The sequence below is a fragment of the Moritella sp. PE36 genome (assembly GCF_000170855.1).
Lineage (GTDB): Bacteria > Pseudomonadota > Gammaproteobacteria > Enterobacterales > Moritellaceae > Moritella.
In genome coordinates, this window is record NZ_ABCQ01000007.1 from 1 (window position 1) to 57671 (window position 57671).

47 protein-coding genes and 1 riboswitch (1 of these 48 running past the window's edge) are annotated in these 57671 nt (G+C 42.0%); of the genes, 21 read left to right on the plus strand and 26 right to left on the minus strand.

What is annotated here, in order from left to right; all coding sequences use genetic code 11:
* Nucleotides 1-178: 178 nt before the first annotated feature.
* Nucleotides 179-1033, minus strand: a complete 855-nt coding sequence (locus PE36_RS23700) for an OmpA family protein (protein WP_006031127.1) — start codon at nt 1031-1033, stop codon at nt 179-181.
* A gap of 231 nt (nt 1034-1264) precedes the next feature.
* Nucleotides 1265-1346, minus strand: a riboswitch (cyclic di-GMP riboswitch).
* A 422-nt stretch (nt 1347-1768) separates the two neighbouring features.
* Between PE36_RS23700 and PE36_RS06265 the strand changes: the two genes are divergently transcribed.
* From PE36_RS06265 to flhA, 7 genes are read left to right on the plus strand one after another with little or no spacing between them, the layout of a single operon-like run.
* Nucleotides 1769-2662 (plus strand): FliM/FliN family flagellar motor C-terminal domain-containing protein, encoded by an 894-nt coding sequence (locus PE36_RS06265; protein WP_043994090.1) that lies wholly within the window; start codon nt 1769-1771, stop codon nt 2660-2662.
* Nucleotides 2663-2679: 17 nt separating this feature from the next.
* The gene (gene fliN, locus PE36_RS06270) at nt 2680-3048 is read left to right on the plus strand and encodes a flagellar motor switch protein FliN (protein ID WP_006031129.1); all 369 of its coding nucleotides are present in this window, start codon (nt 2680-2682) and stop codon (nt 3046-3048) included.
* Entirely contained in the window at nt 3045-3785 is a 741-nt protein-coding gene (fliP, locus tag PE36_RS06275; protein ID WP_006031130.1) for a flagellar type III secretion system pore protein FliP, read from the plus strand. Before fliN ends, fliP begins: the two co-directional genes overlap by 4 nt.
* A 2-nt stretch (nt 3786-3787) precedes the next feature.
* Entirely contained in the window at nt 3788-4057 is a 270-nt protein-coding gene (locus PE36_RS06280) for a flagellar biosynthetic protein FliQ (protein WP_006031131.1), read from the plus strand.
* 2 nt (nt 4058-4059) lie between these two features.
* Nucleotides 4060-4842: a flagellar biosynthetic protein FliR gene (gene fliR / locus PE36_RS06285; protein WP_006031132.1), complete on the plus strand. Its 783-nt coding sequence runs from the start codon at nt 4060-4062 to the stop codon at nt 4840-4842.
* The gene (gene flhB, locus PE36_RS06290; protein WP_006031133.1) at nt 4835-5962 is read left to right on the plus strand and encodes a flagellar biosynthesis protein FlhB; all 1128 of its coding nucleotides are present in this window, start codon (nt 4835-4837) and stop codon (nt 5960-5962) included. The genes fliR and flhB overlap by 8 nt, the downstream gene beginning before the upstream one ends.
* A 15-nt stretch (nt 5963-5977) precedes the next feature.
* A complete protein-coding gene (gene flhA, locus PE36_RS06295; RefSeq protein WP_043994093.1) occupies nt 5978-8053 on the plus strand; it encodes a flagellar biosynthesis protein FlhA in 2076 nt (691 codons plus the stop codon).
* Nucleotides 8054-8089: 36 nt separating this feature from the next.
* Here flhA and tssJ read toward each other — a convergent pair whose 3' ends face one another.
* From tssJ to guaB, 4 genes are all read right to left on the minus strand, one after another.
* Nucleotides 8090-8575: a type VI secretion system lipoprotein TssJ gene (tssJ, locus tag PE36_RS06300; RefSeq protein ID WP_232286536.1), complete on the minus strand. Its 486-nt coding sequence runs from the start codon at nt 8573-8575 to the stop codon at nt 8090-8092.
* Between the two features lie 289 nt (nt 8576-8864).
* Nucleotides 8865-12461 carry a pullulanase-type alpha-1,6-glucosidase gene (gene pulA, locus PE36_RS06305; RefSeq protein ID WP_198138587.1) on the minus strand — a complete coding sequence of 1199 codons (3597 nt, stop codon included), beginning with the start codon at nt 12459-12461 and terminating at the stop codon, nt 8865-8867.
* Between the two features lie 510 nt (nt 12462-12971).
* Nucleotides 12972-14552, minus strand: a complete 1581-nt coding sequence (gene guaA / locus PE36_RS06310) for a glutamine-hydrolyzing GMP synthase (protein WP_006031137.1) — start codon at nt 14550-14552, stop codon at nt 12972-12974.
* 113 nt (nt 14553-14665) lie between these two features.
* On the minus strand, nt 14666-16129 hold the full coding sequence (gene guaB / locus PE36_RS06315) for an IMP dehydrogenase (RefSeq protein WP_006031138.1): 1464 nt from the start codon (nt 16127-16129) through the stop codon (nt 14666-14668).
* 284 nt (nt 16130-16413) lie between these two features.
* Between guaB and xseA the strand changes: the two genes are divergently transcribed.
* Entirely contained in the window at nt 16414-17667 is a 1254-nt protein-coding gene (gene xseA, locus PE36_RS06320; RefSeq protein WP_006031139.1) for an exodeoxyribonuclease VII large subunit, read from the plus strand.
* 139 nt (nt 17668-17806) lie between these two features.
* Nucleotides 17807-19789, plus strand: coding sequence for a methyl-accepting chemotaxis protein (locus PE36_RS06325; protein WP_006031140.1), 1983 nt, complete (start codon nt 17807-17809; stop codon nt 19787-19789).
* Nucleotides 19790-19865: 76 nt separating this feature from the next.
* Here PE36_RS06325 and PE36_RS06330 read toward each other — a convergent pair whose 3' ends face one another.
* Both PE36_RS06330 and PE36_RS06335 read right to left on the minus strand, forming a co-directional pair.
* Entirely contained in the window at nt 19866-20111 is a 246-nt protein-coding gene (locus tag PE36_RS06330) for a Rho-binding antiterminator (protein WP_043994098.1), read from the minus strand.
* A gap of 33 nt (nt 20112-20144) precedes the next feature.
* Nucleotides 20145-20921 carry a helix-turn-helix transcriptional regulator gene (locus PE36_RS06335; RefSeq protein ID WP_006031142.1) on the minus strand — a complete coding sequence of 259 codons (777 nt, stop codon included), beginning with the start codon at nt 20919-20921 and terminating at the stop codon, nt 20145-20147.
* Nucleotides 20922-21018: 97 nt separating this feature from the next.
* On the opposite strand from PE36_RS06335, the gene PE36_RS06340 reads away from it, so the two are divergent.
* Nucleotides 21019-22152 (plus strand): multidrug effflux MFS transporter, encoded by a 1134-nt coding sequence (locus PE36_RS06340; protein ID WP_006031143.1) that lies wholly within the window; start codon nt 21019-21021, stop codon nt 22150-22152.
* Nucleotides 22153-22204: 52 nt separating this feature from the next.
* On the opposite strand, the gene PE36_RS06345 is transcribed toward PE36_RS06340, so the two are convergent.
* The 4 genes from PE36_RS06345 to PE36_RS06360 form a co-directional block, all read right to left on the minus strand.
* Nucleotides 22205-22546, minus strand: coding sequence for a hypothetical protein (locus PE36_RS06345; protein ID WP_006031144.1), 342 nt, complete (start codon nt 22544-22546; stop codon nt 22205-22207).
* Between the two features lie 145 nt (nt 22547-22691).
* Nucleotides 22692-24722, minus strand: coding sequence for a PhoX family phosphatase (locus PE36_RS06350; protein ID WP_006031145.1), 2031 nt, complete (start codon nt 24720-24722; stop codon nt 22692-22694).
* Nucleotides 24723-24875: 153 nt separating this feature from the next.
* Nucleotides 24876-26921: a HAMP domain-containing sensor histidine kinase gene (locus PE36_RS06355; protein ID WP_006031146.1), complete on the minus strand. Its 2046-nt coding sequence runs from the start codon at nt 26919-26921 to the stop codon at nt 24876-24878.
* Entirely contained in the window at nt 26918-28384 is a 1467-nt protein-coding gene (locus PE36_RS06360; RefSeq protein WP_006031147.1) for a sigma-54 dependent transcriptional regulator, read from the minus strand. The genes PE36_RS06355 and PE36_RS06360 overlap by 4 nt, the downstream gene beginning before the upstream one ends.
* A gap of 233 nt (nt 28385-28617) precedes the next feature.
* Between PE36_RS06360 and PE36_RS06365 the strand changes: the two genes are divergently transcribed.
* From PE36_RS06365 to PE36_RS06405, 9 genes are all read left to right on the plus strand, one after another.
* On the plus strand, nt 28618-29442 hold the full coding sequence (locus PE36_RS06365) for a substrate-binding domain-containing protein (protein WP_043994101.1): 825 nt from the start codon (nt 28618-28620) through the stop codon (nt 29440-29442).
* Nucleotides 29443-29469: 27 nt separating this feature from the next.
* Nucleotides 29470-30171: an ABC transporter permease gene (locus PE36_RS06370; protein ID WP_006031149.1), complete on the plus strand. Its 702-nt coding sequence runs from the start codon at nt 29470-29472 to the stop codon at nt 30169-30171.
* 15 nt (nt 30172-30186) lie between these two features.
* Nucleotides 30187-30891, plus strand: coding sequence for an ATP-binding cassette domain-containing protein (locus PE36_RS06375; protein ID WP_006031150.1), 705 nt, complete (start codon nt 30187-30189; stop codon nt 30889-30891).
* Complete coding sequence (mobA, locus tag PE36_RS06380) at nt 30878-31465, plus strand: molybdenum cofactor guanylyltransferase MobA (protein WP_006031151.1); 588 nt, start codon at nt 30878-30880, stop codon at nt 31463-31465. The genes PE36_RS06375 and mobA overlap by 14 nt, the downstream gene beginning before the upstream one ends.
* Nucleotides 31462-33270, plus strand: coding sequence for a bifunctional molybdopterin-guanine dinucleotide biosynthesis adaptor protein MobB/molybdopterin molybdotransferase MoeA (locus tag PE36_RS06385; RefSeq protein WP_006031152.1), 1809 nt, complete (start codon nt 31462-31464; stop codon nt 33268-33270). The genes mobA and PE36_RS06385 overlap by 4 nt, the downstream gene beginning before the upstream one ends.
* Before the next feature lie 612 nt (nt 33271-33882).
* Nucleotides 33883-35367 (plus strand): ABC transporter substrate-binding protein, encoded by a 1485-nt coding sequence (locus PE36_RS06390; RefSeq protein ID WP_043994104.1) that lies wholly within the window; start codon nt 33883-33885, stop codon nt 35365-35367.
* Nucleotides 35368-35589: 222 nt separating this feature from the next.
* Entirely contained in the window at nt 35590-36543 is a 954-nt protein-coding gene (locus tag PE36_RS06395; RefSeq protein WP_006031154.1) for an ABC transporter permease, read from the plus strand.
* 1 nt (nt 36544) lies between these two features.
* Nucleotides 36545-37405 carry an ABC transporter permease gene (locus tag PE36_RS06400; protein WP_006031155.1) on the plus strand — a complete coding sequence of 287 codons (861 nt, stop codon included), beginning with the start codon at nt 36545-36547 and terminating at the stop codon, nt 37403-37405.
* A 10-nt stretch (nt 37406-37415) separates the two neighbouring features.
* Nucleotides 37416-39053, plus strand: a complete 1638-nt coding sequence (locus tag PE36_RS06405; RefSeq protein WP_006031156.1) for an ABC transporter ATP-binding protein — start codon at nt 37416-37418, stop codon at nt 39051-39053.
* An 82-nt stretch (nt 39054-39135) separates the two neighbouring features.
* Here PE36_RS06405 and PE36_RS06410 read toward each other — a convergent pair whose 3' ends face one another.
* The 8 genes from PE36_RS06410 to PE36_RS06445 form a co-directional block, all read right to left on the minus strand.
* Nucleotides 39136-40209: a formate dehydrogenase subunit gamma gene (locus tag PE36_RS06410; protein WP_006031157.1), complete on the minus strand. Its 1074-nt coding sequence runs from the start codon at nt 40207-40209 to the stop codon at nt 39136-39138.
* A gap of 171 nt (nt 40210-40380) precedes the next feature.
* Entirely contained in the window at nt 40381-40998 is a 618-nt protein-coding gene (gene fdh3B / locus PE36_RS06415) for a formate dehydrogenase FDH3 subunit beta (RefSeq protein ID WP_006031158.1), read from the minus strand.
* Between the two features lie 12 nt (nt 40999-41010).
* Nucleotides 41011-43866 (minus strand): formate dehydrogenase subunit alpha, encoded by a 2856-nt coding sequence (locus PE36_RS06420; protein WP_006031159.1) that lies wholly within the window; start codon nt 43864-43866, stop codon nt 41011-41013.
* 12 nt (nt 43867-43878) lie between these two features.
* A complete protein-coding gene (locus tag PE36_RS06425) occupies nt 43879-44082 on the minus strand; it encodes a hypothetical protein (protein ID WP_006031160.1) in 204 nt (67 codons plus the stop codon).
* A 22-nt stretch (nt 44083-44104) separates the two neighbouring features.
* Entirely contained in the window at nt 44105-44704 is a 600-nt protein-coding gene (locus PE36_RS06430) for a molecular chaperone (protein ID WP_232286538.1), read from the minus strand.
* A gap of 24 nt (nt 44705-44728) precedes the next feature.
* On the minus strand, nt 44729-46429 hold the full coding sequence (locus tag PE36_RS06435; RefSeq protein WP_006031162.1) for a 4Fe-4S dicluster domain-containing protein: 1701 nt from the start codon (nt 46427-46429) through the stop codon (nt 44729-44731).
* 273 nt (nt 46430-46702) lie between these two features.
* Nucleotides 46703-47377, minus strand: coding sequence for a DUF3306 domain-containing protein (locus PE36_RS06440; RefSeq protein WP_006031163.1), 675 nt, complete (start codon nt 47375-47377; stop codon nt 46703-46705).
* Nucleotides 47367-47852 (minus strand): DUF3305 domain-containing protein, encoded by a 486-nt coding sequence (locus PE36_RS06445; protein ID WP_006031164.1) that lies wholly within the window; start codon nt 47850-47852, stop codon nt 47367-47369. Before PE36_RS06445 ends, PE36_RS06440 begins: the two co-directional genes overlap by 11 nt.
* A gap of 205 nt (nt 47853-48057) precedes the next feature.
* Here PE36_RS06445 and PE36_RS06450 point away from each other — a divergent pair, with 205 nt between their 5' ends.
* Nucleotides 48058-48948 carry a formate dehydrogenase accessory sulfurtransferase FdhD gene (locus tag PE36_RS06450; protein ID WP_006031165.1) on the plus strand — a complete coding sequence of 297 codons (891 nt, stop codon included), beginning with the start codon at nt 48058-48060 and terminating at the stop codon, nt 48946-48948.
* Nucleotides 48945-49859, plus strand: a complete 915-nt coding sequence (locus PE36_RS06455; RefSeq protein ID WP_006031166.1) for a helix-turn-helix transcriptional regulator — start codon at nt 48945-48947, stop codon at nt 49857-49859. The genes PE36_RS06450 and PE36_RS06455 overlap by 4 nt, the downstream gene beginning before the upstream one ends.
* Before the next feature lie 77 nt (nt 49860-49936).
* Here PE36_RS06455 and PE36_RS06460 read toward each other — a convergent pair whose 3' ends face one another.
* The 7 genes from PE36_RS06460 to PE36_RS06490 all read right to left on the minus strand — a co-directional run.
* Nucleotides 49937-50320, minus strand: a complete 384-nt coding sequence (locus PE36_RS06460) for a RidA family protein (RefSeq protein ID WP_006031167.1) — start codon at nt 50318-50320, stop codon at nt 49937-49939.
* A 38-nt stretch (nt 50321-50358) separates the two neighbouring features.
* Nucleotides 50359-51789 carry a Na+/H+ antiporter NhaC family protein gene (locus PE36_RS06465; protein ID WP_006031168.1) on the minus strand — a complete coding sequence of 477 codons (1431 nt, stop codon included), beginning with the start codon at nt 51787-51789 and terminating at the stop codon, nt 50359-50361.
* 73 nt (nt 51790-51862) lie between these two features.
* The gene (locus tag PE36_RS06470; protein WP_006031169.1) at nt 51863-52882 is read right to left on the minus strand and encodes a D-cysteine desulfhydrase family protein; all 1020 of its coding nucleotides are present in this window, start codon (nt 52880-52882) and stop codon (nt 51863-51865) included.
* A gap of 60 nt (nt 52883-52942) precedes the next feature.
* Nucleotides 52943-53680, minus strand: a complete 738-nt coding sequence (locus PE36_RS06475) for a sulfite exporter TauE/SafE family protein (RefSeq protein WP_006031170.1) — start codon at nt 53678-53680, stop codon at nt 52943-52945.
* Nucleotides 53681-54368: 688 nt separating this feature from the next.
* A complete protein-coding gene (locus tag PE36_RS06480; protein ID WP_006031171.1) occupies nt 54369-55250 on the minus strand; it encodes a LysR family transcriptional regulator in 882 nt (293 codons plus the stop codon).
* 325 nt (nt 55251-55575) lie between these two features.
* Nucleotides 55576-56724: an L-threonine dehydrogenase gene (yiaY, locus tag PE36_RS06485; protein ID WP_006031172.1), complete on the minus strand. Its 1149-nt coding sequence runs from the start codon at nt 56722-56724 to the stop codon at nt 55576-55578.
* A gap of 227 nt (nt 56725-56951) precedes the next feature.
* Nucleotides 56952-57671 carry the 3' portion of an enoyl-CoA hydratase/isomerase family protein gene (locus PE36_RS06490; RefSeq protein ID WP_006031173.1) on the minus strand. 402 nt of this gene lie beyond the right edge of the window, so only the last 720 of its 1122 coding nucleotides appear in the window; its start codon lies beyond the right edge, outside the window; it ends in the stop codon at nt 56952-56954.

A 57671-nucleotide genomic window follows, 5' to 3' on the forward strand; every position in this document is an offset into this window, starting at 1 on the left:
GGCATCGACGAGAACAACGGCTGGTGATAACGTCGAGGCATTTAACAAAGCGTCGTCAGCATTCAGGCAACGATGTACGACATAGCCTTGTTGCTCTAACTCTTTCCTATCCAGTCTCGTTACTGAAGGAGATTCGAGGATCAATAATATATTATCTTGCTCATGATTAGCCGACATATTATTTACCCAGCCGACGAATAATACGTAAATTCACGCGTCTATTTTTTTCACGACCAGATGCTGTCCGATCTGATTTTAATGGGTAACGATCGCCGTGAGAGCGCACTTCCATTAGTTTTGTAGAGATACCAGCCTCCATCAGATACATATAAACATCATCAGCACGTTGTTGTGATAACAATAAATTATTCACTGTATTGCCAATACTATTCGAATGCCCATCAATGAGTACTTTCGTCACTAAACCATCAAGAGATATGTATTTAACGATCGCTGCCATTTCTTGTTTTTGTTGGGTATTCAATAAATACGAGCCACCTGAATAATATAAATTCCGGTCTCTTACTTGCTCATATGAAAAAGGAGATATATCGCGGAGACATTGATAGTAACCATCAAATACGTCACCTAGATTTACGGAGGGTAGTACTGCATGTATGTCGTCGCTGTCAACATAGGTCAAGGCTATATGTCCCCAATCCCCCTGCTGCAGTTGTCGAGTAAAACTCGCAACACCGACTGAAATTTCATTTTCAAGCGGCAAGGCAGGCCCTAGCCAACGAGCGTCAGGCAGTATTTCAACTCCCCAAGGAGCCTTTGAACTACCAAGCCTATAACGCTTAATTTTTTGTGTATAAATTGTGGATGTGACGTCGATAAATTCAGGATAGCCCGCTTTCTTAACAATACTAACAGTCCCTAATGTTTCAACATTTGTTGTCATTTTGCACTCAAACGAACTTGAGCTCAATTGCCATTGCACCTGGTCTAGCTCAGAAATAAAAGGTTGTGCATTCAATATTGAACAAAAAAACAAGCTGCCGAAAGCAGGTAGTAAAACCTTTAGAGACATGATTCCTCCTTAAATCGTTTACAGTACAAAATCAACCAAAACGAATACGAATACGAATACGAATACATTGATGATGATAATGATAAGTAGCTCAGTAGCGACGTTTAAGTAACACCCTATTGACTAGCCTATAACGTTCAGAAAAAAGCAACAGATGAGGTTTTTAGCAGAAAAAAGATAGACCTTCCCCCCGGAACTAATATTTTCAAAAAATATTAAATCATTTACCTTTTTGGCGGTTCCACTATCTGTAATAAAATACAGACTGGTAACTTTGCGTCCAAACCTCACGATTTGTTTGCCTTTTTACAACGGCGCATTTAACAACATCGCAAACCATAAATCAATTCCAAATATACATATTTATGTATATTTATGTATATTTATGTATATTTATGTATATTTACGTCTATTTATGTATGCTTATGATTACAAATTGATTTTCGATAAATGAAAATGAACAAACAGCATAAGCTATCGGTTCAATTATTAACCAAAGCACAATATGTACACCCATAAAGTAATACCAATGGCATTATATTAGAATAATATCGATATTTAATTTGCTATAGCCCGTTAAATTAATTAGCATTTAATGACTCCCCCCCCCAAATACGCGTGAAATACTTATTTTATACGTATGTCGAACCTGACTTTCCGGTTGATTAACATGATCAACAGGTGTCATCAAATATCATCTTAAATCTTATGGCATTATCCATTGGAGAATTTACTATGTTGGTTGTAAAACCTACAGCGGTTAGTCCCAAAGTTACAAAATCCAGTTCTAAAATTATACTCTCTGCCGAATCAGCTGGGATTGAAAAATACGATTTACTCGGTGAACGTCGTCAGTGGACTGATTGCCTTGAAGTCATTAATTCAGATCTTTCCTTGGCTCATCGGGAAATTGAGCGTCGTCTATCTCAATTATTTAATGAATATGAATACAGAATAACGCTACAAAAATTCACTCATGAGAGGGTTAACCCTGTCGATTTAGGTACCAATATAATTTGGCTTCAAGCCCAAAATAACGTGGGTCTGAAAGTATTATTATCGATCAATAATGCGATGCTATATACCCTGACAGAAATCTTTCTTGGGGCAACTAAACCGAGCAACAAAGATAACTTAGCGCAACCGAGTGATTCTGAGTATCGACTACTTAAGCGCATTTTAACAATCCAGCTGGACGCATTAGATAATCAGCTGAGCCATCATCACGAATGGACTATAAGCCATACTAATCAACCAACTATAGGCGATGAATTTATTTCATCAACCATTGATTGTACGATAAAAGAGTATCTTTCCAGTTGGAGAATTTGGTACCCAAAAGAATTTATTAACCAAACACTATCAAGTAACCGTACGAAGCCTGATTATGAATTGTTAGCAGCAAAACTGGCTAACGCCGCAACGAATATACCAACTAATATCAACGTTATTCTTGCGAAGACTCAGCTGAATCTAGTACAACTCACACAGCTAAAATCAGGTGATTTCATTATGATGGACTTACCCGAAATTGTCAGTGCCTGCACTGGTAATCATGTTATAGCGCATGGCCGAGTAGTCGTTCAATCTGGACGATTAGTAATGCAAGTAACCGATACAAACGATTAATTTTGGAGAGCTAAATAATGAGTAATTTTAATGTAGAAGATATCAACCTAGATTTGGATAGTATCGATAGTCTGGACGATATCTTACAAGATGATAGTTCGCTTATGACGGCAGAAAATAAGCCACTAAAGAAAGATCTTAGCTTTTTTCATAATATCCCCATTGATGTAACGCTCGAAGTGGCCAGCACCAAGCTTGTCATTGGTGACTTAATGATGCTAAGCAGCGGTGCTGTTATAGAATTAGATAAGCTCGCCGATGAGCCTCTTGATCTGAAAGTTAACGGTCAACTGTTAGCCACCGCCGAAGTGGTTGTTGTCAATGGTAAGTACGGCGTTAAGTTAATTGATGTTGTAGATGATGTTGTGAGTGGATTAAAAGCATGAAAAAGTTCAGTATCTACTTAGCCGTATTCTTAGCATTTATCAGTCTTGCGGCACCAGCGCATGCTGATTTAGCCTTGTTTTCTGTCAATAATGGCGGGCAACCTCAAGAATACAGTATAAAACTACAACTGTTATTACTGATGACAGCATTGAGTTTATTACCCGCTATGTTATTGATGCTGACAAGCTTCACCCGCATTGTGGTTGTGCTTGCAATATTACGACAAGCTATTGGTTTACAACAAAGCCCACCCAATCGAGTACTCGTTGGTATTGCGCTAACCCTAACAATACTGATCATGAGACCCGTCTGGACTCAGATACACGAGGATGCTTTCTTACCTTACGATAGCGGAAGCATGACGCTTATTGAGGCTTTAGGTAAAGCCGAGATCCCTTTGCGCACCTTTATGCTTAAGCAAACTCGCGAAACCGACCTTGAACAGATGTTGAAAATTGGTAATGAACCCCCAGTAACCTCGGTTGATGATATACCCTTTGTTGTCTTAATGCCTGCCTTTGTCCTCAGCGAATTAAAAACGGCATTCCAGATCGGATTCATGCTGTTTCTTCCATTTCTAGTCATCGATCTTGTCGTCGCAAGTGTGCTAATGGCGATGGGAATGATGATGCTATCGCCACTTATTATTTCTTTACCTTTCAAACTTATGATATTTGTTTTGGTTGATGGTTGGGCCATGACGGTCGGTACATTAACCGCCAGCTTTGGAGGCTAGTGATGACTCCTGAACAGGTCGTATCGTTGATGGGCTTAGCTGTTAACACTATTATTGCCATGGTGTCTGTATTAGTGATCCCAGGATTAGTTGTCGGCTTAATTGTCAGTGTTTTTCAAGCCGCAACACAAATTCAAGAGCAAACGTTAAGCTTTTTGCCAAAATTAATCGTCACTTTATTAATGGTTACATTTGCAGGTCATTGGCTGTTAGCGCAAGTTAAAGCGCTTTTTGATTATATGTTTTTAAATATTCCAGGGTTAATCGGTTAGCTATGCTTAACTTTTCTAGCATCGAATTAATGCTCATTATTGGTAAAATATGGTGGCCGTTCTTTCGCATTATTTCAGCATTATGGCTATTACCTATATTTGGTGATACCCGCATTACACCTAGTGTGCGTATTTTGTTTGCTTTAACTTTAGCTATTTTAATATCTCCAGTGGTACCCGTCGTTGACAACATCAATCCTTTTTCTTTAGGTAGTATAATTTTAGCTTTAGAACAGATCTTGTTTGGACTGTTTTTTGGTCTCAGCTTAACGATGCTGTTTACAATGATGAAATTGATTGGTGAAATACTTTCAATGCAAATGGGCTTATCGATGGCCGTAATGAATGATCCAAGCAGTGGTGGTAGTTCTCACGTTAACTCTCATTTACTGACTATTTTTGCTACGCTGTTATTTTTGAGTTTCAATGGCCATTTAATTGTCTTAGATATTCTAGTTGAAAGCTTTGTGACTTGGCCAATCGGCTCTTCTATTTATTTATTAAATATTGATATAATTTTAAAACTTGTCAGTTGGATGTTTATGGCCGCACTAATGTTAGCCATGCCTGCTATTGTCGCCATGCTGTTAGTTAATATCACCTTCGGTGTCATGAACCGAAGTGCACCGTCTTTAAACGTTTATTCATTGGGTTTCCCGATGGGCATGTTGTTGGGCATCATCTGTTTAGGCCTGGTATTTCGTGTCATTCCCAACCGTTTCTTTGATTTTACCGTATTTATTCTCGAACAAATGCGATTCATTTCTGGGGGATTAAATGTCTGACAGTTCAACGCAAGAAAAAACCGAAGAACCCACCCAGAAAAAACGTGATGATGCGAAAAAAGAAGGTCAGATAGCACGTTCAAAAGAGCTTGCTACTGCGGGTTTAATCTTAATAAGTGGCTCTAGTTTGACTTGGTTCGCCCCCTCTTTCAGTGCGTTTTTTAGTGAATTATTTACTATTCAGATGCAGCTTACCCGAGAGGTCACTCGCGACCCTCAATATATGGTAGTTATGTTGGGCGAAGCCATAATCAACATGCTCAAAGTATTAATTCCGTTTATTTTGGTATTAAACTTAACCACATTTTTGCTCGGTATAATGCCGGGTGGATTGATCTTTGTATTAAAAAACATTCAGCCAAAAATAAGTAAAATGAACCCTATTTCAGGGCTGAAACGCATGGTATCTAAAGACACCATCATTGAACTTATCAAGTCCATATTAAAAATTTCGCTTATTAGTTTCACCTTGTATAAAGTGCTCAGTTTACATTGGCATGAATTGGCTGCAATGGCGCAAATGCCTCTCTTGAACGTCCTTAACAATGCCATGTATATCATGTCGATCACCCTCTCTTTTATGGGTGCGGCTTTATTAATCGTCGCTGCAATCGACTTACCTTACCAAAAATGGTCGATGAATAAAAAGCTGAAGATGAGTAAACAAGAAATAAAAGATGAACATAAAGGTGCAGAGGGAAGCCCCGAAATAAAACAAAAAATCAAGCAAATTCAACGCCAAATGAGCCAAAAAAGAATTGATTCAGCCGTCCCGACAGCAGACTTTGTCATTGTGAATCCAACTCACTATGCAGTTGCAGTTAAATACGACGCTGCGCGTAGTCAAGCACCATTTATTGTGGCTAAAGGTGTTGACACCATGGCCCTCCGGATCAAAAAAATTGCCGAAAGTCATGATTTAGACATAATTGAAGCACCTGAATTAACGCGTGCTATTTATCACTCAACACAAGTTGACCAAGAAATACCCGCGCAATTATATACCGCTGTCGCGTACATTCTAACGCATATCATGCAACTGAGTGCATACCGAAAAGGGCGTGGAAAACAGCCAAATACATTACCCAACTTTGAAATACCAGCAACGTTAAAACGTTAATTAAAGAGGTTATTCGTGAACTGGAACACCATAAAAAACATTAAAGTAAGTGTACCGATATTCTTACTCGCAGTCCTAGCAATGGTGATGCTGCCATTGCCACCATGGATACTCGACAGCTTATTTACCTTCAACATTGTACTCTCAATACTTGTACTCTTAGTCGCGGTATCAGCAAAACGGCCACTGGATTTTTCTGTCTTTCCTACCGTGTTATTACTTGCAACATTATTACGATTAACGCTTAACGTCGCGTCAACCCGAATGGTATTACTACACGGCCATGAGGGTGGCGATGCTGTGGGTAAAGTAATCCAAGCGTTTGGTGAAGTTGTTATCGGCGGTAATTACGTTGTTGGTATGGTGGTCTTTATTATCTTAATGATCATCAATTTCGTTGTTATCACTAAAGGTGGAGAGCGCATTGCAGAAGTGTCAGCTCGTTTTACACTTGATGCGCTACCTGGTAAACAGATGGCTATCGATGCAGATCTCAATGCCGGCATTATCGATCAAGAGCAAGCGAAAGTCCGTCGTGCCGATGTTTCTCATGAAGCTGATTTTTATGGTTCGATGGACGGTGCCAGTAAATTTGTAAAAGGTGATGCAATTGCGGGTATGATGATCCTTTTCATTAACCTGCTCGGTGGTTTGGCCATTGGTGTATTCCAAAATGATTTAAGTGTTACAGATGCTTTTCAACGTTTTGCATTGCTCACTATTGGTGATGGATTAGTTGCACAAATCCCGTCACTATTATTAGCAACAGCCGCAGCTATTATCGTGACGCGTGTTAATAATGATGATGGTGAGCTATCGGGCCAAATTGGCCGCCAACTTTTAGCTAACCCAAGTGTCATTTATACCTCAGCAATCGTCATGCTAATACTTGGTCTCGTTCCGGGTATGCCAACATTTGTATTCTTAGTCTTCGCTGCTGTACTTGCTCTCGTGGGTTGGAAACAAAAAGACCACTTAACAGATCATGCGCCAATTCAGCAAGCAGAAAAAATAGTTGAGTCATTAACAAAAAAAGATGAACCGCTGAAATGGAGTGACTTACCGATTATCGATTGCTTGTCTATTGAACTTGGCTATCAGCTCGTTTCATTGGTCGATAAAGAACAAGATGGTGAATTACTAGATCGTATTCGAGGTATTCGGAAAACCAACTCTGAAAAAATGGGTTTCTTAATACCAGAAGTGCGTATAAAAGATAACCTAAGATTAAAACCGAGTGAATATCGCATTAAACTCAATGGAGCCAAAGTCGCGGAAGCTTCTGTTAAACATGACCAGTTACTTGCGATAAAATCAGGTGAAATATTTGGTACCTTAGACGGTGAAATAACACGTGATCCAGCTTACAACATGGAAGCAGTTTGGATCTCTCCAAACATGAAATCAAAAGCGCTCAATCTCGGTTATTCTGTGGTTGATTGTCCAACGGTCATTGCCACACACGTTAGTAAAATAATTCGTGACAACTTGGCTGAGATATTTGGTTATAATGAAAATGAAGCTCTAATGGAAAGACTCAAAAGTTTATCGCCAAAGCTCAGCGATAATTTGGAGAAAGCACTAACAAATAATGATCAACTTAAAGTTTTCCGCCAGTTACTCCGAGAGCAAGTGCCATTAGTTGATATTACGAATATTGCGACCACTATTATTGATTCAGCTGAAACTACCAAAGACCCTATTTTATTAAGTTCTGATATTCGTTGCACCTTAAAACGTAGTCTGATCACACTCGCTATTGGCGATAGAACCAAACTTAATACCTTTACCCTTGCTGATGAATTAGAACAAACGCTGCTTACAGCATTAAACCAATCTCAGCAAGAAGCTAAAACCGCAATAGATAGCTTCCCAATAGATCCAAGTTTATTAAGTCAATTACAACAGAAAATGCCGACAGTAAAAGAACAATTACAACAAAATGGTCATCCCGCAACCCTATTAGTGACACCGCAACTCCGTCCATTACTTGCACGTTATGCACGATCGTTTGCTAAAGGATTATCTGTTTTATCTTACAATGAAATACCTGAACATATTCAGGTTGATGTCGTGGGAACCTTGGGATAATTAATGTCGCGTTATTCGGATAACTAAACTGCGCTATTAGTTATCCAAATAATAAATTTTATTATTCAACAGTTGGATATCAAATTCAGTATCGAAAGACAGTGCGCCACTATTTAACTTGTGCAACCAGCGCCAGTTGCTTGCCTCAACATTTCTAAACATGGCAAACAAAGCAATATAATTGGCACCATCGGCCTGCACAAATTCATAATCTAATTTAGCATTTGGTTTTACCGTAAGCTCTGTCTTATCAACAAGATCAGAGCCTAATATCAACTCGTCAGCTTTCCACAATTGGTCAAAGCTGGCATTACGGAAGGTTTTCACATCTGCTAGCTGGTAGACCCGTACAATGACAGGTAATGCTTCATTATGATTATTTGAATTAAGGTCTGCTGAAGCAGATAAGTTGAGTCGAACATCGGTGCTACTACAAGCAGTAAGTAATAACAGCGTTACAGTGGTAGTGAGTACTTTTGCACGTTTTAACATTGCACAAAGAAAGGGAGTAAATAATATCATACGCTTTAACATCCATTGTTATGAGCTAATAATTTGTAAATAGGTATCCATATCAATCCTTGTTATAGCAAAATACCCCGTAATATAAAACCAGCGAGGTAAGAAATACTCCCCTTACCACGGTAGATAATCCTAATAATAAAATAAGCCGCAGATGATTAACCACACGTTCATACTGCGGTTAAATGTATTCTAGGGTAAAGCCATAAAATGAAGTCTTTAAATCTAAAATCAATTTTATAAAATTGATAGTGCGCCTAATCGACAATCAAACGCACTGCCTTTTTACTTATTCATGTATTTTTTCAAATACGGCCACAGACCATGCTGGGGTATTAATTCTATTATTCGTTATACTTGATACATCAACACCATGCTGTGCAATAGATTGATTGCCTTTTGTCGTTTGAATCGAATGTAAGCGATAACCTGCAGCATCAAAACTTTGAAATTCTTCGATTGGAGTGGGAGTTGCGTTAATCACAACCACTAAACCATCACGATCCTTATCGATATTGGCGCTGTAGTTATCGCCACTATTATCAATACTCATGACAATCACACCCACAGTTTGTGAACTACCTGTATTATGAAATTGTACGCGTTGATTAATCTCAGCACCAACCCCGAGTGTCAGTAAGCCTGAAGAAGCACGTAATAAAGCAAATTCTTCATAAAATGACTTCATGTTTTTGATATTTTCAGGCGTAGGCATTGCATTTACAGCTGAATTATCAATCACACCTTGAATGACTTCCCAGTTATCTCCATCTTTGTCTTTACGCGGTAAACCGACATTCCAGTTATTACCTTGACCAGTAAAGTCCACACGGTTATACAAGTCCCCTGAGTCATAAGAATCACGCTGCATTGATTTCGAGCGTAGTAATTCACTACCCATATGGATGAAAGGCACACCTTGACCTAACATCGCAGTAGCCAATGATACAGCTTGCATACGAACGCGCGTTTCGGCTATTACCGAATAACCAATTTTATATTGGTTATTATCCCATAATGTTTGATTATCGTGTTTTGATACGTAATTTTGAACTTCCCACGCATCTTTCGCATAACCCGCACCTTGACCATTATAATCTAACTTAGAGCCTTCAATGGTGTCACCTTTGCTGTCTACAAATACGTAATCAGCTAAGTTACCAGCCATACCTAAACGTGTTAAATCGGCTAAATGTAATGCTGTTTCTTTGGTGACTTTATTTTGCTCATTGGGTAATACAAACGCACCGTTACCAAGACCTTGGCCTTCTCGTAATCCCATTTTGGAATCAAATGGACCACCACCACGTACAGCGTCACGTAGGCGATCAGAGAATGTACCAACCCCAGTACCATACATATTCGCTTGCGTTGCTTGAGTAAATTGACGGTTATTCCCTACTTCACCAAAGTTCCACCCTTCACCATAAAAGTAAGTCTCTGAGTCAACAGCTTTGACTGCGGCAAGTGCATCTAAGATCTGTGCTTTAGGATGGTGTCCCATTAAATCCCAACGGAACGCATCAATCTTATAATCGTCAGCCCAAACAACAAGCGAGTCTGAGATCAATTTGCCCATCATCGCATTTTCAGGAGCTGTGTTTGAACAACATGTTGAGTTTTCTACATTACCTGAAATTTCATTTAAACGTTGATAGTACCAAGGCACAATTCGGTCTAATACAGATTTACTGCTCACTCCGGATTCATTGGTGTGGTTATACACAATGTCCATAACCACATTCATACCGATATCATTTTTAATCGCCATAACCATGTCACGGAACTCTTTAATTCGCGTCATACCATCTGGATTACTTGAGTAAGAACCTTCAGGCACGGTGTAGTGGAATGGATCGTAACCCCAATTAAAACCATCAACATCTCGCACATAAGCATTCAAGCTTTGCACAACAGCATTGCTCGGTGAATCATTTTTTAATATCTCATCAAACACAGAGGAAATAGAGTCACTACTATCGCAAAAGCTCGCAAAGTCAGCATCATTTTTTATCTCTGGTTTTAAATTACATAATTTAGAGAATGATTCATCAATATTCGCCACTTGTGTGGTGTCTTCATTGATGGTGGCTATATCAAATGTAGGCAATAAATGCAGATGTGAAACACCCGAATCAGCTAATGATTTTAGGTGTTTCACCGGGGCAGAATCACTTTGGCTAAAGGCTGAATATTTACCTCTACTGCTTACTGGCATCGATTGATCTAATGCTGAGAAATCACGAATGTGTGCTTCATATAAAACAAATTCAGCTGGATTATTTTGAGCATGTGGTGCTTTTAGCTCATCCCAACCTGCAGGCGTGACGGCGGCATCTTTTAAATCAACAACTTGACTTAACTCAGAGTTAGTTGAAAGGCTTAATGAGTAAGGGTCTGTGACTTGATAAGTCTCTATTTTGTCTGTCGCGGGATGATAAACCGTCACTTCATATTTATAAAAATCACCGTGTTTTAATATGGTGTTTTCAGCTACCCAGCTACCCGTGCTTTGATCAAAGATCATCGGGATCTTTGTGCCAGCGTCCTTATTGCTATCATAGGGAATTAAGGCGACCGATTGCGATGTCGGCGCCCATAAACGGAAGGTCGTAGAGCCATTGGAATTAAGTATCGCACCAAATTTTTGAGTGATTGCATTAGCAGCATAGAGTGAATCTAACGCACTGGCGGTCTGAACCTCGGTTACTTTAATCACCCCAGACGCATCTGATGCGACCAAAATGAGCTGCCCCTTCAGCGCTTCTTTTAACGTAATACTCGCGGTTGAAAAATCGAGTTCAAAGGCAATGAAATCTTGTGCAAGATGCGGTTTATTTTCCGAACCTTTCCACTCTTCCGACCCACTTTTTGTTTCACTGCTAATCACGTCATCTGCAGCAATGATTTTTTTCGTCTCACTATCAAACGTCATACCGGCATTTTTAGCAAAGTATAACTCAACCTTGGTTGCTTCTTTGCTGTTGATTAGCAGTACGTTATCACTAGCAAAAATAGCACTTGCGCCTGACAACTCAATAATATTGGCCGGTTTATTCGCTAGCGCATCATAATAGATTTTATCAGTGCCTTTAAAAATAAAGCCGATATTACCCACCGCCGTAGTGCTATCAAACTCGAATTTGAGATTAGCACTTTGAAAGTCTCCATTACTCTTGGTATTTGGAATGATGTTAAGGCAGTTATCTGTACCGTTAACAGGGATATCCCAATAAACGCCATACGTATCGCTGAGCCCCGTAGATTCAATGCCAGGCCAAGCGGAGTCATTACCGTCTAAGTTGCTGCACTCTCCTTCATTCCACACATGCAGTCTAAAATCATTACTGTCGCCATCAAGCGTGTTCATGTATACCCGCGCATAATTTGCAGGCACATCATCACTCGGAATCAGTTCAGGATAAACAGCACCAATCCCCTCTTGAGTAAAGACCTCGTTTTCGTTATTGGTTTGGGTTAGCTGTAGCTTGGGGTTAAAATCACCTAAAGGTTTACTATTATCATCCCCTATCCGAGGAATAAAATTAACACACTGCGATGCTTCTTTTTGATCCGCATCTAATGACCAATAAATACCAAATTCAGGATCTTTACCATCCGGTTTAAGCCCTTTATTCCAGTCTCCTGCGTCAGGATTAATGCCGGTATAGGCTCCACAAGTACCATCATTCCATACGTATAAACTGGCATTGGCATAATGATCAGTCAGGGACTTAAAGTATACTTTGTAGTTGGTGCCTTGAACGGGGGGAGTGTCGTTGTCATCCGAAGATGAATTACAACCAAATAGTAAAGAAGAAGCCATTATCGCAATAATCGACTTTGTTAAATAAGAGCATTTGAATCGGTTATTAATATTAGTCATTGTTACATCCATTTATTATAAATAATAGTTAATGTAGGGAGGACCACAGCCAATTCAGATCGCTACCTACTTTATAACAATCAAGAACATAGTTAGCCAATATTGGTTATGGATGTTTAACTATAAATAGATTAAAAAAAAATCAGTATGGATCACTCATCCTTGCATAAGGAAATTAAGGGCGTAGAGCAATGGATTAGAAAAAAGGAAGGTGGTTGTTTTGTTGATAAGAATCACTATTGGTAAGCGTGGATGAACAGCTTTAGATGACAAGTATCACACTCAGAGAGAGTGTCTAGATTAGATTTAGGAAACAAGCTTAAAAATCAAATGAATAGAAAATACAAGATATGTGATCTCGCAAACCTTAGCGCATATTGATACAGGAATTAATTCCACGCTAGAAATAAAAAAGCCGCTCACCTTAAGTGAACGGCATTAACAGCAAGCACTGATTTTTCAGTATTTATCTATTGCTTAACTGGCGTTAAATTCTCGCTTAATTAGCGATTATTCCCACTCAATTGTTGCAGGTGGCTTACCAGATACATCGTAAACTACACGAGAAATACCATCAATTTCGTTGATAATACGGTTTGAAACATGACCGATTAAATCATACGGAAGATGTGACCAACGCGCTGTCATAAAGTCGATTGTTTCAACACAACGTAGTGATACAACCCAATCATATTTACGGCAATCACCCATGACACCAACAGAGCGTACTGGTAAGAATACAACAAATGCTTGGCTTACTTTATGGTAAAGTTCCGCTTTGTGTAACTCTTCAATGAAGATAGCATCAGCACGACGTAATAGGTCGCAATATTCTTTCTTCACTTCACCAAGTACACGTACACCTAGACCAGGCCCAGGAAATGGGTGACGGTAAAGCATGTCGTATGGAAGACCTAATTCAAGACCAATCTTACGCACTTCATCTTTAAATAATTCACGTAATGGTTCAATAAGACCCATTTCCATATCGTCAGGTAAACCACCTACGTTATGGTGTGATTTAATCACGTGTGCTTTACCATTTTTGGTCGCTGCAGATTCGATAACATCAGGGTAGATAGTACCTTGCGCTAACCATTTAGCATTGGTTAATTTCTTCGATTCTTCATCAAAAATTTCAACAAATACTCGGCCGATAATTTTACGTTTAGCTTCAGGATCACTTTCGCCAGCCATTTGGTCTAGGAAACGATCTTCAGCTTTAACATGAACAATTTTCAGACCAAAACGATCACCAAACATATCCATTACTTGCTGGCCTTCGTTTAAACGAAGTAAACCATTATCAACAAATACACAAGTCAGCTTATCGCCGATTGCACGTTGTAATAACATCGCAACAACAGATGAATCAACACCACCAGATAAACCTAAGATAACTTCATCATCACCAATTTGCGCTTTCATACGTGCAATTGCATCATCGATGATTGAGCTTGAAGTCCAAAGTCCATCACAGCCACAGATATCTTTAGCAAAGTGAGCAAGCATACGCTCACCTTGACGAGTATGTGTTACTTCTGGGTGGAACTGCACACCGTAAAAACGCTTCTCTTCGTTTGCCATCGCAGCAAACTCACAAGTCGCGGTATTAGCAACGGTTACAAAACCTTCAGGAATGGCAGACACTTTATCACCGTGGCTCATCCATACGTCTAATAGTGCTTTACCTGATTCAGATACCGCATCTTCGATAGAGTTGAATAGCGCAGAAGGTGCTTGCATTTCAATTTGTGCATAACCAAATTCGCCTTCGCCAGTACCTTTGATGACTTTGCCACCAAGTTGCTCAGACATTGTTTGCATACCGTAGCAGATACCCAATACAGGTACGCCTGCGTTGAATACATAGTCAGGTGCACGAGGTGAACCGGCTTCTGTTACGCTTTCTGGGCCACCAGCAAGGATAATACCGTTTGGATTGAATTCACGGATTGCCGCTTCATCTACATCCCATGTCCATAATTCACAGTAAACACCGATTTCACGGATACGACGAGCGATTAACTGCGTATATTGAGAACCAAAGTCCAAGATTAGGATTTTTTGCTCATGAATATTTGTGGTCATTAAAGATATTCCTGTAAATATATTTAGTTGTTATGTTTATAATAATAGTAAGAGGAGACATTTGTCTCCTCTTGAATTATCAGTTTCGAACTATCTATTTTGCTAAAACTAACTTAGTTTGAACGGTAGTTTGGCGCTTCTTTAGTCATGATAACATCATGAACATGGCTTTCTGTGATACCAGAACCTGTAATACGAACAAATTCAGCTTTGGTGTTCATCTCATGGATAGTTGCACAACCTGTTAGACCCATTGAAGAACGAATACCACCCATTTGTTGATGGATGATTTCTTTCAATTTGCCTTTATAAGGAACGCGACCTTCAATACCTTCTGGTACTAATTTGTCAGCAGCGTTTTCTGATTGGAAGTAACGGTCAGATGAACCCTTAGACATAGCGCCTAAAGAACCCATACCACGGTAAGATTTGTATGCACGACCTTGGTAAAGTTCAACTTCACCTGGTGCTTCTTCAGTACCAGCGAACATAGAACCAACCATCACACATGATGCACCAGCAGCAAGCGCTTTGGCGATATCACCAGAGAAACGGATACCACCATCAGCGATAACTGGAATACCAGTACCTTCTAATGCAGTTACAGCGTCGTTGATTGCTGTAATTTGTGGCACACCAACACCTGTAACGATACGAGTAGTACAGATTGAACCAGGGCCGATACCAACTTTCACACAGCTAACGCCGGCGTCTACCAATGCTAACGCACCAGAGCCAGTAGCAACGTTACCACCGATGATTTCTAAATCAGGGTATGCAGCGCGTGTTTCTTTAATGCGGTTTAAAACACCTTGAGAGTGACCGTGAGATGAATCAATTAATAATACATCCACACCGGCTTCTACTAATGCGTCGATACGTTCGGCAGTAGAACCACCAGCACCAACAGCAGCACCTACACGTAAACGACCTAATTCGTCTTTACATGCATTTGGTTTTTTCTCAGCTTGTTTAAAATCTTTAACTGTGATCATACCCGTTAGTTTAAAGTCTTCATTTACTGCAAGTACTTTTTCAATACGGTGTTTGTGCATAAGACCAAGTACTTCTTCACGAGGAGCATCTCGTCCTACTGTCACTAAACGATCTTTCGGTGTCATCACAGATTCAACTAGGGCAGTTGAATCATCAACAAAACGTACATCACGACCAGTAATGATTCCCACTAGGTCATTGGCTTCGGTTACTACAGGAAAGCCAGCAAAACCGTATTGCTTAGCGAGTTCAGCAACCGCAGCAATAGTCATATCAGGTTTTACAGTAACGGGCTCAGCAACAATACCACTTACATATTTTTTAACTAAACGTACTTCCGCTGCTTGGCGTTCAATAGACATATTTTTGTGAACGAAACCAATACCACCTTCTTCAGCTAACGCGATCGCTAAACGGCCTTCAGTTACTGTGTCCATCGCAGCAGCAAGCATAGGTATGTTTAACGTGATATTCTTCGTTAGTTGAGTTTTTAGGTCAGCATCGTTCGGTAAAATAGTTGAATGAGCAGGTACAAGTAGTACGTCATCAAAGGTAAGGGCTTCTTTGGCAATTCTTAGCATGGGCAATATCTCACCTTGTAAAGGTATAAAATGGACGACATATTTGGTACAAATATTGCGGACGAAGTATATGGATGGTTTAGGTTAAAAGCAAATTATATTTCAACTTTTTTTAGTTGTGATTGATCTTAATGCCCATTAAAAAGCAAAGCTGCTACAATATGTCGACGCAATTACACCTAATTTTAACTGCTTAACGCTTAGAGAGCCTTATTTTGAACAATGCCAATATTTATACAGTGACTCACTTAAATGCCAGCGTTAGGCAATTGCTCGAATCAGAGATGGGTACCCTATGGTTAACCGGTGAGATCTCTAACTTTGTTGCACCGGCATCGGGACATTGGTATTTATCCCTCAAAGATAGTCGCTCACAAGTGCGCTGTGCCATGTTTAAAGGCAATAACCGTCGGGTGACATTCCGCCCAGCCAACGGCCAGCAAGTATTAGCCAAAGTACGCGTGACTATGTATGAGCCGCGTGGTGAATATCAGTTAGTCATTGAATCATTAAGTCCAGCGGGCGATGGCTTATTACAACAGCAATATGAACAGTTAAAAGCATCGTTAGACGCACAAGGTTATTTTGCTCAAGCGCATAAAAAAGCCCTGCCCTTACATCCTAAACGCATTGGTATTGTCACGTCGGCAACCGGTGCTGCGGTACATGATATTCTGACCGTACTTGAACGTCGTAGTCCCAACTTACCGGTAATTATCTACCCAACACTGGTACAAGGCGCACAAGCAGCATCAGCGATTGTGAATGCCATTAATATTGCCAATCAGCGTAACGAAGTGGACCTGTTAATTGTTGGTCGTGGTGGCGGTTCGTTAGAAGATCTCTGGTGTTTTAATGAAGCGAGCGTCGCCGAGGCTATTTTTAACAGTCAATTACCGATTATCAGCGCCGTTGGCCACGAGATCGACGTCACGATCGCCGATTTCGTCGCCGATATGCGCGCCCCGACCCCTTCTGCGGCGGCTGAATTAGTCAGTCAAGATCAAGCACACCTGCAACAACAGGTAACCAACCTAAGCCAGCGTTTAAACAAAGCCATACAAACACAGTTAGCGAAAAAACAACATCAGCAGCGTTACTTACAACAATCCTTGATGAGCCAGCATCCGCAGCATAAACTGCAGCAACAAAATCAAAAACTCGATGAACTCAGCCTACGTTTAAATCAAGCAGTTAATCGCCATATCAGCAAACAGAAATTACACTTAACCCAGCTAACAGGCCGATTACAGTCGCGCTCACCAGTGCATAAATTTACCGCGATGCAGCAACAACAAGCCAATTTTCAAACGCGTTTACACAGTGCCATGCAACGCCGTTTACAACAAGAACAAAACCACTTGCAAAATCTGGCTCAGCAATTACAAACGGTCAGCCCGTTAGCCACATTAACCCGCGGTTATTCCATTACCCAGAATGACAAACAACAAGTCATCACCTCGGTAGCCAAACTAAAATCAGGCGACAAGCTGATCACCCGCTTTACCGATGGTGAAATACAGTCGACGATTGATTAATACCAAATAATCAACCATATAATGACAGTGAGTCATATATATAAAGTGGTAGAATAATGAATAAATCCCTTGTGTTATCCATGATTTGGTCGATAACCTGATTAGCTTATAATCATGGTAATCACAAGGCAGTCTCTACATGAAATCGATTAAAAATACTTACTCTTCCTACTTCATTGCGTTTATGCTCGCAATCATGGTGTTAACAACCGTTGGAATTAAAACCTTTGTCTCACCACAATTACTTGAATCTTCAGAAAATATCATCCATAAATCATTACAAAAAGTCGCTGAAAACGTATTCTCAAAGCTTAATAAAGTAGAGGCCCAACAGAAAAACATTACCCAAGTTATTCCTGAACTCTCGAGTGAACAGATTGATGCCTTGTTACCAGCCTTGGTCGATCAGTATGGCGACAGTAACGTGTTTGGTGGTGGTATCTGGCCACTACCAGATCAGCGCGAAGCAGGCATACGTAAATTCAGTTCTTTTGTCCATCGTGATAATAACAATCAACTGATCAGCAATGATTATTGGAATACCGCTGCAGCGCCAAATTATTTTGAACAGTCTTGGCACCGAGCCGGACAAAATGCCCCCAAAGGCACCTGTGCTTGGGCGCCAGCATACAAAGATTCAGCCAGCACCGAAGCGCGTACTAACTGTAGCATGGGCATTTATAAAGACGGACGTCTATATGGTGCAGCAACGATTGACGTAACACTCGGTTTCTTCAATGAACTTGCTAAAGACTTAGAACAAGAATTTGGTGGTTATATTTTGGTGGTCGAGCAAGACGGTAAGATCCTGAATAACACGGCGGCAACGTCAGGTGAGCTATTATTAAAAACCACCTCATCACTGGCCTCACGTTCTGCATTTATTAAAGCTGTCAACGGTAATTTAAACAATCAAAACAACAGTCATTACATCAGTTATACCGCTGAAAATGGCGAAGAATACGCATTATACTTCCAGCCATTAACGGGTACACCCTGGTCAATTGCACTCGCAGTTCCCGTTGCCTCTTTACATGAAAATGAGTCGGTTATTTTATCGCTTATTGCGGCAATCCAATTACCGTTAATGCTCGCCATTATTTGTTTTTGTTACATTACCTTTCAGCGTCTTTCACAGCGTCTTATTATATTACGTGAAAACATCGACCTACTTTCACAAGGTAATGCAGATCTAACAACCCGTGTAGAGATCAAGGCAAATGATGAAGTGGGTGATATTGGTCACTCCGTAAATAATTTCATCAACTACTTACACACGTTAATGCTGTCAGTGAATAATTCATCAGTCAAAATTTCGGACTCGTTAATACAGGTCGAAGAACAAACAAAGCTCACACACTGCATTATTCTCGGTCATGCCAAAGAAACAGAGCAAGCCGTGACTGCGATGGAAGAAATGAGTACCACGGCGAATATTGTGGCAACGAACGCGGCAGAAGCGGCGGCGGCAACACAGCAAGTACATGACTCCGTTTCGCAATCTAAATTAACCGTGGTTCGCGCGTCGAATAATGTACAAACATTACTCGATGATGTTGAAGATACCGTGGTTAATATTGAAAGTATGGCGCAACATACTCAGCAAATCAGTGCCGTGTTAACCGTAATTGGCGAGATTGCTGAACAAACTAACTTACTCGCACTTAATGCAGCAATTGAAGCAGCCCGAGCGGGTGAACAAGGTCGTGGTTTTGCCGTGGTCGCCGATGAAGTCAGAGCATTAGCGGCACGTACACAAAACAGTACCTCTGAAATTAATGCCATGTTGACGAAACTTAATTCCGGGGTAAATGCGGTAGTCAGTGCGATGGATAAAACCAAAGAACGCTGTATTACCACGGCAACGGATACCCAAGAAGTAAACCAAGATCTAGACAGCATGGAAGTAGCGATTGCCACCATTAGTGAACTAACCATTCAAATAGCATCTGCTGCAGAAGAACAGAGTACGGTCAGCGCCGAAGTAACGCGAAACATGAGTGAAATACAACTTATCGTCAACGAACTATCAAATAATGCCGAACATACCACAACGACAACTCAAGAACTCAGTACTATGAATACGGAATTAAAAGAGGTGGTAAATAAGTTTAATTTATAACCACAGCAATCACTCACATTAATATCAGCCTTGTTTGTTTATCGCAAACGAGGCTGGTTTGTCTTTAATCGTAACCCTAATCAAAAGTAACCAATTTAAAATGTGGATTATCAACGGTTACCTCAAGCGTTAATATCGTATCCAGTACAACTAAACTAGTTACACCATCAACCATCATCTGAATACACTCATCGCGATTATCATTACGTTTTGTATCTAGTCCTTTTCCTACAATCTCAACACCTGATTTTAACATTAACTTAATCGGATATTGATGCATACACACTATTTCAATATAGTCATATTGCTCGCACTTCATCATAATTTATATCTCCATGTTACCCAGAAACAAGTTCTAACTTTGATCGGTAAAGTATTTGGCTGGTGTCGAGCCTGTGTGTTGACGAAAAAAACTAATAAATGCACTGTCACTGGCAAAGTCTAGATCAAATGCGACAGTAGAAATACTCAGTCCTTCAGCCAAGCGTTCAATGGCATTTAACAACCGCCATTGCTGTCGCCACGCTTGATAAGGCATCCCCGTTTCGCGAGAGAATATGCGGCTAATGGTTTTCCCACTCGCGCCAATTTCAGTTTGTAGCTGATTAAGTTTTTGTGGTGGCAGATGACCTGTCGTAAGTGTAGTTAACCATTTTTGTAAGCGTAAGTCTTGTGGTAGTGATAGGTGCAATTGCTGAAGTGGGGCGAGCGCCAGCTCTTCGCAGAATAACGCCAGAGTATGGGTTTGCTCGTGCGTTGGTTTATCCCAATCCCAAAACGCCATACGTTCAATTAACGCTTGTAATAACGCGTTGACCTCGACGATGCACATGGTTTTTGGTAATAACGCGGCCAGATCTTGGCTAAAGTATAAAGAACGATACGACACCACATTTCGCATGCGAGCACAGTGCATAACGCCTGCTGGGATCCACGCGGCACGTGTCGGCGGTAATACCGATTGCATACCGGCTAACGTAATGCTCATACAACCGATTGGCGCATACAAAAGCTGCCCCTTACTGTGTTGATGCATACCCGAGTCATGCTGGCCGATATCAGTCGCGATACCAATCACTTGATTAAATAAAGTATCCGCATCAAATTGCTGCCCCTCTACAATAACCGCCATCTGTCCTCTTTTTGATATTTATTGTTCTAATGTTTGTAATACGAAAATTCATCATAACTATAATACCGCCCTATTAATATTATTTAGAGCAAATGACATGAATAAAAAACCACATATAGGACTGATATTAGCATTAATGATGTTTCCGCAAATTGTCGAAACCATCTACAGTCCAGTATTACCAAACCTCGCTAACAGTTTTGAAATCAGTATCCATACGGCTACGCAAACCTTATCAATTTACTTTAGTGCATTTGCGTTTGGCGTTATCTGTTGGGGACGAATTGCCGATCTGATTGGCCGTCGACCAACCATGCTAATTGGCTTATGCACTTACGGACTCGGTTCAACACTGGCACTGCTCGCGACTGACTTTGACATGATCATGGCTGCGCGTTTTATTTCCGCATTTGGCGCTGCAGTGGGCTCGGTCGTCACTCAAACCATGCTACGTGACAGCTATGACGGTCATGATCTGATTAAAGTGTTTACGCTGATGGGAATGGGGATTTCATTAAGTCCCGTCATTGGTTTAATATCTGGGGGCTTTATCGCTGACTACGCCGGTCATTTAGGGGTGTTTTCAGTATTGCTGATACTGGCGGTGTTATTGTTCTTAGTGACATTACAAGCATTACCCGAAACCCGCCCAGACAACATCGCGAAGGTTAACCTGCGGACGTTACTTATACGCATGCTTAAAGATAGTGACATCCGATACAACGCGGTCTTAGTCGCATTGTTTAATTTAGTATTATTTAGCTATTACTCACTCGCGCCGTTTATTTTCAATAAACTCGGTTTTAGCGCGATTGAATTTGGCTACACTGGCATTGCATTAGCGTGTGGCAGCTTGCTTGGTAGTTTACTCAACAAGCGCTTGTTACAGGCCAAATACACATCGCAATCGTTACTGCGGTTAGCATGCGGTTTAGTCTTGATCGGCAGTACAGGGGTTTATATAACGCAAGACAGCATTTGGTTATTAGTCCCTATGCTGATTGTCGTGATGAGCTACGGCATTGCCATCCCCAATATTCTGGCACACGCGTTAACGCAGTATAAAGACGTGGCGGGATCAGCAGGGGCGGTATTTGGCTTGTTGTATTACTTACTATTAGGCGCAGCACTGGCCGTCACGGGGGTCTTGAACAATTTGGGTTTGGTGCTGATGTTCGCAGCTGCGATTATTTTATGCTGTACTTATCAATTAACTAAAACTAACGCTTAGACAAAACCAAGCAGCAGTTATTTCATTTCCTGCTTGGTTAACAATAACAACCCTAACCTAAACGCTTCGCCCAATTACCGGCATTATCTCGCGTGCAATTTTCTTCACTATCGAACTGCACTTGTTTGCTGATATTTTTTAGTTTCACATCCACGGCGTTAAGTGCTTGAGTCACTAACCCCTGTAAACGCTGGTCTTGCTTCGATGCCGTCAACTTGGCGATGTCAGCATTACTATCGAACACACAGGTTATTTTTAAAGAGGTGGGCAAATTAGCGTAATTAACGGTATGTGTTAACCATTGAAAGCCCTGAATTTCGTCTTTTGCTTCTTCGCAAACCACGGTAAGCACTTTGCATAAATTATTATCAATCTTCTTTTCTGTTTTGGTCATGTTCTGCCAGCTGTTATCTTGTTATTGTTTATAACGCTATCCTACCGTAAATCATCGCCGATAAACAATAAAGCCAACCCTACGGCTGGCAATACGAAACAAGATGTAATTAGCCATTAATCGCTAACAAAGTCATCGGGGTTAACTAAACCCCGATCTCGCCACCGTCATGTTTACGAATAATAACCGTCGCAGCCCGTGGTCGAACACTTTGGTTACTCGGTGTTTCCATCGCTGCATCATTACTGTATGGCCAGTTTTTAGGGTGCTGGATATTCAAAAACAGATCCGTTTGCGTAGGACTAAACGCTAAGCCTGTGACTTCCGCGCCATTCGGGCCGACAAAGAAACGTCTCAGCTCAGTTTGATTGTCACTGTTAATGGTCTCTAGATCACCACTATCAGTCGTTAATTGACTGGGCACCACCGCCAGCATCTGATCATTGGTATATTCCGTTAATTCTGATGCGCCATTATCAGTTTGGATCCACATGATACCGCGAGCATCAAAGGCAAGACCATCCGGGCTGGCAAACTGATTTAATTCTGCCAAGCCAGAACGGTTAACCTCTGCGGTTCCATCCTCAGCCGCACCAAACACAAAAATATCCCAGCTAAATAGCTCAGCGCTATCACTTTCTTGCCAACGAATAATATGGCCGGTACTGTTATTTAATCTTGGATTAGCAGCGTTAGTGCTATCTTTACGTTTAGTATTGTTGGTTAAGGTCATGTATACCGCGCCATTCACCGGATCAACCGCCGCCCACTCAGGACGATCCATCGGTGTAGCACCCACTAAATCCGCCGCGCCAGCAGTATTAAGGATAAGCCCAGCAAGATCGGTGAATGTATCGGCCAGTGTGCCACCATTCGTGGTCTTGCTCGCTAACGTTAAAGGTAACCAATGACCCGCACCATTATCATCAAAACGGGCGACGTATAACGTACCTTTATCCATATATTTCGCGCCGACCGCTAAGCGATCATCACGCTCTGCATCTGCGGCATACCAATTCACATCAGACACAAATTTATAGATGTATTCAAAGCGCGAGTCATGGCCTGAATAGAATACAATCGGTTTACCTTCGACAACTTGACCAAATACACAGCCTTCGTGACGGAAACGACCCAGCGCAGTACGCTTAACCGCGCTAGACTGATTATTATAAGGGTCTATTTCGACGATATAACCATGGCCATTAGCTTCATTACGGTAATCTTCAGTGGCATTTTTTCCGGTCGCGGTAATATCAAAACGCTTAAACTCATCGTTTACTTCATCACGATCACCGGCTAAATCATCCCAGCCATAACGCGTGTTGTTAGCATCAATACCGATGCGTATCTGATCAGCGGTCTGTGTGCCGGTATTCACAAAATAACCCGGCCAGTTTTCTTCACAAGTCAGGTAAGTACCCCATGGCGTATAACCATTACCACAGTTATTTAATGTGCCTCTGACTTTATCGCCAGCTGGAGAGAAAGGCGTTTCAAGTAACGTTTTATCAGCCACCGGACCGCTAATATCCATAGTAGTAGCACCAGTAAAGCGGCGATTATGACTATCATTTTTAACTAGACTCCAAATACCATTAGTTTGCTTAATACGGACAACCGTTACACCATGGGCATTAATTTCTTTGCGCACCTCATCGATGATTGTACGTAAGCTATTGCTATCTTTGGTTGGGCCAATTGGATGTAATGCCTGTTGATCTATGTATTCGTGATTAATACATAATAGACCATCGGTAGAGCTACCATGTAGTGGGAAATAATGCATACCATCGTGATGCATTCCCAGTGAATTGGCTTGATCTAACGCGGTATTAGAACCGTCAGCTTGCCACTCTTGAGCAAAATCATTAAGCGGCGTGCCCCAAGGCGCTAATACTTGTGCGCTATAACCTTTAGGCACCACTACAGCATCTAGCTTGGCGCCAGCAATAGAATCAAAACCTAATTCGATTTTAGCGCCCGTTGCCACATTTGGATTCGTCGCAGTACTAGAGCAACCAGCTAAACCAACACTCGTTAACATACCAACAGCAGCCATCCCCATGCCCGCTCTTAATATACTACGGCGAGATAACTCCCTTTCCATTACCGCTGCAAATGGTTCGTTATTACTGTGATTATATTTAGTGGGGTCAAATGTATCTTTGCTCATACTTTATCTACTCAGGTTATAATTTAAGACCGATATAAACTAACAAGCAATTATGTATTTTCTATTTCAGTAATATGACAGTTTTTATAATTAACCACATAAACGGCTAAAACTATTACACTTTTAATTCAATGGCAACTAAAACCAGATTTGCTAATACACCTCAACAGCCAGTAATAAATCATTATCTACGACGGCTTTTTCGTGTAAATAAATAGAGAATGTCGAGCCGATACCAAGCTCAGACTGCACCGTGATCTTACCGCCCACTTCGCTAATAATACTTTGGCTAACCGATAAACCTAACCCGGTACCACTACGACGAGTAGTGAAAAACGGGTCAAAAATACGGGCTAAATTATCTTCACTGATACCACAGCCGTGATCACTAATATGTACCACTGCACCGATAACATTATCGTCATCATTACGCCAATCTTCAGTTTTAATCTTCAGCAGACCTTTGTCGTCCATGGCATGGACACCATTCATCTGCAAATTAACCAAGACTTGCAACAATTGATGACGGTTCACTTCAACACAACATTTTGCATCTAATTGCGATTTTATTTGCACATTGGCAGATTTAGTGCCTGAACTAACTAAAGTTAAACTCTCTTTTACAATCAAATTTAAGTGCTGCCAAGTGATCTCGTCTTGTACCCCTCCTTGGCGGCTATACTGCAGTAAACTTCGAGTAATATTTCGGATCCGATCTATCTGTTCGTGTATCGCTTCTAGCTCTTCAGAGACTCGTTGACTGTCATCTCCGAGTTCGAGTTGTAACAATTCAACATTACCTAAAATAACGGCTGTTGGATTATTAATTTCATGGGCAATACCCGCGGTTAACTCTCCAAGGGCAGCCAACTTTTCACTCATCACCAGCTTACTGCGTGTTTGATTTAGCAACTTAATATACTGTTCTAACTCTTGGGTTTTATCATGCAAGCTCTGCGTGCGACTATGTACCTTATCTTCAAGTTCCAGCGAAGCCTGTTTAATTAAATCATTACGCTGTTGCAATTGATCTAACATGGAATCAAATTGCTGACCAAAAATCGCTAATTCATGATCCTTACATAACCCCAGATCACCAATACGACGATTTAACCCTAACGGCACAACTCTCACCACATCATGGATCTTTTCTATCGGTCTAAATAAGTCTCGAGCACCACGGTATACCAGACCGCCCGACAGCAGTAATACCGCAATAATCCCGATACTGAACTCAACAATATTGGTTAAAAAAGTTGCTATTAACGGCCATTCTAAATAACCGGTATACAGCATGCCAATGACATTACCGTTATAATTACGTAACGGCTCATACGCCGAGATGTACCAATCGTCATATACAAAAGCACGACCGATCCAGTTTTCACCCGCAATCAGTACTTGCTGATTAACCTCTTGAGAAACACGGGTACCAATTGCACGACCATTCAGCTGTTCACTATCAAGCGGAACATTGGTACTGACCCGAATATCGTCCATAAACAGTGTTACCGTACCGATGCTATCCGCTGGCAATGTGCCAGCGCTGTAAACAAGATCACGGATCCGATCAACAACCTGGGTACTATTATTGAGTAATATACCGCCATCCATGATCCATTCTAGCTTATTCTCACGGTTAAAAATTGGCAGTAAATTACGACTAACCAGTCCTCTCGATTCAAATTTGTTTTCACCTAACAAGGGCATCTGAGCCGCGATAGGCAGGCTGCTATTTAACCTCTGTAATTCCTGATTATTCAGTACTTGGAAAAATGTCTGTGGTTTTGCCGTTAATAATAACTGCTGATTGATCAGTGGGAAGTCATCGAAGTCTGACGCAGGATGTAATACCACAAAATCCAATGCATAGTTTTCAGCTTGGCGTTTAACCCATTCTGGCAATTTCGCTTCATCGGTACGTAACAAGCGCTGAAACTCATACGAGGATGACAACGACGTTAATTGCATCCGCTGTTCTTTTTGTAATAACTCAATGCTGTTATGCGCCACAGTCAGATCTGATTTTACGTTCGTTAATGCGTTTTGCCATGTATACGTCACCGTCCAGTACATCGCCAGCGCAAATAAAGCAAACAGCGTGATCACTATGGGTACCGATGTAAGCACTAACAAACGGTAACGCACCATGGTTCTAAAACGTTTAATCCATAACAGTACATATTGCTTCATGTTCATAAGGCCGCTTCGTCAATCCATTCTTTATATTTACGCTCTAGCGTTTTACGGGCTACGCCAAGCTTACGCGCAGCCGCTGATTTATTCCCTTCATGAGAATCAACTACCTGCATGATATGGGCTTTTTCGACTTGCTTTAATGTCCATGCCGTTGGATAACAATATTGCTCTTCGTCACCGTTAATCTCAGATGAACAACGACAAGGGCTCTCTAAATTCGCTTCATCCATACGTATCTGGTCAAATGCGCTAATAGCCGCTCTTGGCAACGGCGCCGCATCACCTTGCAGCTCTCGCCAATACTCCGCGGGTGGTTTACCGAGCAAAATACAACGCTCCATCATATTGCGTAACTCACGAATATTACCTGGCCAATCATATACTTGCATCGCTTGAATATCTTCATGGGTCCAGCTCACCCCTTTCATGCCTAAGTCTTTGGCTAACTTTTGGGTAAAATGATGGGCTAATGTCGGAATATCTTCAATCCGATCCCGTAATGGCGGTACATCGACCGTTAATACATTTAAGCGATAATACAAATCTTGACGAAAACGGCCATCTTCCACATCCAATTTTAAATTACGATTGGTGGCGGCGACAATACGCACATCGACCGGGATCTCACGTTCACCACCAACCGGTCTAATCGCTTTTTGCTCTAATACCCGTAATAACGACGATTGCATGGCAAGTGGCATCTCACCAATTTCATCAAGGAATAAAGTACCCCCGTTGGCAACGCGAAATAACCCTTCGCGACTTTTTTTAGCCCCGGTAAACGCCCCCTGCATATGACCAAACAATTCACTTTCTAATAGATCCGGTGCAATCGAACCACAGTTTAACGGCACGAAAGGTCCATTACGCTGACTCAGTTGGTGTAATGCGCGCGCCACTAATTCTTTACCTGTCCCCGATTCACCTTCAATTAATACCGCGGCCATTGATGGGGCAATCTGGGTGATTAGCTTTTTCATTTGTAACGTTTTATCGGCATCGCCAATAATGTCGATAGGAAAGGTGCGTTCGATATCACGCTGCAGGGCAAAGTTTTGGCGTTCAACTAAGCGCCGTTCAATACAACGACTCACCGATTGCATCATTTGTTCGAGGTTGAACGGTTTTAAAATAAAGTCTGATGCGCCAGCGCGCAAGGCTTTGATCGCGGTATCTAAGTCCGCATAGCCAGTCATAAAGATCACATCACTGCGACGCGTTGCCGGATCCAAAGCCTCATGCCACTCAATTCCTGAACGTCCTGGTAAATTAATATCGACGATTAATAAATCAAAGTGACAACGTTTCCGGAGTTCCTCTGCTTCTTCGATACTGCCCGCGGTATCGACTTGGGCAAATTTCTTACTTAAGGCTTTTTTTAAAATGGCACGCATACCCGGTTCATCATCAACAACCAGTACCGATACCGCAGCCCAAGAATGAGGTGAAGAAAATTCAGACATAAATATAACTCACAACCATAATTTAAACGTTGCGACATTTTGTCCCAGCTCGGCGATTAAAGTCAAAATGATTTACTGGCTTTCCGGAACCCAGTTAAATTACATAATGTTTTATTGATTTAAATCAAGTTACTACATAAAAACAACAGGGGTTTTAACACGGTAGATGAGTTGGCACCTTATTTGCTTTGACACTAAGTGACTCTTTACATCACTTCACGTCAGGAAGACTTATGACTATAAAACCGATGACATGTATCCAAACATTACTTGCCTTAATCGCACTTGCAACAACCGCAGGGGTAAATGCAGCTGACGACATGAAGATCCGTTTGGCCACCACCACCAGTACTTATCATTCAGGACTGCTTGATTTCTTGTTACCTGAATTCAAAAAAGACACAGGTTATACGGTTGACGTACTTGCAGCTGGAACGGGTAAATCACTCCGCATGGGTCAAAATGGTGATGTTGATTTGGTGATGACTCACGCACCAAAATCAGAAGCGAAATTTGTTGAGGCCGGTTACGGTGTCCTGCCACGTCAACTCATGTATAACGATTTTGTCCTTGTTGGTCCCAAAGCCGATCCCGCAAAAATCAATGCCGATAAAGATATTGTGAAAGCATTCGCTGGCATCGCTACTTACAACGCTACCTTCATTTCCCGTGGTGATGATTCCGGCACCAACAAAAAAGAACTTGGCTTATGGGCACAAACTAAAATGGATCCAAATTTTGCTGGCTACAAAGCCGTAGGCCAAGGCATGGGACCAACGCTGAACATGGCATCGGAACTGCAAGCGTACACCTTAACTGATCGTGGTACTTGGCTTGCTTACCAAAATAAACTAGACCTTAAAATTGTTGTGCAAGGTGATAAGCGTTTATTTAACCCATACCAAGTGATCTTAGTTAACCCAAGCCGTTACCCGGGTATCAACTACCAAGGTGCTAAGATCTTCAGTGACTGGTTAGTCAATCCCAAAGCACAAACCATGATCAACAGTTATAAGCGTAACGGCGAGCAGCTATTTGTTGCCAATGCAAAATCGTAATTAATCCTTTAGCAACTTAGATACCTTATGGATATTTGGCAAACGACCCAAGACGCAGTACAACTTCTCTTCAGTGGCGATATGGCACTGTGGGGGATCGTCGGGGTATCATTTTCTGTGTCTTTGCTGGCAATAACGCTGGTATTAATACCAGCATTATTGATCGCCTTTGCCCTCGCCTACAGCAAATTTCCTGGGCGTTGGCTGTTACTGTCATTATTTAATACCTGTCAGTCCATTCCAACGGTGGTGATTGGCTTATTACTTTACATGATGCTGTCTCGAGCCGGTCCACTCGGTGACTGGCAGATGCTATTTACCCAAAAGGCCATGATCTTAGGACAAATGATAGTTTGTTTTCCGATTTTAGTGTCAATGATGCACGCCGCGTTTCAACACAGTGATCGCCGCGCTTGGGAAACGGCGCTGACATTAGGCGCAAGTCTACCTCGTGCCTTGTTAAGCTTAATGTGGGAATGTCGATTCCCGCTACTTGCTGCCATTATCGCGGCATTTAGCCGTATTATTACCGAAGTTGGTTGTTCAATGATGGTCGGTGGTAATATTTTAAATGCAACCCGTAATATTCCGACCGCAATCGCCTTAGAAAGCTCAAAAGGCGCGTTTGCACAAGGTGTTGCCCTAGGTATGGTCTTATTGATCTTGGCACTAGGACTTAATTTTTTATTATCGTTCGCCCGTGGTAAAGCCCACTTGCGTACCAACTAGGCTGAGGTATAGAGCATGTCGCAAATTACAATTCAAGCAGAAGATATCTCGATCCGCTTTAAAGATCGGCTGCTTTTTCACATACCTCACCTTAAATTCGGCCCACAAGAAGCGATTTACCTCACCGGTGCCAATGGCGTAGGTAAGACCACATTATTAAAAATATTATCCGGTTTACAACGCCCAACCACAGGTAAAGTTAACCTGCAGTGTAACAACTGGTTTGCCCGCTTATTTAAAAGTAATGCTAAAAATGGCGTTATCTATATGCATCAAACACCTTACATGTTTGATGCTAGCGTACTGGATAATGTCAGTTATGGTTTAAAATTCGCCATTAGAGGTCGCCAAGCACAACGAAGTGAAGCGATAACAGCCCTACGTATGGTAGGGTTAGAAACTCTCGCTAATGAACATATTTCGGTATTATCAGGTGGTGAGCGCCAACGCGTGGCAATGGCAAGAGCATGGGTACTGAAACCAAGCGTGCTATTAATGGACGAATCGAGTGCCAGCATGGATACAGAATCCATCGAACGCCAGGTGATACTCGCTAAAGATTTGCTCGAACGTGGATCAACCTTGGTGATCACCAGCCACCAGCAAAATGCACTTACCGCACTTTGTCGCCGTCAGTGGTGTATTAGCAATAGCAAATTAATCGAACGAGCAGATCTACAGCTCATTAACAAAGATAAGGACAATTATGCCTTCGGCTGAACAAACAAGTTGGGTAATTTTAGCAGGCGGACAAGCCAGCCGCATGGGCGGAGATGACAAGGGCTTAGTCACATTAGCCGGCAAAGCCATGATTGAGCATGTCATCGATACCCTGTCGCCACAAACCAACAAGATCGCTATTAACGCCAATCGAAATCAAGATACCTATAGCCAATACGGCGATGTATTCGGCGATCAATTACAGGGTTATCAAGGGCCTCTCGGCGGTATGCATGCTGCAATATTACATTTAAACGATGCTGAGTGGATTGGCTTTGTACCCTGTGATTGTCCACAATTACCCAGCGATTTAGTCACCCGAATGGCGGCAGCTTGTGCAGCCGATACCGATATTGTGGTGGCCCATGATGGCGAACATATTCAGCCAGTAGTCACGCTATTACATCGTCGTATTTTACCGAAACTCGAAGCATTTTTGGACAACGGTGACCGCAAGATCATTCTGTTATACCGTCAATGCAACATGCTCACGGTAGATTTTAGCGACCAGCCGAACGCATTTGTAAACTTAAATACCCCCGCAGAACTGCAACAATTTGGACAAACAAAATGAGTAAAATCTACGCGTCACTCCCTTTACTTGGCTTTGCTGCATTCAGTGGTACCGGCAAAACCACCCTGCTTGAAGCCATACTACCCAAGTTAGTGACGCGTGGTCTCCGTGTTGCCGTGATCAAACATGCGCATCATGATTTTGATATCGACCAACCGGGCAAAGACAGCTACCGCCTGCGTAAAGCGGGTGCTAGCCAGATGTTAATTTCATCCCGTTGTCGCCGCGCCTTAGTCACGGAAACACCTGATGAAGAAGCGACACTGCCGCACTTGATCGCCCAGTTAGATCAAACTCAACTCGACCTGATCCTGGTTGAAGGTTTTAAGAAACTCAGTTTCCCGAAAATTGAATTACACCGTGCAGAAGTGGGCAAACCTTGGTTACACCCAACAGACAATAATATTATTGCCGTTGCAGCCAATGTGTCAGTTCCCGCATCAGAGTCAGCACAACAGTCATTACCACTGCTCGATATTAACAACCTTGAGCAGATCACTGATTTTGTTGTGAGTTTTATTCAAGGTGAAGTCAATGCGACCAAACCTGAACAGCCACAAGGATTACAATGTGGCGACTTAACACCACAAGGTATGTTATCTGTCGCAGAAGGACGGGAGCGTATTCTTGGTCATATTGTACCACTTACACAATCACAGACTGTTGATTTAAAAACAGCTTTGGGTCAAATTGTCGCACATGACGTACTTTCGCCAGTAAATGTGCCACAACATACTAATTCAGCAATGGATGGTTATGCGATCCGTGGTGATGATTTAGCGTGTGACAGCTATGAGGTTGTCGCCCATGTGATGGCAGGACACAGTTATAACTTGCCACTTGAAAAAGGCCAAGCAGTACGGATCATGACTGGTGCAGCGGTTCCTGAATGTGCCGATACAGTGGTCATGCGCGAGCAAGCTGAACAAGTCGACAACACCGTTCGTTTTGATCTGAGCATGGCAGCTATCCACCCTGGTCAGAATGTCCGTCAAGCGGGTGAAGATTTAGCATTAGGCCAAACAGCCGTAGCCGCAGGTAGCAAGATCACGGCACCAGAATTAGGCATGATAGCCTCTCTCGGCATTAACCAAGTGACCGTTAAAAAGCCAGTACGTGTTGCTATCTTTTCAACTGGTGATGAAGTACAGCATCCCGGTGAAGTACAACAGAATAACTGCATTTACGATTCTAACCGTTACACCTTACATGCGATGCTAACGCAAGCGGGCTGTGAAGTGATTGATTTAGGCATTATCGAAGACAGCGAAGCCGCATTAGCAGCGACATTACAGCAAGGCAGTGACCAAGCGGATTTGATCTTGTCATCCGGCGGTGTTTCGGTTGGTGATGCCGATTACATCAAAACCGTGTTGGACAAACTGGGACAAATCAACTTCTGGCGCATCAACATGCGTCCGGGTCGTCCGTTAGCATTTGGCCAAATTAACGATACGCCATTTTTTGGTTTACCGGGTAATCCCGTTGCGGTAATGGTGGTGTTTTTACAATTTGTTGAACCTGCGATCCGCAAACTGCAAGGCATCACAGATTGGCAGCCACAAGTATTCAATGCCATTGCCACAGAACGTTTCCGCTCTCGTCCTCATCGTACTGAGTATACCCGTGGTATTTTTAGTTTTGATGCTAACGGTCGTTTAATCGTGAAAAGTACCGGGCAACAAGGCTCAGGTATCTTGCGCTCGATGAGTGAAGCAAATTGTTTAGTTGAAGTATTACCTGAACAGGCTAATGCAGAAATTGGCGATCTAGTTCACATTATTCCCCTACAAGGACGTATTTAATCAATTAGTTGTCGCCTGAAACGGCTAACTAATAACGCCAAGGGTAGCCTAATTAATTCACGCAGCCCTTTTACTTTCATCATGTTACGCTATGCTGAACAGCATAAGTCACTTTCATTCCCCAACGCCAATAACAGCATAACCCAAGATACGGCAAATACCCCGTTTGTGATACAGTTCAAAAAATGGTACTGTCGTCGCAAGATTTAGGTATCATTCACTAAACGAACACATTAATCCCCACAGCACATAATCTTACCCGATTCCTCATGGATGAAGCCGGCAGACTTTACGCGTCATTACAACAATGGCCCGAACAGCAATCCATCACGCTTGCAGTACATTGAATGATATAACGTGATGAACTCCCTGATCCGTATAGACGCATGAGTAATTTTTGTCGTCGCTTTTAAAAACCTGCAATCAAAGGACACAAATAAGCATACGAATATGACGATGAAGAGATCGCAGATAAAAATACTGCTCATCGTATAGCGGCGATAGGTTTCATAACTCAACGGATGAAAAGAGATAATTAAATTCTGAGTTTTATGCTCAAGATAGTAAATGGAAAATTATTTAATTTAAAATTATAAAAAGGACAATAATTAAATGCTTTTGAAAAAATTAGTGTATGGAAGTTTATTCGTCACATGTATGCTCTCCTCAGCAGCCTATGCAGAAACACTGAAAACGCCACATCAATTAGAATGGCGAGGACAGGAATCACTTGATCCAATTTCATCAACACGCTTTTATTACCCTACCCAAATGTTATATAGCCGCCTAGTAAGACAAGATGAAACAGGCGCACCATCTCCAGAACTAGCAACCAAATGGACTGCGAATGAAACAGCCACTGAATGGACGTTTGATTTACGCGAAAATGTAAAATTTCATAATGGTCAAGTACTCACGTCTGCCGATGTTGTAGCGACAATAGACCGAATTCTTGATGTTAAACGCGATGCACCTGTCCGCTCAGTACTGTCAATAATCCAAGAAGCAAAAGCCATAAATGATTATAAAGTTCTGTTTACGCTGAATAAAGCGCATTCTGACTTCCCAATTTTATTAATGGATTATCGCGTAAAAATATTACCAGCAAAGGTTGATCAAGATAAATCTCTCGTCGGTATCGGAACGGGACCATTTAAACTTGAGAATCTTAATATTGAAGGCACAACCAACCTTATTGCCTATAATGAATACTGGGAAGGCAAGCCGAAACTTGACGGTATTGATTTAATCGCAATTGCTGATGATTCAGCGAGAGTACAAGCCCTGCTTGCGCGACAAATCGACTGGATTGGTTGGTCTGGTGTAACATCGCAACAACTGCCTTTATTTCAATATAACAGCATGTTTAAGGTCGATTCTATTGCGACCGGCGAATGGCGTGGCATTATATTTAAAAATGACGTAGCGCCATTTACCGATCCAAAAGTACGTAAAGCAATGCGCATGGTTGCTGACCGCGAAGAAATGGCCAGACTTATACTAGGTGGCGATGGCGGAGCAACTAGCTGCGACACACCAGTATGGAAAGGCGATCAATATCGAATGGAAATAGAGTGTAACCAAGATATCGAAGGCGCTAAAAAATTATTAGCCGAAGCAGGTTTTCCTGATGGTATCGATATCGATCTTTATACTAGTAACACCGATACCTACTTCCGACCTTTAGTTGAAATCTACCAACGTCAAGCCGCCAAAGCCAACATTCGTGTGCATATAAAAATGACCCCGTCTGACAGTTATTGGAATGACGTCTGGATGAAAAAATCTGCATTTACTACAGTGTGGGGACAGCGACCAACCGATCAAATACTTAATGAAGCCTATCGTGGCGGCGCGTCATGGAATGAATCGGTTTGGAATAACACCGAGTTTGATCAATTATTAGATACAGCGCGTCTAACGTTAGACTTTAATTCTCGTAAGAAGCTGTATATCGATGCTCAAAAAATGCTATGGGAAGAGGGTGGTAGCTTAATTCCATTCCACTTGCGCAATCATCGAGTAACAATGAAAAATGTAACGATCCCTGCTGTGGACGATTTTTCAATTCGATGGGACCTTGTCACTAAAGATTAATTTATAACAATACAGTTAGATTTTAACGGCATAAAAGTAGAGTTAAAATTCTATTTTTATGCTTTTATTCGTTATAAATTTTAACTTACGTATATCTGTATTTATACCCCAACTACTTCAATATGCAATATCAACTAACCTCCCGTAGGGCAAGCAGAAATAAGGCATCTTCGGGATAATGAAGTAGCTTGGGTATATACCTTTAATATAATGAGGACTTTCATGTTTACCATGATTTATAAACGCCTTTTCACCGCAATGTTTTCGCTTATGATTGTGGGTGTTTTGGTTTTTTTTGTTACTGAATCATTACCCGGTGACTTTTGTACTAGTTATCTAGGACAAAATGCCAGCGGCACTCGATTAGAACAATGTCGCATCGACAATAATTTAAATGCCCCTTTAATTGAACGTTTTGCGCTTTGGTCCGAAAATATTGTTAATGGCAATTTGGGCACATCGTTAAAACGTCAAAAGCCCGTTAGTGACATACTTATTCCTCGATTAGAAAACACCTTGATTCTTGGTGGCATCGCAGCCTCGATAGGGATACCAATCGCCATTCTGCTTGGCTGTATCGCCGGCCTTCGAGTCAATAGAAAATCAGACCACATTATCTCAATGGCTTCCCTTTTCACCATGACTGTGCCTGAATTTGTAACCGCCACCCTATTAACGCTGGTATTTAGTATCTGGCTACCCTGGTTTCCAGCCGTGACGTTAATCGGAGACAGTGCTTCGTTTTCTGAATTACTGCCAAACTTAGTACTACCAGCCATTACCCTGTCGATGGTCATGATTGCCCATATATTACGTATGGTGCGCGCATGTATGATCACCGTGATGAATTCAGATTATATTAAAATGTGTCACTTAAAAGGCATGCCTTATTGGCATATCGTTTTTTATCATGCACTGCCTAATGCCCTGCTTCCGGCTATTAACATTATCGCGCTTACTATTGCCTGGCTACTTGGTGGTGTTGTTATCATCGAACAAGTATTCAACTACCCTGGTATTGGCAGTCTGATGATTGCAGCTATTTACGATAGAGACCTCCCGGTCGTTCAAGGTATTGCCATCGCTTTAGCGGTTATTTATATTTTGGTTAACCTTTGTGCAGATCTGCTAACCGGTGTTCTTAATCCCAAACTTCGCACACTGCAAGGATATTAAAATGAGTCAGATTAAATTGTTTATGGACTTTTTTAAACAACTTAGCGCAACACCATCCGCTAAAGTTGGTTTAATCTTATTCATTTCCCATATTATATTAGCTTGTTTTGCTACCTATATCATTCCCTATGATTATGGACAAACCGACAGCTTTAATATTCTTAAGGGTCCAAGCCTGGAACACTGGTTCGGCACCGACCAATTAGGCCGAGATATCTTAAGCCGTACCATTATGGGTGGCAGAGCAGCGCTAATGATTACCTTTGCGGGGAGTTTCATCGCCATACTATGGGGCAGCTGCTTAGGCATTATTACCGGTTTTGTAGGCGGACGTTTTGATGAAGTCGTCATGCGTTTCATCGATGCGTTATTATCAATTCCCTGGATCCTATTTTTGCTGCTGATCATCAGTGTGATTGGACAGAGCGATGCGACATTAATTTTAACCTTAGGCTTTTTCTACGGTATTGCAGTGATAAGAGTTGTTAGGGGTGCCACCCTTGACGTTATTACTCATGACTATATTTTAGCCGCACGCTTACGCGGAGAACGCACCAGTTCTATCATTCGCTATGAAATTTTGCCTAATATCATGAATGTTATCTTAGTGGATGGCGCGATGCGTTGGTCATGGATGTTACTTATTTTCAGTTCTTTATCTTTCTTAGGCTTTGGCGTTAACCCGCCGACGCCAGATTGGGGCTTGATGATCGCAGATACGCGAGGATTCATGTCTGTCGCACCTTGGGCTACCCTTGCACCGTTAATCGCTTTAAGCTCACTTATATTTTCAATCAATATTATTTCAGACGCCTTATCAAAAGTGGTTGGTCTAAATCGTGATAACAGCTCGCCAGTATAAGGAGAAAAAGATGAATCATATAATCGAAGTTTCAAATCTAAATTTGGGATTCAACAACAAATCAGGTGATTTTTGTCATATTCTCAAAGATGTCAATCTCCAAGTTAAGCCCAAAGATATTATCGGTCTGGTGGGTGAATCTGGCTCAGGAAAAAGCACCTTAGCCCTGGCTTTAATGGGATACACCAACGACGGTTGTTTTATTAAATCTGGCGCTATCCATTTTGATAATAAAGACATCGTACAGCTACCCATCGAAGCGTTATCCGCAATCCGAGGTAGCCAGATCGCATTAATACCTCAAAATGCAGGACAAGCATTAACGCCAACCATGAAAGTGGGTCCGCAAATACAAGAAGTATTACAATTTCATAGTGATATTGACAAAGAAAATTATAAATCTAGAGTCATTGAGCTATTAAACGATGTTAAATTACCGGATCCAGAACAAATATTTTCACGTTATCCACACCAACTTTCAGGCGGTCAACAACAACGTGTAGCAATTGCGATGGCGTTAGCGGTCAAACCTGAGCTACTCATTTTAGATGAGCCAACAACAGGCCTTGATGCGACCACTCAGGTCCATATTCTGGATTTATTAAAAGCATTGATCCATAAACATAACGTGGCGATGGTTTTTGTAAGCCATGATTTTGGTGCGGTGTCTCGACTGTGCAATAAAGTATGTGTGATGTATAAAGGCGAGATAGTAGAACACGGTGACATCAAAAAAGTATTATTAGAGCCTGAACATAGCTACACCCAAGCGTTGCTAAAAGCAGTGCCGGTTATTGGTAAAAATCAAAAAAACACCCAGCCAGTAACGCCGCAAGATGAGGTGGAAAAAGAAACCAGCATCTCGTTAACGGATCTGAAAATATCCTATCACCGTAACACGTTATGGCAATCAATAACCCGACAACTAGAGCCTGAAGCCACCGTCGACAATATCAATTTAACGTTAAAGAAAGGTGAAACACTGGCCTTGATTGGTGAGTCTGGTAGTGGTAAATCGACCATTCTTAAAACCATTGCAGGATTAAACAAAGCCAACGGTGGTGAAATAATCTTTAATGGCAAACCATTAGAGATCCTGGAAAAACGCAGCAAAAAACAGAAAAAACAGATCCAAATGATATTTCAAAACCCGGATGCTTCGTTAAACCCCAAGCAAACGATTTTGCAGATTTTATCTAAACCATTACAACTCTATTTTAATATGAATAGCGCTCAATGCCATGAAAGAGCAAAAGAATTATTGATACAAGTACACCTCAATCCAGACTATCTGTATCGCAACCCAACCATGCTGTCTGGTGGTGAAAAACAACGTGTGGCAATAGCAAGAGCCTTTGCATCCGAGCCCGAGTTATTGCTTTGTGATGAGATAACCTCAGCGTTAGATGTAACCGTGCAAGCTACCGTATTGACATTACTCAAAGAGCTGCAACTAAAATTCAATACCAGTTATATTTTTATCGCGCATGATTTAGCGATTGTCGAGTCGATTGCAGATCAAATTGCCATACTGAACAACGGTCGAATTTGTGAAGTCGGTGAAACCAAGTCAGTATTTGCCAATCCAACTCATCCATACACAAAAACCTTATTAAACTCAGTTCTAAAACCAGAAATAAATATGTGATCTGAACTAAGAACCGCTTAATAGTTCTCCTTCTAAATCAGCAGGCTGGTTTAGAAGGAGAATACCTCATTAAGCGAGAGTCCTAATGCTCAGTTTTGGTGTTCTTTTTGTATTCTGGGTCCGTGACTACTGCAGTTCTCGATTGATTCTCTGGTAAGCCTTTTACTTTTTCATACCAAATATCATGGTGCTCTTTCGCCCATGTTTCATCTACTTCGCCTGTCACCATACCTTCTAGCGACGCTTCGATACCCACTAGACCCACATAAATATGGAACACAAAACCACAGATCAATACTAACGATGCCAGCATATGCACTAAGTTCGATAACTCCATATCACGGCGGGTTTGTCCGAAGAGAGGGAAATCGAGAATAAAGCCACTAAAGATAATGAACACACCACAAAATATCAGTAACCAAAACAGTGCTTTTTCACCACCATTCGAGAAATCAGCGGATGGGTGTGTGCCTTTGTGTTTACCAACCATACCGCCCATTTTCATGAACCAGTTAATATCGACTTTGGTGAACAGACTCTTACGCCACCATTTGATCATCACCGTAAACAGTAAGATAGCAAATAAGGGACCCACATAGTTATGGAACTGTTTCACGCCATAAATAATCATCGCCCAAATATCACGGGAGATCACTGGTTTCAGGAAGTGCTTACCATAAACCAACATTAAGCCGGTAAACGCCAAGCTTAAAAACGTAAACGCCATGCTCCAATGCAAAGTACGATCGACCAAACTCCAGCGTTTAATCTTACGGCCGGTTTTGGCTTTACTTAATCTTAGCGGGCCAATCGTAAAGTACGCTAATACCACTAAACCAATGCTGCCAAAAATAGCGAGTGCCCCTAATGGCGACATCCACTTCTCTTTCAGAATAAACCAAGCTTGCCCCGGCACACTGATCAACACACCGTGTTCTGGTGATTTTGATGTGGTATAGCCCTCTTGACCATCTCGTACTGCACGCCAATAATCAGCACCAGCAAAGCCAGCCAGTTCACCTTTTACCGATGACTCGCCTAAACGGTCACTGCGAGTCTTGTTATCTGCTGTTTCATTCGCAAATGCTGACAAGGTAAAGCTCAGCATTAATACACTCACTAACAGAGTGAACCAACGTTGAATTCGCTTAGTCATTAAATCTCCTCACTGTATCTAAACAACAGCGCTAATAGGGAGCAGCTTTATCGCCAAAGTCGCTCACCCATGTTTATGTTAGTTATTACAATTATCCGTTAATTCTGTGCCCATTAACGATGAGGGAACACAGACTTTATACATGGCTAATCACTTAGCCATGCATAAAAATTAACTGCTTTGGGGTTTACTCGCGTCATAAGCAAGGTCGTCAGTGCTTGCCCAGCCCGCATTTTTCGCACCGCGTGCAACAACACGTTCCGCATAAATATCAGAGATTTTTGCAGCATCACCAGCAAGCAAGGCTTTAGTCGAACAAAGCGATGCACACATAGGTAATTTACCTTCAGCGATACGATTCGAGCCGTATTTTTTCTTCTCTTCTTCAGAACCATTTTCTACATTCGGTCCACCAGCACAGAAAGTACATTTGTCCATCTTGCCACGTTCAGCAAAGGCATCTTGTTTTGGAAATTGTGGCGCGCCAAATGGGCAGGCAAACAAACAATAACCACAACCGATACACAGGTCTTTGTCGTGCAGCACAATGCCATCTTCGGTGCGTTCAAAACAATCTGCAGGACAGACCGCCATACACGGTGCATCAGTACAATGCATACAGGCAACAGAGATTGAGCTTTCACCCGGCTCACCGTCGTTTAAGGTAACTACGCGGCGGCGTTGGATACCCCATTGTAGTGCATCATCATTTTCATTCTTACATGCGGTGACACAACCATTGCATTCAATACAACGTTTCGAGTCACACAGAAATTTCATACTCGCCATTTGAATGACTCCTTACGCTTTGGTAATTTTACAGAGGGTTACTTTAGTTTCCTGCATTTGTGTTACCGGATCATAACCATAGGTTGTGGCAATGTTTGCCGATTCGCCCGATACATACGGGGTTGAACCTGCTGGGTAGTTACCACGTAAATCTTCACCTTGGAAATAACCACCAAAGTGGAACGGGAGAAATGCCAGTCCCGGTTTAACGCGGCGGGTAACCATAGCTTTAACGTGGATACGGCCTTTTTCAGCACCTTCAACCCACACCATTTCACCATCTCTGAAACCTAAATCGTTGGCATCTTTCGGGTTAACTTCAACAAACATTTCTTGTTGTAATTCAGCTAACCATGGGTTTGAACGGGTTTCATCACCACCACCTTCATACTCAACCAAACGCCCAGACGTAAGCACGATCGGGTATTCACCTGATACGTCTTTGTCTTGGATTGATTTGTATAATGTTGGCAGACGGAACATCGCTTCACTGTCATTCCAGGTAGGGTAATCAGCCACCAGATCACGGCGTGGTGTATAAAGCGGTTCACGATGAAGCGGCACAGCATCTGGGAAGGTCCAGACCACAGCACGCGCTTTCGCATTACCGTAAGGGATACAACCGTGTTTGATTGCCACACGTTGAATACCGCCCGAGACGTCAGTTTTCCAGTTTTTACCTGCTGCTTTCACTTTCTCGTCAGCCGTCAGTTCATCCCACCAGCCAAGTTGCTTAAGTAGTTTGTCACTGAACTCAGGGAAGCCACCTTCTAGCTCACAATCTTTTGAATAACTGTCGACCGCTAATAAGCTTTCACCATTACGTTCAACACCAAAGCGGGCACGGAAGTTACCGCCACCTAATGCAACAGGCTTCGATGTATCATAAAGAATATGGGTACCCGGATGTTTCATTTCTGGCGTGCCCCAACATGGCCAAGGTAGACCGTAAGTCTCACCATGAGCAACACCACCTTCAGCTTCGAGGGTGGTTTTGTGGAATGTATGCCAATTTTTCTGATGGGCTTTTAGACGTTCAGGACTTTGACCTGTGTAGCCAATGGTCCACATACCTTTGTTGAATTCACGGGTAATGTCTTCAATCACCGGTTGGTTGTTCTTCACCTCAATATGCTTGAACAATTGCTCCGCTAAACCAAGCTTCTTAGCGAGTAAATACATGATCTCGTGATCAGGTTTAGACTCAAACAGCGGTTCAATTACCTTATCACGCCATTGAATTGAACGGTTGGTCGCGGTGACTGAACCTGTGGTTTCAAATTGTGTTGTCGCTGGTAGTAAATAAACATTGTCAGTACGACCGTTCATGACCGCTGCGACACCTGGATACGGGTCAACAATCACCATCATGTCCAGTTTACCCATCGCCGTGCGCATTTCTGGGCCACGGGTTTGAGAGTTAACCGCATGACCCCAATAGAACATGGCGCGGATATTATCGTTCTGCTCGATGTTGTCTTTATTTTCTAATACCCCATCAATCCAACGGGATACCGGAATGCCCGCGTGGTTCATTGGTTTTTTACCGCGGTAAGCATTTTGATCAAAACGGTTTTTCAACCATTCATAATCCACATCCCAAACGCCAGCCCAATGTTTCCATGCGCCTTCAGAAAGACCGTAATAACCCGGTAAGTTATCTGCTAATACACCAAAGTCAGTCGCACCCTGTACGTTATCGTGACCACGGAAAATATTGGCACCACCACCCGACTTGCCGATGTTGCCTAATGCCAGTTCCAGAATACAATAAGCACGGGTATTGTTATTACCTGTAGTATGCTGGGTACCACCCATGCACCAAACAACACAACCTGGACGGTGTTCAGAAAGCAGTTTCGCTGTTTCATAAACATCTGCTTCAGATACGCCAGATACGCGTTCTACTTCTGCAGGTGTCCATTTAGCGACTTCAGCACGCACGTCTTCCATGCCGTAAACTCGTTGGCGAATAAACTCTTTATCTTCCCAACCGTTTTTAAATACGTGGTATAACACTCCCCAAACAAACGCAACGTCAGACCCCGGACGTAAAGACACATAGTGATCGGCTTTTGCCGCAGTACGGGTACGACGTGGATCAGCAACAATAATTTTACAGTTGTTTTTTTCTTTGGCGATAAGGATATGCTGCATCGCAACGGGATGCGCTTCCGCAGGGTTTGAGCCGATAAACAAGATTGATTTACAATTCTGCATATCATTTAGCGAATTGGTCATCGCGCCATAACCCCAGGTATTGGCGACACCTGCTACTGTAGTAGAGTGACAAATACGAGCTTGGTGATCGACATTATTGGTGCCCCACATCGATACCATTTTACGGAACAAATACGCTTGTTCATTGTTATGTTTTGCCGAGCCTAACCAGTAAACAGAATCAGGACCCGATTCTTCACGGATCTTAAGTACTTGCTGGCTGACTTCTTCAAGCGCCGTTTCCCAGCTCATTTTTATCCATTTACCGTTAACCAGTTTCATTGGATATTTAAGACGTTTAGCACCATGTCCGTGTTCACGTAGTGCAGCCCCTTTAGCACAGTGTCCCCCCGCATTAAACGGGTGATCGAATGCCGGTTCTTGACCTGTCCATACACCTTCTTGTACTTCGGCATAAATGCCGCAGCCCACTGAGCAGTGAGAACAAATCGTCCGTTTAATTTCAACCGGTGATTCTAGATCGACAGATTTCGCTTGTGCTTTTTTCATCATGCCCGGTGCGAACATGCCTACACCGACAGCACCACCAGCGGCAGCAATTGAAGAGTTACGTATAAACGCACGGCGCGAAATACCCAGTTGTTTTTCGTCCTTGTTGACCGTATCGGAACGTTTAGTTAATTTCATTTAAAGCTCCGTTTATAGAGAATCGTAGTAATCACGAATGTGTTGGGTTTCATGGTAACCTGTTGTCTTTTCTTGCTTAGCGTTCGTATCTTGCGTGTCGACAGATGCAATCGCAGAGGTAGAGACTCCTGTTGCAATCACACCTACGGTGACACCTAAACCAATATTCTTTAACAATTGGCGGCGGTTTTCATCCAGCTTATTTTGTTTACTCATCCAGTTTGATCCTCTATCGTTATTATTTTTTTACGTCGATAAAACGTATTTTTTCAATGCTTAAAAATTGCCAAGCGAGCTCGGCGACGGCGCTATAAAACACTGCGTTTTTCGCTACCTTTAAATCCTGACAAAAACGCTCAAACCAAGTATCGATATGGCGATTAAAAAATTCGGCTTGTACCTTGTGATCACTTTCTGCGACGAGCATCGTCATCACTTCGAGCAATGCCGCAATATGATCTTCTGGTTCTTTCACGTCTTCATCGCGTTGAAAGCCCAGCTTTTTCAAATCATGGCGTAAATGCGCTAATGGCATTTCCATTAATGAACCGGTGAGGAACCAAGAAGCAAACGGTACGATCTCACCATGGCCAATACCAATAAACAGATCTTGATATTCATCTTCCACCGCGGTTAATAAGGTCTTTTGAGACGCGAGTTTTAATAACGGCCAAGCCGCTGACATACCCGTGGTTTGAATGAGCTCGTTCGGGGCATCCACATCTAAATTAGCTAACCAATCAATCACGTCAGCCTCGGGTGCCTTACGTAATAGATGAGCAAGTAAACTATAGATATCGATACGTAATTTTGTTTCTTCAGCAACTGGCTGTGACATGTATTGTGTTTCCATCATTTCGTTTTACACTCGCAACTGACTGGTTGGATCATCTGCCATGTCAGAAAAAATATCGCGTACACGACAGTCTTCACACATAGATAAACGGCGAATAGCATCCCCCTGAAATTGGGAATGTCCTTGTAATTTTTCGGTCAACATTTTAATCATCGACGCTGGCGCAAATGCTTTACCGCAACTTAAACAGCAAGCAGGCTCTTCTTCATGGATCATCACCGCAGTTTGGCGGCTTTCAGTATCCCAGTTAACACCCGGTTTAAGCGTGAGCACTTGCTCTGGGCAAGCTTTTTCACATAAACCACATTGCACGCAATCTTGCTCTTTAAACTGCAAACCTGGACGACCGCCCACTGCATGTAATGCGCGGGTTGGGCATACCGCCACACAACCCATACATAGTGTGCAATCATCTGTTTTACATTCAACACTACCGTAAGGTGCATTTTCAGGTACGTCAGACTGTGTCGGTTTAACTGTGCTTTGTGCATGCAATCTATCTAATGCACTAAACAGTTTTTCACGCTTAGTCCCTGATAATTGCTCGGCCAATACACCGCTCTCCATCACGGCGATCTTGTTATCTGCCACAGCCAATAAAGACTCAGGGAAGCCCACAAAATCAGCATCCAGATCGAACAAGCAAATACGACTTGGTGCAAAACCCAGTTCAGTTAAAAAGTTTTGCGCGATGATTAATTCATCATTTAATACCCGGTCAATCGTCACTGGCATATAGGCTATATTCGTTGCGAGCAGTACTTGATGTGCACCATAAACCAGCGCACTAAACCAGGTATCTACACCTATAGTCGCTAACTCTTCCAATGCAATCGGGATCACATTCGATGGTAATGACGGTAATTTCGCTGCGACAGTCTCTTCATCTCGATTACCAAAGAATAAGATCGTTGGCTTAACACCACCCGCCATTTGATAACTGTTTAATAAGCGATAGATAAAGTTCTGGGTTTTCTCGGGTTCAGGTAATGCGTAGGTAATTGCTTCTGTCGGACACGCGGTGGCGCATGTGCCAACGCCCTGACATAAGAACGGGTTTATCTCGATCGCATGACCATTACTTGATAACGCACCGGCAGGACACGCATCAACACAACGTGTACAACCGCTCACACCACGGGATGAATGGGCACAAATGTCATTGTTTAAACGGAAATATTTTGGCTTATCAAAGGTACCAAGCATCTCAGGCAAGGTTTCAATCACATCTGCAATCGCCGCTTTACCGCTGCCGACAGGGTAATAACCTGGTGCCGGGATCTCGGTATTGACGATACTCTCGGCGCTCATATCAACTACTAAATCAAAGCTGTCACCACCAATCGTGACTTCCGCGAGATTGGTATAGGTATTCAGCAAGCTACCCGCTACCCGGCAATTCACTTCGAACGCGCCAAGGTAGCCTTTGATCGTGACGTCATGACTAAAAAATACCTTGCTATCCTTGCTCGCTGGCACTGTCTCTGCTGCTGCTGATGTCGCCAGCAGTGTCACCGAGTTAAGCGTGGCAAATTGCGGCGCTAATGCAGTGATCGTATCGTATGCACCAATGATCAATAAATTCCCGCGGCTCTCGTAAGAAACCGTTGGCGGGATCAAGTTCGATAATTCAACCGTACCAGCGATTGCACTTAAGCGTGCTTGACCATTGCTATCTGTAAATGTTTCTAGAATACTTTTTAACATTGCTATTCCTGTATACTCGTCACCGCAAAAATAGGTGCCGATTAAACTGCGAGTTGAGTGCCCGCTGCTCTGTCTGCCGTACGATTTTTACCGTACTTTATGCTGTAGCTAATAGAGCAATAACCGAACCAACTTTTAACGGAAAAAAATGACCTATAAAGAGCTAAAGTCAGATAAGGACCATTGCGGTATTTCCAACTGAGACATTTTGTCGCTACAAATAATCACACCTGTATCAAATTGTCCCGATTAAAATAAGGGTTATTAATCCCTTTATGTCTCACCTTGCTGAATAGTCTTGTGATGTGGTTCATCGCAGCCTAGCGATAATGCGAAATTCTCCGTGATGGCTTCAACAGTTTCATCTTCAACAGCTGACATTTCTACTTCTTGTATTTGTTCAAGGTTGGGGTCTTCTACTAACTCCGTTTCTTGCTCAGGCTCTTTTAATACTGTCTTAACCCAACCACGTAGCTGCTTGGCGATACTATCGTCGAGTTTGGGGATATTAGAAAAGTCTTCAGTGTGATCGTCCATATCACTGATATAGTTGAACTCATCGGAATGAAACAATTTAGCTAGTGCGGCTTTTTTTACTGACTTATCAACCCCCTGCTTTAGAAATGAAGCGACGCCACTATCAAATGTCACGCTGTCGACATCAGTAATTGTTAATACCTCATCACTGCTGTTATCTGCAATACCGTTCTGCTTATCTACAACACTATCTACTGCACTATCTACCGCATCATCGACAACGTCATGCGTCACTTCATCCGGCGTAACGACTTGGTTATGTTCGGCGTTAACCTCATGAACTTGTTCAACAACTTGCTCAGATCCGGGTAATGCTGCAACGGCTGCATTCGTTGCCGATAACGTTGCATCTGTCTTGTCTTTAGCCGTCAGAGAGCGACTCGACCAACGTTGAAAAAAGTTAGTTGCCACTTGAACGTCCTTTTTTATCTTTATAACGTTTCTTTTTAAATTCAATCAGTTCGCCATGACGTCCAATGAATGCTTCCATCCAAGCCTGTACCGGTAATGGCAGTTGAATATGCAAAACTTGATAGTCACCATCCATGTAACTGCTGGCGACACTTTGCGCAACAGTGATAAGTAACGGCGATAACTGCTCATTATGTTCTTCACAAACAATAAACAGATGCGGGTCTTGTGAGCTGAGATTAAAACGATAATCTGTGCGTTCATCGCGGTATAACGTTAATACACGCTCATAACAGGTGCCGATGTTGGCATCTTCTGGCGTGTGGTGGTGGTGGTCATATAATTCGACATTATCAATAGACCAAGACAAAGTCGTCCAGCGTCCAATTTGCTTTTCTTCAGAGCGAAGACGAAACCTGATTGGCCAACTTGACTCGTCTTTTTCTAAGCGCTTATGTTCATCAATTTGTTGCACACATGCTCCTTTATTCTATTTTTATAATTATTTAGTATTGGTATAATTTCTTCTATAACTCCCCCTTATCAGCAAAATTTGGACCAAGTCCAAAATAAGTGACAAATAAAAGGGTTGTACCCAAGTTACTTCAAGATGTTTGGGTATAAGTTGGAATGAACTTTGCTTACCTCTTGATAGATATATAAACCAGCAGGACTTTCGGATGCCGCAATTACCAAAAATAATTAGAACTAATTCTTCAGTTGAGCACACCATGACCGTCGACATCATGGATGAATATGGCGATACCATGACCAAAGAGATCGCCTGTGAACATCCGTTAACGATTTATTTAAACTGGGTAGAAATCGTCACCGTGATGACGCTCGGAGTCCGCCCTGCCGACCTCGTGCTTGGATATTTAAAAAACCAAGGTTTCATTGAAGACATTGCCGCAATTGAATCAGTGATTATTGATTGGGATACAAATTCTGCAGCCGTGATCACCCGTGAAAGTACCGATGGTTTAGCAGATAAGTTATCGAAAAAAACCGTTACCTCAGGCTGTGGTCAAGGCACCATGTTTGGCAATGTGATGAAGAAATTAGAAGGTATCACGCTGCCACAACCTAAACTGCGCCAATCAAAGCTGTATGCTTTGTTAGAAGCATTAACTCACCACAACGCAACTTATAAAGCGGCCGGTGCAGTACATGGCTGTGCAGTGTGTAAAGACACGGCGATTTTATCGTTTGTCGAAGATGTAGGTCGTCACAATGCCGTTGATACCTTGGCTGGAGAGATGTGGTTAAAAGGTCAAACAGGTGAAGATAAGATCTTTTATACCACGGGTCGCCTCACGTCTGAGATGGTGATCAAAGTAGCGCAAATGGGTATTCCGGTATTACTATCTCGCTCGGGTGCGACACAAATGGGTTACGACTTAGCGAAGCAACTGGGTATTACCATGGTTGCTCGCGCTAAAGGCAATCGCTTTCAAGTATATAACGGTATGGCGAACTTGATCTTAGATGTCAAAGGCCCTGACGCAGAAGCGCTAGCACAAGAACAGGAACAGGAACAATCATCAACACTCACCGGTAAAAGTGCATGAGCGAACACTTCCCTGCGTTTATGAATGTAAAACAAGTCGCTGAGTATTTAGACCTGAATGAAAAGAAGGTCTACACACTGGCTAACAATGGCCATTTACCTGCAACGAAAGTAACGGGTAAATGGTTATTTCCCAAAGCCATGCTGGATAAATGGCTACTGGAATCGTGTCATAACGGTGTACTCAATGACCGCTTACTCATCGCTGGGTCTGATGATCCACTGTTACAACTGGTCGTGGGGAAGATGGCGCAAAAGCTTGGCAGCACCGCACTGGTTGGTTATACCTCAACAGGTACTCGTCAAGGTTTGGCCATGCTCAGTAAAGGCCATGTTGATATTTGTGCGATCCACTGGGGGCATGCAGAAGAAGCGGGTCTACGGCATCCGGCATTATTACAGCAATATCCGGGACATAAAAACTGGGTACTGATCCACGCCTTTGAACGTCAGCAAGGCTTAGTCGTCAGTAAAGAACTGGCCAATTTAGTCAATTCACGTTCGTTAAATCCACAAGAGTTATTGGCTTCACGTTGGCGTTGGGCATTACGTCAAGAAGGCGCTGGTAGTATGCGCGCCTTAGGTGAATGGCTACATAATCATGCTTATACGGTCGATATGCTTACCGCGGCGGAAACCTGTCACAGTGAACGCGAGTTAGCGTCTTGCATTGCCCGCGGAGAAGCGGATGTGGGCTGCGCGAGTCAAAGCACTGCGGGGGAATTTGGTTTAGGGTTCATACCGATCAGCACAGAAGCCTTTGAATTAGTGATCCCGAAAAATATCTACTTCCGCACCTTGCAGCAACAATTGCTACAGTCACTATCTGATATGCAGATCCAAGCCAAAGGTGATCAGCTGGGTGGTTATAACTTTAGCCGTACCGGTCAGCAAGTGTGGAGTGCTAGTTAGCGTTAGAATTAAATAAAAAGTAACCGAATGTAAAAAAGCCCAGACATCAATACTGATAGCTGGGCTTAATACTCACATTACGCGATAGCGATTGCTTCAATCTCAATTAAAGCATCTTTAGGTAAACGGGCAACTTCAACACAAGAGCGCGCTGGGTAAGGTGCATCATTTTTATTAAAGAAGTCTTGATATACTTCGTTAACTAACACGAAATCATTAAGATCTTTAACAAAAACGGTCGTCTTGCAAATATTAGCGACTTTCAGGCCTGCCGCTTCAACAACTGCTTTCACATTTTCTAAAGACTGACGTGCTTGTAACATCACGTCTTCTGACATATTTCCAGTCTCTGGGTCAATAGGTAATTGTCCAGAAGTCATGATAAATGAACCGGTGTTGATACCCTGAACATAAGGGCCAATTGCAGCAGGTGCAAGGGGAGTACTAATAGCTGTTGTCATGTTTTTTTACCTTAATATGTTATTTATAATAATATGAATTAAATTGCTGGCTGCGGCGTTTCTTCGTTGCTGCTACTCGATTTAGGGTTACGTTTCCAACCGGTAACAATAGAGAACATAGTCACTAAGAATAAAGCCCAAGGGTATGGTGCCATAAAGCTGATGGCCGCAGAGGGTACCGCGATATTTGAATTGATCGCTGCAGTTTCAATCGCTGAATACCAAACCATAACCGCAAGACACCAAGGCATCATGTAGAAGATAGAACATACTGCTGCCGACATCAGATTACTGCGACGCTCAGCTGAAATACCTTGTTTTTCACCGATAGGGCGAACGATAGTCGGTCCAACAAGTAACTGAGATGGCGCGTTAGCACTGACTAATAGTGAAGAGGCTGCAGTAGCGAAGAAGATAATTAATTCACTCTTGATCTTGCTTTCGCCAAGGTTTTTCATAATGAATCTAAGGATAGAGTCCATTAAACCTGAGTCCATGAAGATCCTGATGATACCTAATAGTAACAGTACAAACATAACAGCACCGGTTACACCACCGATAGCGGATTCAAAGATACCGCTAGATTCACCACGGACAGCTGGAATGCTGAAAAGATCTGATATTGCAAAACGACCTAAAACCAGACCTACAATCATCGCCGTAATAATACCGTAACTTAATGCTTCGATTAAATGACGACCAGCCAATGCAGTACCGACTACCGCTGCGATGGAAAGCAACATGAATAGGTTGGTTGGTTCTAAATCGTCAAGATTAATTGTGTTTGCAGTTTGAGCGACTTCAGCCCCACCACCAAATATGATTAATACTGCCAGTGTAATTGCACCTGCCAGTATCGCGATTGGCGCACGCTGTTTAACCGTTTGACCTAAATCAGCGCCTTGAGTGGCACAACCTACAATTGTTACGTCTGAAATTGGCGCAACATTATCACCTAATACAGCACCAGACAGTAACGCCAAGGCTACCCATACCGGATCTGCACCTAACATAACGGCGGCAGGAAACAGGATAGGTGCAAGTGCTAAGTTAGCACCATTTGAAGAGCCGGTACCTGAAGCAAAAATCGCAGTAGAGAAAAATACCACGACTAAAAACGCGCTGCCTTGAATACCTGTTGATAAGCCAAGCCACAAGATGCCATCAACTAAGCCACCAGCCTTCATTAACGCACCGAGTACGGCAGCAAACATCCAAGCTGTAATAACCACAACACCTGTTTTGTTAGCAATACCATCAAGAATAGATTTACAATATTCGCCTTTATTTTTTACTAATATCAGACCAACAAGAATGGCTAAAAATCCAGGAGCCCAAGCGCCTTTAGGTCCACCCATGCCATAGGCTGTCAGTAGTAGCATCAAGCTAATCATTAATAATAGAGGTATTATGCCCCCTATTTTACCGACATAAAACTCAAGTTTTGGTTGTTGTATATGTTCAGACATATTTTAATCCTTTAATTTTAATCCTTTAATAAAGGGAGGTAATAAATACTCCCCTCATAAGCTGAAGGTATAATTACTTACCTTCGACTAACTCTGGATAACCAAATAATGAAGGAGCGCCACCGGTATGAATGAAGACAACGTTATCCGTATCTTTAAAATGACCACTTTCAAGCATGCCGATAAGACCGCACATTGCTTTACCCGTGTACGTAGGATCTAATAAAATACCTTCTTCAAATGCCGTGGTATAAATAGCTTCAGCAACTTTCGGACTTGGAATACCGTAACCAGGCGCCAATACCCAGTCAGAGCACTTCACCATGCCGGGTTTAAGTTTATTCTCATCAATATCAAGCATTTTTAGTACTTTACGGGTCTTTACTTCGACTCGTTCAGTTTGAGCTTCTTGATCACGACGTACACAGAAACCATACACTGGGATATCAAGATCTAAAGCAATCAAACCTGCCATTACACCCGCATGAGTATTGGCAGAACCAGAGCCTAGAATAATTGCGTCAATAGGGGTATCTGTTGCTTTAGATTGGAGGTACATTTCTTCAACACATTCAACATAACCTAAAGAGCCCCAAGGTGTTTTATCAGTAGCCCCTAGCGGTATAACAAAAGGATTGTAACCTTCGGCTTTCAATTCTTCCGCGCGCTCATACATGGCGTTATCAGCACCCGACTCATCCTCACCCACATCATAGGTATGAATTTTTGCCCCCATCAATCTGTTTAGGTAAGGGTTACCACTCTCTTGATATTCTTTTGCGTGAGTATTAACACGGTGCTCAAGTTGCACCTCAACATGCCAGCCCATTTTACGCGCTGCAGCGACGGTTTGGCGTACATGGTTTGACTGCACTGCACCAGTTGTTAATAGTGCATCAGCATTTAAGTCCATAGCTCGACCAACATAATATTCAAGTTGGCGCACTTTATTACCACCAAACGCTAAACCAGTGGCGTCATCACGCTTGATATACAAATTCGGACCTTTGAATTTTTTGGTCATATTTGGCATCAGCTCAAGGGGTGTCGGAAGGTGCGCAAGTTTTGCTTTGGTAAATTTTGCTGTTAACATATTTTAAGATCCTATTGTAGAGTAGGTATAGTTGTGTTGTTTTATTTTTAAACTGTTGATTTATAGTGTAATCAATATATTTAAGCCACTGGCGAGTAGCACAAATAAGGTAATGTTTTTGAATAAATCAGGGTTAATAAATTTCGAAATGTATTCACCGAAGAACAGCCCTGCAAACGTTGCTGGTAGCAGCATGAGTGAAGATTCCCAGGTTTCAGCTGCGACACCAAAAACTGACATTTGCAATATAAGAGCAACGGCATAAGAAACTGTAGATGTGGTAATGACGGCTGCTCTGATGGTGTTTTTATCAAGGTCGCATTGTGTCAAATAACCAATAACCGCAGGACCAGGCATAGCTAAAGCACTCGCCATCGCGCCAGAAAGGGTACCGACACCCGCACAGTATTTTTTGTTGGTAGGTAAGTAACGTGGCGTGGAAACATTTCGTGAACGATAGCGTTCAAGCCCGTTTTGAGCACTCATTAGAAGAATTAATATGGCAACGGCAATTTTCAGTGTCTCGATATCCGCCATATTAAATAGTACAACCCCAATTGGGTAACCAATGAGGCAGCCGAGTATTAACTTCTTGACCAAATCCACAGGGACAATTGATCTTATTTTAAACCAATGCACTACAGACATTGCTAAAGTAATGATTATCACAATTTGCACTGCTGAAGTTGATTTCAAAATAATCAAAAAAGCAGTGACGGCAATAATACCGAAGCCGAAGCCTGTCGCGGCTTGAAGCGTCGCAGCACAGAACGTAATAAAAAATAAAACCAAAGTCATAGTAAAAAGCACCGTTGTAAATAATTAACTCAATTATTGATAACGGTAACTTTAATAACAAATGACATTTTTAAGCTTGGGTATAACAAAATGTAATACTGAGTAATTATCCAAAAATCTCGAGATGTTCTCGAAACGCTCATTAGAATACTTAGTAGTAACGTGTCTCATATCCGTGTTTATTGAAGTGTGTAGTTATTTAGGTATGCAGTTAAGAATGCGGCACTGGAGTAGTAAATCAAACTAAATATCATGAGCTTATAAGTTTGTAACACAGGAAAATCATCCGTAAAAAGTATGTTCATAACAACACTTTGATAGTGCCAACACTGACAATCCCCCCCTTAACTGCACAGCATTTATATTCACCATTAACCTCAATAATGGAGATGCTGAACACACTATTTTTTATGTTATCGATGCATGGATTAACGCGAGTAAGCTGGCAGTTATTCTTAGAATCGAGATCGCAATCACACTGTGATTTATATTGCGGGTGAATAAATTCAGGAGATAAATTGACGACTCTGTGTCGAATAGTGATGGCTGTCACATTATAGCAGCAGTCAGTCACTTAGTTGATAGCCCAGTAATCAACGATTCCCTCAGCAGGGTAACCGCTGTGAATTATCACGCAGTAAGCGGGTTGAGATAGATAGGTTTATTAGAGAATAATCATTTGAAAATATTAAAATTTATTTAAGGCTAATTCATTAAATGCATTGATTAACCTTGAATTCTGCTTGGCCTTAAGGGTAATAATCGCATACTCCCAAGTAACTTTAGGCTCAAATGGGATCAGTACTATATTTTCACTATCAACATGCACAAACTCATCTAGGATCGCGGTACCCAGCCCTCTGCTAACTAAGTTATAGATATGATGCTGAGTTCTTGCTTCAAGAATAATATTTCGCTTGATCTGAGCTTTATCAAAAGCCAATTCTATTTTTCTTCGAAATGGGCTACCAAAACCCAGTACCACAAAACGTTCATTCGCGAGATCTTGAGCAGTAAGAATACTGTTATTTGCAAGCGGATTATCAACATGCATAACCACTTTAGCAGCATGCGTCCCAATCGTTTCGATTGATAGTGCAGGATCATCCAACATTGGATCGGCAATAATCGCCATATCCAGCTTGTTCGACTTAACCATATCTTCTAAGGACGTTCGCCCCCCCGGCTCTAATTCGATATTAACCTTAGGATGCAGAGCTAAAAATTCAATCACAAGGTCTGTAATAAAATGTTCCATTACATGTAGAAAGCCAATTCTAAGTCGCCCCGTGTTATTTCGAGAAATAGAGTCCGCAACTTTCATTAAAGCATCTAAACCGATAAATAGATTTTGAACTTCTCGGTAAAAAATATGCGCTTCAGGCGTTGGTATCATTTTATTACGGGTTCGATTAAATAAACGGAAATCTAATCGAGATTCTAAATCATGCAGTAAACGACTGGCAGCGGGTTGGGTAACATGAAGGAGCTCTGCAGCACTCGTTACTGAGCCTGTGATCATAAAATATTTAAAAGCTTCAATTTGCCTGACTTTGATACTTTTTGTCATCGAGAGGATATATCTCCAAGCATTAATTATTAAGAAGTTATTCTAAGTGCAACTGTTCTTAAACAACAGGACAGCGCAGTTAGTGTCTATTTAAACCAGATAGTATGATGATCTATTTATGATGAGATTGAATTTAGCATAATCGGTAACATCAAGGTGTTTAAGTTTTTACAATTTAGAAGTAAAGCATATTTCTTTAATTTCGAACTATGTTGAGCTGATCTGAATTTCAGTAAACGTAAAAAAGCCCAGATATCGACACGGATATCTGGGCTTAATTACATTACCTTACTGGAGTTCTTTTATTCTTTAATTAATCAATATCTTACATCGCCGCATTAAAAATCGCGCAGATCTCTTCGTGTGTCGCTTGTTTTGGATTGGTAAAACCACACGCATCATTTAAGGCATTTTTAGCCAATTCAGGGATATCTTCAACTTTCACATTTAAGCTTGTTAGTCCCGTTGGAATACCTACCGCTAGCGCTAATCCTTTGATTGCCGCAATCGCAGCTTCAGCACCTTGCTCTGGCGTCATCTCCGTCACATCAACACCCATTGCTTTGGCAACATCGCGTAAACGTGCTGGACAAACTTGGGCGTTATAAGTTTGCACAAATGGCAGTAATACCGCATTACATACGCCATGTGGCAAGTCATAGAAACCACCTAACTGATGCGCCATTGCGTGTACATAACCTAGTGATGCATTATTAAATGCCATACCCGCCATGAACTGTGCATAGGCCATTTGTTCACGAGCTTCGATATCTTCACCATGTGCAACGGCTGTGCGTAAATGTGCTTGGATTAATTCCATCGCTTTAATGGCAACGGCATCGGTAATCGGTGTTGCTGCTGTTGATACATAAGCCTCGACCGCATGAGTCAATGCATCCATACCGGTTGCAGCGGTTAAAGACGCAGGTTTCGCTAACATTAATTCCGGATCATTAACTGACATTAACGGGGTGGTATTTTTATCAACAATCGCCATTTTAATGTGCGTTGTTTCATTAGTAATGATACAGAAACGGGTCATTTCTGACGCTGTACCTGCCGTGGTATTAATTGCAACAAGCGGAAGCTGGGCTTTTTCTGATTGATCTAGGCCTTCATAATCCGCGATATGACCTCCATTGGTAGCCACAAGTGCAATACCTTTAGCGCAATCGTGTGGTGAACCACCGCCTAATGAAATCACAAAATCACAATCTTCTGAATTTAATAATGCCAGACCAGCGACTACATTCGCCGTTGTCGGATTTGGCTGGGTGCCATCAAATACTGTAGATGCAACATCACGCGCATTTAATAGGTCTTGAACTTGCTTGACCATACCTATGCTCTTAATCACTTTATCGGTAACGATTAATGCTTTTTTGAAACCATGAGATTTGATCGCGTCAGCCGCTTGAATTAAACAGCCAGCGCCCATTAGATTGTATGCAGGAATAAAGAATGCAGTGCTCATAATATATCTCCAAAATAATAAATAATTATTGCCGCAGTACACTTTTTAAATTCACTGTAGGTAATAATTATCTCAACAGAGCTAGTTGTAATGCAACTGCATCACACTAACCACTTTGAGGTAATTATAACTTTAAGCCTTACAAAATAAAGGGGTTTATAAAATCAAAACGACTTATCTACTCACTTTGATATAGATGTCACATAATTAGGTAATCTAGATGTCAATTACAGCGTACGCAGCGGGTGAGACTCAATTTCCCAAGGCGATACAAATAAACCATCTACAAAATCAACAGGCACATCTGCGATTTGTTTATATAACCAATTCGGCTGATTGTCTTTATCGACCAGTAAAGCTCTTACACCTTCAACCAGATCCGCGTTTAAACAAACATTAACGGCTAAGTCTAATTCCAACTGGAAACAGGCTGCTAATGACAATTCAGTATATTGGTTTATCTGTCGGTATAAGATATGCGCAGATATCGGACTGCCTAGCAGTAACTTATTAATACTTTTCTGTAGCCAAGTATCATCACAGTCATGCGTTTCTATACAACTGATCACATCCGTTAAGCTGGTTTTTAAACTTAACTCGGTAAATAAATTTTGGTGGCTAGAGAGATTATCCGCTAAAAACAGACTGTCATCATAAAGCGCATTTAGCACCGAATCGACTTGAGCCGAATGCTCCGCAGAGTCTGAATGCCAATTAAGTTCACGTAAATCAGTAAGTACTCGCTCTTGCTGAACTGCGGGAATTAAATACTCGCTTAAACCAAGGTATTTAGCATCGTTGGCATTAATACTTGCTCCAGTGAGACCCAGAAACAGTCCAACACCCGGCTGTGGTAAACGATTTAAAAACCATGTGGCACCAACGTCAGGGAATAAACCTATGGTGATCTCCGGCATCGCTATTCTAGCGGTTTCAGTAACAACGCG

Excerpts from the sequence above, each read along its gene's own strand:
- PE36_RS06395 (WP_006031154.1), top strand. The coding sequence starts at position 35,590 with ATGTTTACCATGATTTATAAACGCCTTTTCACCGCAATGTTTTCGCTT.
- PE36_RS06460 (WP_006031167.1), bottom strand. The coding sequence starts at position 50,320 with ATGACAACAGCTATTAGTACTCCCCTTGCACCTGCTGCAATTGGCCCT.
- xseA (WP_006031139.1), top strand. The coding sequence starts at position 16,414 with ATGGGTACCCTATGGTTAACCGGTGAGATCTCTAACTTTGTTGCACCG.
- PE36_RS06330 (WP_043994098.1), bottom strand. The coding sequence starts at position 20,111 with ATGATGAAGTGCGAGCAATATGACTATATTGAAATAGTGTGTATGCAT.
- PE36_RS06465 (WP_006031168.1), bottom strand. The coding sequence starts at position 51,789 with ATGTCTGAACATATACAACAACCAAAACTTGAGTTTTATGTCGGTAAA.
- PE36_RS06420 (WP_006031159.1), bottom strand. The coding sequence starts at position 43,866 with ATGAAATTAACTAAACGTTCCGATACGGTCAACAAGGACGAAAAACAA.
- PE36_RS06265 (WP_043994090.1), top strand. The coding sequence starts at position 1,769 with ATGTTGGTTGTAAAACCTACAGCGGTTAGTCCCAAAGTTACAAAATCC.
- fliP (WP_006031130.1), top strand. The coding sequence starts at position 3,045 with ATGAAAAAGTTCAGTATCTACTTAGCCGTATTCTTAGCATTTATCAGT.
- PE36_RS06480 (WP_006031171.1), bottom strand. The coding sequence starts at position 55,250 with ATGACAAAAAGTATCAAAGTCAGGCAAATTGAAGCTTTTAAATATTTT.
- PE36_RS06470 (WP_006031169.1), bottom strand. The coding sequence starts at position 52,882 with ATGTTAACAGCAAAATTTACCAAAGCAAAACTTGCGCACCTTCCGACA.
- PE36_RS06280 (WP_006031131.1), top strand. The coding sequence starts at position 3,788 with ATGACTCCTGAACAGGTCGTATCGTTGATGGGCTTAGCTGTTAACACT.
- flhB (WP_006031133.1), top strand. The coding sequence starts at position 4,835 with ATGTCTGACAGTTCAACGCAAGAAAAAACCGAAGAACCCACCCAGAAA.
- fliR (WP_006031132.1), top strand. The coding sequence starts at position 4,060 with ATGCTTAACTTTTCTAGCATCGAATTAATGCTCATTATTGGTAAAATA.
- PE36_RS06365 (WP_043994101.1), top strand. The coding sequence starts at position 28,618 with ATGACTATAAAACCGATGACATGTATCCAAACATTACTTGCCTTAATC.
- PE36_RS06355 (WP_006031146.1), bottom strand. The coding sequence starts at position 26,921 with ATGAACATGAAGCAATATGTACTGTTATGGATTAAACGTTTTAGAACC.
- PE36_RS06350 (WP_006031145.1), bottom strand. The coding sequence starts at position 24,722 with ATGAGCAAAGATACATTTGACCCCACTAAATATAATCACAGTAATAAC.
- fliN (WP_006031129.1), top strand. The coding sequence starts at position 2,680 with ATGAGTAATTTTAATGTAGAAGATATCAACCTAGATTTGGATAGTATC.
- PE36_RS06425 (WP_006031160.1), bottom strand. The coding sequence starts at position 44,082 with ATGAGTAAACAAAATAAGCTGGATGAAAACCGCCGCCAATTGTTAAAG.
- PE36_RS06335 (WP_006031142.1), bottom strand. The coding sequence starts at position 20,921 with ATGGCGGTTATTGTAGAGGGGCAGCAATTTGATGCGGATACTTTATTT.
- PE36_RS06360 (WP_006031147.1), bottom strand. The coding sequence starts at position 28,384 with ATGTCTGAATTTTCTTCACCTCATTCTTGGGCTGCGGTATCGGTACTG.
- mobA (WP_006031151.1), top strand. The coding sequence starts at position 30,878 with ATGCCTTCGGCTGAACAAACAAGTTGGGTAATTTTAGCAGGCGGACAA.
- PE36_RS06400 (WP_006031155.1), top strand. The coding sequence starts at position 36,545 with ATGAGTCAGATTAAATTGTTTATGGACTTTTTTAAACAACTTAGCGCA.
- fdh3B (WP_006031158.1), bottom strand. The coding sequence starts at position 40,998 with ATGGCGAGTATGAAATTTCTGTGTGACTCGAAACGTTGTATTGAATGC.
- guaA (WP_006031137.1), bottom strand. The coding sequence starts at position 14,552 with ATGACCACAAATATTCATGAGCAAAAAATCCTAATCTTGGACTTTGGT.
- PE36_RS06385 (WP_006031152.1), top strand. The coding sequence starts at position 31,462 with ATGAGTAAAATCTACGCGTCACTCCCTTTACTTGGCTTTGCTGCATTC.
- PE36_RS06435 (WP_006031162.1), bottom strand. The coding sequence starts at position 46,429 with ATGTTAAAAAGTATTCTAGAAACATTTACAGATAGCAATGGTCAAGCA.
- PE36_RS06430 (WP_232286538.1), bottom strand. The coding sequence starts at position 44,704 with ATGTCACAGCCAGTTGCTGAAGAAACAAAATTACGTATCGATATCTAT.
- guaB (WP_006031138.1), bottom strand. The coding sequence starts at position 16,129 with ATGCTAAGAATTGCCAAAGAAGCCCTTACCTTTGATGACGTACTACTT.
- PE36_RS06370 (WP_006031149.1), top strand. The coding sequence starts at position 29,470 with ATGGATATTTGGCAAACGACCCAAGACGCAGTACAACTTCTCTTCAGT.
- PE36_RS06405 (WP_006031156.1), top strand. The coding sequence starts at position 37,416 with ATGAATCATATAATCGAAGTTTCAAATCTAAATTTGGGATTCAACAAC.
- PE36_RS06450 (WP_006031165.1), top strand. The coding sequence starts at position 48,058 with ATGCCGCAATTACCAAAAATAATTAGAACTAATTCTTCAGTTGAGCAC.
- pulA (WP_198138587.1), bottom strand. The coding sequence starts at position 12,461 with ATGACTAATATTAATAACCGATTCAAATGCTCTTATTTAACAAAGTCG.
- PE36_RS06390 (WP_043994104.1), top strand. The coding sequence starts at position 33,883 with ATGCTTTTGAAAAAATTAGTGTATGGAAGTTTATTCGTCACATGTATG.
- PE36_RS06325 (WP_006031140.1), top strand. The coding sequence starts at position 17,807 with ATGAAATCGATTAAAAATACTTACTCTTCCTACTTCATTGCGTTTATG.
- PE36_RS06455 (WP_006031166.1), top strand. The coding sequence starts at position 48,945 with ATGAGCGAACACTTCCCTGCGTTTATGAATGTAAAACAAGTCGCTGAG.
- PE36_RS06475 (WP_006031170.1), bottom strand. The coding sequence starts at position 53,680 with ATGACTTTGGTTTTATTTTTTATTACGTTCTGTGCTGCGACGCTTCAA.
- PE36_RS23700 (WP_006031127.1), bottom strand. The coding sequence starts at position 1,033 with ATGTCTCTAAAGGTTTTACTACCTGCTTTCGGCAGCTTGTTTTTTTGT.
- PE36_RS06410 (WP_006031157.1), bottom strand. The coding sequence starts at position 40,209 with ATGACTAAGCGAATTCAACGTTGGTTCACTCTGTTAGTGAGTGTATTA.
- yiaY (WP_006031172.1), bottom strand. The coding sequence starts at position 56,724 with ATGAGCACTGCATTCTTTATTCCTGCATACAATCTAATGGGCGCTGGC.
- PE36_RS06340 (WP_006031143.1), top strand. The coding sequence starts at position 21,019 with ATGAATAAAAAACCACATATAGGACTGATATTAGCATTAATGATGTTT.
- tssJ (WP_232286536.1), bottom strand. The coding sequence starts at position 8,575 with ATGATATTATTTACTCCCTTTCTTTGTGCAATGTTAAAACGTGCAAAA.
- PE36_RS06345 (WP_006031144.1), bottom strand. The coding sequence starts at position 22,546 with ATGACCAAAACAGAAAAGAAGATTGATAATAATTTATGCAAAGTGCTT.
- PE36_RS06375 (WP_006031150.1), top strand. The coding sequence starts at position 30,187 with ATGTCGCAAATTACAATTCAAGCAGAAGATATCTCGATCCGCTTTAAA.